This window comes from Nonomuraea sp. NPDC050202, from assembly GCF_040656115.1.
Taxonomy (GTDB): Bacteria; Actinomycetota; Actinomycetes; order Streptosporangiales; family Streptosporangiaceae; genus Nonomuraea.
In genome coordinates, this window is sequence record NZ_JBFALF010000033.1 from 1 (window position 1) to 55,729 (window position 55,729).

Genomic DNA, 55,729 nt, shown 5'->3' on the forward strand with positions numbered 1-55,729 from the left:
GACCCGGCCACGGGCAACACCGTGACCATCCCGGTCACCGGCAGGGCCGCCGACGTGCGGCTGCAGTTCACCGCCAACTCCGGCGCCCCCAGCGGGCAGGTGGCCGAGTTCCAGATCTTCGGCACCCCCGCGCCCAACCCCGACCTGACCGTGTCGGGCCTGACCTCCTCACCGGCGGTCCCGGTCGAGACCGACGCGGTGACGCTGTCGGCCACGGTCAGGAACGCCGGCACCGCCGCCTCCGCCGCCACCTCGGTCACCTTCTACGCGGGCACCACCAAGGTGGGCAGCGCCGGCGTGGGCGCGCTGGCCGCCGGGGCGTCCGCCACCGTGTCGGCGAACATCGGGGCCAGGGACGCGGGCACGTACCAGCTCTCGGCCAAGGTGGACGAGAGCGGCCAGGTCGCCGAGCAGAACGAGGCCAACAACAGCACGACCGGCACGCTCACCGTGAGGCCCGTCGACACGGCCGACCTGATCGCCTCCCCCGTCGCCTGGACGCCGGGCAACCCGGCCGCGGGCACCCCGGTGACGTTCTCCGTCGCGATCAGGAACCAGGGCACCGTGGCCTCCAGCGGCGGCGCGCACGGCATCACGCTGACCGTCACCGACGACTCCGGCGCCGTCGTCAGGACGCTGACCGGCTCCACCAGTGGCGCGATCGCCGCCGGGGCCACCACGAGCCCGGTGACCCTGGGCACGTGGACGGCGGCCAACGGCAAGTACACGGTCAGGACGGTGCTCGCCGACGACCCCAACGAGCTGCCGGTCAAGCGGGCCAACAACACCAGCACGCTGCCGCTGTTCGTGGGTCGCGGCGCGAACATGCCGTACGACACCTACGAGGGCGAGGACGCCACCATCGGCGGCGGCGCGGCCCGCGTCGGCCCCAGCAGGGACATCGGCACGATCGCCGGCGAGGCGTCGGGACGGCGCGCGGTCACGCTCAACCAGACCGGCGCGTACGTCGAGTTCACCACCAGGGCCGACACCAACACCCTGGTCACCCGCTTCTCGATGCCGGACGCGCCGGGCGGCGGCGGGCTCAACTCGACCCTGAACGTCTACGTCAACGGCTCCTTCCTCAAGGCCGTCAACCTGACCTCGCGCTACGCCTGGCTGTACGGCCCGGAGGCGAGCCCGAACAACAACCCCGGCTCCGGCCCGCCCAGGCACATCTACGACGAGGCGAACCTGCTGCTCGGCACCACCGTCCCGAAGGGCAGCAAGATCAGGCTGCAGAAGGACGCGGCCAACTCGCTGAACTACGCGATCGACTTCGTGGACTTCGAGCTGGCCACCCAGGTCGCGAACCCGGACCCGGCGAAGTACGCCGTACCGGCCGGATTCACCCACCAGGACGTGCAGAACGCGCTGGACAAGGCCCGCATGGACGCCAACCTGACCGGCGTCTACCTGCCGCCCGGCGACTACCAGACCAACGGCAAGTTCCAGGTGTACGGCAAGACGGTCAAGGTCGTCGGGGCGGGCCCGTGGTTCACCAGGTTCCACGCGCCGTCCGGCCAGTCGAACACCGACATCGGCTTCCGCGCCGAGGCCACGGCCAACGGCTCGACGTTCGCGGGCTTCGCCTACTTCGGCAACTACGTCGAGCGCATCGACGGCCCGGGCAAGGTGTTCGACTTCAACAACGTGTCCGGCATGACGATCGACGACGTCTGGATCGAGCACCAGATCTGCATGTTGTGGGGCTCCAACACGGACAACCTGACGATCAAGAACGCGCGGATCCGCAACGTGTTCGCCGACGGCCTGAACATGACCAACGGCAGCACCGGCAACCACGTCACCAACATCGAGACCAGGTCCACGGGCGACGACAGCTTCGCGCTGTTCTCGGCCATCGACAACAACTCGGGCGAGCAGTTCGGCAACGTCTACGAGAACCTGACCTCGCTGCTGACCTGGCGGGCCGCGGGCCTGGCCGTGTACGGCGGCTACGGCAACACCTTCAGGAACATCTACGTGGCCGACACGCTGGTGTACTCGGGCGTCACGATCAGCTCGCTGGACTTCGGGATCCCGATGCACGGCTTCGGCGCCAGCCCGCCCACGACCTTCGACAACATCTCGCTGGTCCGGGCCGGCGGGCACTTCTGGGGGCAGCAGACGTTCCCGGCGATGTGGCTGTTCTCCTCTTCGAAGGTGTTCCAGGGAATCCGGGTCAGCAATCTGGACATCGTGGACCCGACGTACAGCGGGATCATGTTCCAGACCGGCTACTCGAACCCCTCGACGCCGCTGAACCCGATCAAGGACACGGTCTTCACGAACGTGTCGATCAGCGGGGCGCAGAAGAGCGGTGACGCCTTCGACGCCAAGTCAGGGTTCGGCATCTGGGTGAACGAGCTGCCCGAGCCCGGCCAGGGCCCGGCGGTCGGCTCGGCCACCTTCAACAACCTGCGGTTCAGCAACAACCATCAGAACGTCAAGAACACGACCTCGACGTTCACGCTGAACATCAACTAGAGCTCGGCCCTGGTGGGCAACCCCTGCCAGTCGCTCACGCTGGTCACCGCGGCGGCGCTCAGCAGCGCCCCGCGGTGCAGGCGTTCCTGGGGAAGGAGACCGTCGAGCGCGGCGCTGATGTACCCGGCCGCGAACGCCTCCCCCGATCCCGCGGTGTCCACCACGGGGACCTCCCAGCCCTGCACGTCGTAGCGCATGCGGTCGGCCCGCACGCTGGCGCCCTTCGCCCCGCGGTCCACCACGACCTCCCGCTCGGGGGTGAGGGCGGGCTTGACCAGGTCGAGCTCGTCCTGGCGGAGGAAGAGCAGGTGCGCCTCGCAGGCCAGCTCGCTGAGCACCTCCTCGGCCTCGCGCACCGAGGGCCATAGCTCGGGGACGTACTCGACGGAGAACGAGATCGCCACCTCGGCGTTCCTGGCAGCGGTGATGGCGGCGCGCACGGCGTCCTGCGCGTCCCGGCCCAGGGCCGCCGTGAGGCCGGTGACGTGCAGCATCCGGGAGGCAGCGATCCGGTCGATGGGCACGTTGCCCGGCGAGAGCAGCGCGCCGGCGGAGCCGGTGCGGTAGTGCGTCACGGCGAGCTCGCGGCCGACGCGCGACTCCCGCAGGAGCAGCCCCGTGCGGGCGCCCTCGGCCACGCGCATGTCCGCCACGTCCACGCCCTCGCCCCGCAGGACGGTCAGGGCCCTGGCGCCCAGCTCCTCATCGGCCACCTTGCCCAGGTACGCGCAGCGGTGCCCGAGCCGGGCCAGGGCGATGGCCAGCGTGAACTCTGGCCCGCAGACGTCCAGCCTGGCCTCGTTCTCGTGGCGGACCCGGCCGCTGGAGACCACTCCCAGAGGCTCGCCCAGCGTGTAGACGTCCGTCATGCGCCAGACTGTAGCCGGTCAAGTCAACCCAAAACCGATTTTTCCGCATAAGCCCTGGTTAAGACCGTGATCAAATATTTTCTGTAACTTTAGCCAACTTTTCCCCTTGATCGTGCCTCAAAGTAGTAGAGGGAGTCGGTCACCCCGAAACCGGCTCCGAAGTCAATACGGGGAGAGGAATCAGCACCCTCATGAGGAAGATCGCAGTAGGTATCCTTTCCGCCACTATCGGCGGTGCCATGCTGGTGTCGGGCGCGGGAATCGCCTCCGCCGCCACCAAGGCAGACACTCAGCTCGTGATCCGCGACATCAGCCCGAACCCGGTCGTGGTCAAGCAGGGCTCCGAGACGACGGCGTACTTCGACGTCGGCGCCAGCTCCGACGTCCAGAAGGTCGAGCTCAGCGTCGCCCCCGCGGAGAACAACTTCCGCACGATGCGTACCAAGGACATCAAGGACCTCGAGGGCTGGCGTTGGGCCATCGGGTTCAACGAGAACGACTACGCCGGCAAGTGGAAGGCCACCGCCGTGGCCTTCGACAAGGACGGCAAGGAGATCGCCAAGGACGACGCGTTCTTCTCGGTCGAGGTCGAGAAGGGCAAGCTCGAGACCACGATCTCGCGCTTCAGCGCCGACCCGTACAAGGTCCGCAAGGGCAAGTCGATCCACTTCTCCGGCCGTCTCCTGGTGGACGACGACGGCTGGGAGGGTGTCCGCGGCGAGAAGGTCAACATCTACTACAAGGCCAACTACCGCAGTGGCTGGAAGTGGGTCGCCTCCGACTGGACCGGTCGCGGCGGCAAGTTCTACGCCAAGACGAAGGCCTACAAGAGCGGCACGTTCCGTGCCGTGTACAGCGGTGACGACGAGCTCGAGGGCGCCAAGAGCCGCTCGGACTACGTGCGCGTCTACTCCTGGCGCCGGTAGTTCCACCAGTTACTGAATCACCACGCTGAGGCCCAGCCCTTCGGGGCTGGGCCTCCGGCTTTTTCGCCTCCGGCAGGTTTAGCGATCACGCATTCGTCGCATGGGAAGTCCCATTGCGTTGATCGAACCCCCGAAGGAGCCCACGCATGCCGCATCCCGTGATCGCCCTCGTCCTGAGCATGACGAGCACGCTGGGAGCGGCCCCCTCCGCGGAGCTGTCCGTACGGTACGAGCGCCCCGACTCACCCCGCGCCGAGCGGGCCCAGCGGCTGCTGAAGGACAGCGACGCGCTGAAGACCGAGGTCCGGCTGCCCGAGCAGGTCACGGTCGTCGCCCGCGACTGCGACGCGCCGAAGGCCGGCTGGGACCACGGCAAGCGCGAGATCACGATCTGCTACTCGCTGGTGGACCAGGTGAACCGCACGATCAAGGGCATCTCCCAGACCGAGGAGACCGGCGAGAAGGCCACCAGGGCGCGCATGCGCGGCGCCCTGTCCGTGCTCTTCCACCACCAGCTCGGCCACGCGCTGACCACGCTCAACGGCATGACCGACGACGAGGGGCAGGCCGACCGGTTCGCCGCGCTGACGCTGACGGCCGACAACCCCGGACGGGTGGTGGCCGCCGCCGAGGCCCGCCACCTGCTCGCCGGGCACGCCGGCCTCGACCACCTGTCAGGCATGGCGGAGTCGGCCACGTTCGCCTGCCTGCTCTACGGTGCCGACCCGGGCAGGTACGGCAAGATCGCCAAGGGCGGCTGGGTGCCGGCCGGGCGCGCGCCGGCCTGCGCCGACGAGTACAGCAGGGTCAGGTCCGCCATCGGCGATAAAGTCAAGACCTGAGGGGTAGCGTCCGGGTATGGCCCATGACCTGCTCAAAGACTTCGACCCGTTCGACATCTTCGACGCCGAGGCCGCCAGGCTCGACCGGTACTTCTCCGGTCTGGACGACGCCGGCTGGCGGCGGCCGTCCCGGTGCGAGGGCTGGTCGGTCCGCGACGTGCTGGCGCACCTGGCGGGCGAGGAGCTGTACAACCACGCCTGCCTCGACGGGACCGTGGAGGACCTGATGGGCCGGCTGGCCGACGCGGGCATCGGCGGCTACAACGACTTCAACGAGTGGTGCGTGCGCGAGCGCGGGGCCCTGCCCGTGGAAGAGGTCCTGGCGGAGTGGCGCACGAAGAACGGCGAGACGCGCGAGCGCATGCGGGCGCTGGGCCGCCACGCCATGCTCGACACGATGGCCGGGCCGTACCCCGTCGGGCAGCAGGCCTTCCACTACGACTCCGAGTACGCCACCCACGCCGACGACGTGGGCGCGCCCGTCGCCGAGGGCGAGGTCGACGACCGGACCCTGTGGCGGATGGCGGTCGGCCGGTTCGTGCTGGCGGAGCAGGACGCCAAGGTGCAGGTGGAGCAGACGGCCGACGAGATCTTCGCCGCCGTGGACGGGGTCACCGCCAACCTGTCGTACCCGGAGTTCGTCGAGGCCACGGTGGGCCGGCTGCCGGCCTCGCACCACCTCGACCCGCGTATCGCCTCGGCACTGAGGTGCCTGGCCTGAGGAGGAGGTCATGTGGCTGCGTAACCGCGAGGGGACCGAGCCGGTGACGGCCCGCAGCCCGCTGCGTGCCCGGCGCGTCCTGTCGCTCGTCGCCCTGGTGTTCGGGATCGTGGCGGCGGTGTTCTGCACCGTCCTGGCCATGCGTACCGGCGAGGAGGTGTGGCGCTGGGAGGCCGCCATCGCCGCCCTGGTGGCCGTGTGCGCCGCCATCAGCCTGCTGGTGCTGCGGCACCACCGCTCAGGTGGTCAGCACGGCAAGCAGCAGTAGCACGATCACCACCGCGGCCGCCCAGAACAGCACCCAGACGCGGGCCAGCGCCCACATGCGCAACCGGTCGCCGTAGGGCTGCAGGGGCAGCGGCTCGCCGCCTGCCTCGATCCTGTTGATGGCCGCGACGCGCCTGGCCAGCTCGGGGTCGTCCCGTTCGAGGGCGCGCTCGATCTCGGCGAGAATACGGCGTTCCCTTCCGGAGAGACTCATCGCACCACCACTGCTCTCACGCCGTCGACCGTTTCTTACCCACCGGTAGACGCCCGCAAGCCGGGGTGTTGACCCGCGCTTGGTGATCACGCACTGTGGTGGCATCGGAACTGTGGATGATGAGGGCATGTCGACACCGCGGCAGCGTTACCGGGAACAGGTCAGGAGGGAGATCAAGCAGGCCGCGCTCGCCCGGATCGGCGCGGGCGAGCCGCTGAGCCTGACGGCGGTGGCCAGGCGCCTGGGCATGACGGGGCCCGCCCTCTACAAGTACTTCGCGAGCCGCGACGAGCTGATCGCCGAGCTGGTCCAGGACGGGCTGGGCGAGCTGGCGGCGGCCGTGCGCGCCGGAGCCCTGCCGGAGGGCGGGCCGCGTGAGCGGCTGCACGCGCTGGCGCGGGCGTTCCACGGCTGGGCCGTGGCGCGTCCCGGCCTGTTCCTGCTCGTGTCCTCGGCGCCCACCCTGGCGGGCGTCGAGGAGGTGCTCGGGCCGTTCCTGCCGGTGTTCGCGCAGGCGCGATCGGCGCCCGCACTGGACGGGCTGCCCGCGTGGGCGCACGTGCAGGAAGGTGACCCGGTGGCGGCGCTGACCGGGGCCGTCCTGGTGTGGACCAGGTTGCAGGGGGTGCTCAGCGTGGAGCTGCGAGGCCCGTTCGCCGGGGTCGGGACGGCGTTGCTGGCGGCCGAGATCGACTCGCTCGCCGACACCATGGGCCTGTAGCGCTGCCTAGTGCGGGAACGCCTTCGGCGGCCGGGGCGTCACCTCGTCGCGGAACGCCTCGATGACGGAGACGACCTGGCGCATGAGCACGGTGTCGTGGAGGCGGTCCAGGTAGAGCGAGCGCCTGGCCAGCGCGTCGAGGTCCACGGCGAAGTAGACGGCCATCAGCGGGTTGACGAACAGCTCGCTGCCCTTCGTCCTGTCGGTGAAGCGCACGTCCCCGAACTCGCCGCGCACCGCCGCCGCGATCGAGCCGTTCACGATGCTCGGGTACGCGGGCAGCTCCGCCTGGGCGTGCGCGACGGCGTCGAGGTAGAGCGCGCCCGCCTGCGTGGACCGGGAGACGGAGAACGCGCCGAGGTAGGCGCCGTCGCGTTCGAGTGCCGCCAGGTTCTCCAGCACCTGTACGTGGTTCACGCCGTGGTAGGCGTCCACGCCGAAGCCCAGGCAGACCACCGCCTTCTCCGGCACGTCGAGCGCGTGCACGGCGGCCAGGCTCGTCATGTCGTCGGCCGGGGTGCCGAGGCCGGCCTCGTCACCGCGCATGAGGATGTCGGTGCCGCCGTCCACCAGGACCACCGCGTCCAGGCCGAGGTGCTCGGCGAGCTTGGCGTACGCGGCGCGCAGCGGCCGGACACCGACCTTGGGGAAGGCGTACACGGTGGACGGCCGGCCGTGCGCCGCCAGCCAGCGGGACAGGCAGCCCTCGGGGAAGTACCAGTCGCGGGCCTCGGTGTCCGGGTGGATCTCCGCGACGTCCTCGAACAGCCAGACGTCCAGGTCGAGGGCGTCGAGATGGCTGAACGACAGGTTCGCCAGGTGCACCTCCTTGCCCGCTTCCTGCAAGGAGAACGCGAGGGGTAACCCGGCGTACACGTCGGAGCCCCCGCCCGCGCCGGCGACGAGGATCCGGCTGGAACGCTCAAGCCGGGCGGACAGGGGCGAGCCGAACATGCCTCACATCATGCCCTGCCATAACGCTGGTTGAAGCGCTCGACGCGGCCGGCGGTGTCGAGGATGCGGCCACGGCCCGTGTAGAAGGGGTGGCTGGCGGACGAGACGTCCACGTCGACGACCGGGTACGTCCTGCCGTCCTCCCACTCGATCGTCCTGTCGCTGGTCAGGGTCGAGCGGGTGAGGAAGGCGAAGCCGACGCTCGGGTCACGGAAGACGATCGGACGGTACTGGGGGTGCAGGTTCTTCTTCATGGCCCCTGCAACCAGGCGACAACGGTTTTCATTCCCTGGCTTCCGGATCCAGCCCGAGCACGGTACGGCCACCGTCCACCGGGATCGTGGCGCCGTTGACGAAGGCGGCGTCCGGGGAGAGCAGGTGCGCCACCACGGAGGCCACCTCCGCCGGGGTGGCGACCCGGCCCAGCGGATGCAGCCTGGCCAGCTCCGCCTCCATCTCCGGCGTGCGCTGCCTCTCGTACCGCTCCGTGGCCACCGAGCCGGGTGCCACGGCGTTGACCCGGATGCCCTGCCTGCCGTACTCGACCGCGAGCGCCCTGGTCAGGCCCTCCGTCGCGGCCTTCGCCGTGGAGTAGGGGAGGCTGCCGGGCACGGCCCTGGAGGCCTGGTGCGAGGTGACGTTCACGATGGCGCCCGGGGTGCCGGCCTCCAGGAAGTGGCGCACGGCGGTGGCACAGCCCACCACGGCCAGGTCGAGGTTGGCCGCGATCAGCGCTCTGACCTCGGAGATCGGGGAGGAGTGCACGGAGGCGTCCCGGAACACGGCGGCGTTGTTGACCCAGCCGGCCAGGGTGCCCGACTCCTGGGCCAGGTCGGCGGCCCAGGCGGCGACCTCCTCGTCCGCCGCGTCGCCGATCACCGGGACGACCCGGGGGCCCGCCCAGTCGAGGGCGTCCTTGTCGTGCTCGATGACCACCACGACGTTCCGGTCTCCGAGGAGCCGCTCGACCACGGCCCTGCCGATGCCGCGCCCGCCGCCGGTCACCACGTACGAAAGAGTCATGATCCGACGTTATGACGGCAAGGCGGGAATTCGCGGGAATTATTCGGTGGCGAAGTGACCTTTATCACCGTATTTACGGCAGATGAACGGGAACAAATCACAGCGTGATCGCCACCGCAGGACCGAAAGCGCCCGCGCGAATGATCGGCGCACTCGCGATCACGCAGACCGCCGGATACGGCATTCTCTATTACGCGTTCTCCGTGTTCATCCCGCCCATGTCGCGCGAGCTCCAGGCCGGGGTCGCGCAGCTCACCGGGGCGATCACGCTGTCCGTGCTGGTGTCGGGGCTCGTCGCGCCGCTCGTCGGACGCTGGCTGGACCGGCGCGGCGGGCGGGGGCTGATGACGGCCGGGTCCGTGCTGGGCGCGCTGGCGGTGCTGGCCTGGTCGCAGGTGCGCTCGGTGGTGCAGCTCTACCTCGTGTGCGGGGTGCTGGGCGTGGCGTCGGCCATGGTGCTGTACGAGGCGGCGTTCGCGGTGATCGTGGCCTGGTTCGACGCGGCCCGGCGGGCACGGGCGCTGCTGGCGGTGACGGTGGTGGCAGGGTTCGCCTCCAGCATCTTCCTGCCGCTGACAGGGCTCCTGGTGGAGCTGTACGGGTGGCGGCAGGCGCTGGTCATCCTGGCCATCGGGTACGCGCTGACCGCCGTGCCCCTGCACGGGCTGGCCGTACGGGGCCGGGCCGCGCCCGCCCACGTGGACCGGCGGGAGATCGTGGGGGCGGCGCTGCGCGAACGGCCGTTCTGGCTGCTGGCGGCGGCGTTCCTGACGCAGACGGGCGCCGTGGCGGTCATGGGGGTGCTGCTGGTCACGTACCTGATCACGCTCGGGCATCCGCCCGTGTTCGCGGCCGGCGTGGCCGGGCTGCTCGGGGTGCTGTCGGTGACCGGGCGGCTGGTGACCACCGGGTTGCAGGCGCGGTGGCCGGTGTCGCTGATCACGGCGGCCATGTTCGGGCTGCAGGGGCTGGCGGCCGTGCTGCTGCCGATGGTCGGGCGCGGGGCCGTCGGGGCGGTGGTGGCCGTGGTGCTGTTCGGGCTGGGGTTCGGGGTGGGCACGATCGCGCGGCCCGCGTTGCTCGCCGATCGGTACGGGACGGCCGCGTACGCGTCGTTGAGCGGGGCGCTCGCGCTGCCGATCACGGTGGCCAAGGCCGTGGCGCCGCTGGTGGCGGCCGGGATCGCGCAGGTGGCCGGGTATCCGGCGGTGATGGGGGTGGTGGCGGCGGCCTGCGTACTGGGGGCGCTGTCGCTGGTGGTGTACGACAGGTCGCGACCGGCGGCAGCCCAGGGGTCGTGAGGACCCCCTGGGGTGGACTGCGGCCGCTCGGAGGGCGGGCCGGGGGTGCTCGGATGGCAGGGTTTGCGGGTGCTCAGGTGGCGACGGCTGCGGGTGCTCGGATTGCAGGGTTTGTGGGTGCTCGGGTGCTCAGGTGGCGACGGCTGCGGGTGCTCGGGTGGCGAGGTTGCGGCAGGCGACTGTCGGTCGGGGCGGCTACGATCGATCGCCGAAGGCACGCGGGCAAGCGCCGGCGCTGCCTCTCTCCGCCATCGGCGGAACTGACGATCCGCACATCCCCGAACACGTAAGGTAGCCGCATGGATACCCCCACCGAGGTTCTGAACCGCGTGTTCGGCTACGACTCGTTCCGGGCGGGTCAGCAAGAGATCATCGACCACGTCGTGGCCGGCGGTGACGCGCTCGTCCTGATGCCCACCGGCGGCGGCAAGTCGCTCTGCTACCAGATCCCCGCCCTGGTGCGCAAAGGCGTGGGGGTGGTCATCTCGCCCCTGATCGCGCTGATGCAGGACCAGGTCGACGCGCTGCGGGCGCTCGGCGTGCGGGCGGGGTTCCTCAACTCGACGCAGGGCTTCGACGAGCGGCAGCTCGTGGAGTCGGAGTTCCTGTCCGGGGAGCTCGACCTGCTCTACCTCGCGCCCGAGCGGCTGCGCGTGGACGCCACGCTGCGCCTGCTGGCCAAGGGTGACATCGCGGTGTTCGCCATCGACGAGGCGCACTGCGTGGCCCAGTGGGGTCACGACTTCCGCCCCGACTACCTGGAGCTGTCCAGGCTGCGCGAGCTGTGGCCCGACGTGCCGCGCATCGCGCTGACGGCCACCGCCACGCCGTCCACGCACGCCGAGATCTCCTCCCGGCTCGGCCTCGAGCAGGCTCGCCACTTCGTGGCCAGCTTCGACCGCCCCAACATCCACTACCGCATCACGTCCAAGAGCGAGCCCAAGCGGCAGCTCCTGGAGTTCCTGCGCACCGAGCATCCCGACGAGTCCGGCATCGTCTACTGCCTGTCGCGCTCCTCGGTGGAGAAGATCGCCGAGTTCCTGGTCGACAACGGCATCGCGGCGGTGCCGTACCACGCGGGGCTCGACGCCCGCACCCGCGCCCTCCACCAGGCCCGCTTCCTGCGCGAGGACGGGCTGATCGTGGTGGCCACGATCGCCTTCGGCATGGGCATCGACAAGCCCGACGTGCGCTTCGTGGCCCACCTCGACCTGCCCAAGTCCCTGGAGGGCTACTACCAGGAGACCGGGCGGGCGGGGCGCGACGGGCTGCCCGCGACCGCGTGGATGGCGTACGGGCTGCAGGACGTCGTGCAGCACCGCCGCATGGCGATGGAGGGCGACGACGCCCATCGCCGCCGCCAGGTGCTCCACCTCGACGCGATGCTGGCGCTGTGCGAGACCGTGGGCTGCCGCCGGATGATGCTGCTCGACTACTTCGGGCAGAAGGGGTCGCAGCCGTGCGGCAACTGCGACACCTGCCAGACGCCTCCCGAGTCCTGGGACGGCACGGTCGCGGCGCAGAAGGTGCTGTCCACGGTGCTGCGGCTGCTCAGGGAGCGGCGGCAGAAGTTCGGCGTGGGGCAGGTGGTCGACATCCTGCTCGGCAAGAAGACCGCCAAGGTGCTGCAGCACGGGCACGAGACCCTGAAGGTGTTCGGGGTGGGCACCGATCTGGGCAACGCGGAGTGGCACGGCGTGGTGCGCCAGCTCCTGGCCCAGGGCCTGCTCGCGGTGGAGTCCGACTACGGCGCGCTGGTGCTGACGGACGACAGCGCGGCGGTGCTGCGCGGCCAGCGCGAGGTACACCTGCGCCGCGACGCCCACCGCCCGGCCCGCGCCAGGACCAGCTCCGGCGTCAAGTCCGCCCAGCCCGCGGTGGAGCTGCCCGCCGAGGCCGCCGACCTCTTCGAGCGCCTGCGCTCGTGGCGCGGCGCCACGGCCAAGGAGCAGGGCGTGCCCGCCTACGTCATCTTCCACGACGCGACCCTGCGCGAGATCGCCACCCTGGCGCCCACCTCGCTGGCGGAGCTGAGCAAGGTGAACGGCGTCGGGGAGAACAAGCTGGCCAAGTACGGGGAGCAGGTGCTGCGCACGCTCCACGGGGACGACGCGCCAACGGAGCGGCCGGAGCAGCCGGAGGAGGGCGAGCAGACCTTCCTCTGACGCCCTCCCCGCGCGCTCCGGCGGGCCGCGGTCCACTCGGGCCTGCGACGCCGACCGTGGTCCGCGCTCCCTACGACGCCTGCCGTGGTCCGCGCTCCCTACGACGCCTGCCGTGGTCCGCGCTCCCTACGACGCCTGCCGTGGTCCGCGCTGCCTGCTACTCGCGGGAGATCTCACGCTTGAGCGGACGACGCCGACAGCAAGCTGGTTCATCGCGGCCCCGCCAGCCGTCATGCTGAGCCACCCGCGCCTGCGAAAGGCGGCGTGGTGATGGCGAGCCCGGAAAGGTCGGCGGCGCGCTGGTGGCGAGCACGGACAGGTCGGCGGCGCGCTGGTGGCGAGCACGGAAAGGTGGGTGGCGTGGTGATGGCGAGCCCGGAAGGGTCGGTGGCGGGGGTGATGGCGACGGCCGCACGAAGAACGGTCGTCGCCACCACGTTGATCGGCCTGTCCGCGGCAACCGCGTGCGTGCCGCCTCGCGGATCGGCCGGAAGGTTCCCGTCCCCCTGGCACGGTGTGGTCTGCGTGGTCGTCCCGGCGTGACAGGTCGGCCATTACCGATCTTCTCACCGTATCGGGCATGACGTCGCGGGTTCCGCCAAGTGTGGTGCCGCGATGTGTGGTCTGGCATTGCCGTACAGGGTGATCGTACGGCGTGGCGGCGGCGGATGTGAGTGCGGGCGGTCGTTCAGTTGAGTTCGGGCCAGGCGGGGTGGCGCCCGAGGTGGGCGAGGAGGTGATCTTGAGCCGGAGCGGACATGGGCAGGATCACCGGACGGGCGAACCTCGCGGGGCGGTCGGCGCGGGTGACGAACAGGTGGGCCAGGTCCAGCAGCTCCTCCGCCAGGAGCGGCGGGATCGGGTGGTACTCGCCGCAGGCCCTGGCCACGTCCCAGGCGTGCGCGGTGATCTCGATGGCACCGGCCGCGGCCACCATCGGGCTGGTCAGGTGGCGGTCGTGGATGGTGACGAGGTCGGCGGTGGTCGCGGCGATCCACCGGCCGAGCACCTCCGTGGCGCTGTCCCTGAGCACGAGGGCCGGGTTGCGGGTCCACAGCTCCGGCGCCGACGGTGGACCACCCGCGGCGGCGGCACCCGTCCCGCACCCGGCGGCCGGCCCACCGGCGGGGTCGCATGCGGACGGCGTGGTCGCGCCGCCACGAACGGCAGCCGGCCTGCCGACGCGGTCGCATGCGGACGAGGTGGTCGCGGCGCCCCGAGCGGCAGGCGGCCCACTGACCGAGTCGCTTGCAGGCGGCGTCGTCGCGGCGCCCCGAACAGCAGGCGGCCCGCCGACCGGGTCGCATGCGGGCGGAGTGCCGGCAGGGCCGAGCAGCCCCGCGGCGAGGCCGCTGGGAGCGTCCCGCGGAGGCGCGTTCACGGCGCGGGCGCGCACGGCCGAGTCGGCGGCGCGAGCCCGCGGGGCGGGGTCCGCGGCGCGAGCGTGCGTGGCGGGGTCTGCGGCGCGAGCCCGCGGGGCGGGGTCCGCGGCGCGAGCGTGCGTGGCGGGGTCTGCGGCGCGAGCCCGCGGGGCGGGGTTCACGAGCTCGGGGCCGGTGCGGATGTGACCGGCGGCGGCCTCGTGCAGGGCTTGGAGGGAGTCGTCCAGGTGGTGGAGCAACTGATGGAGGTTCCAAGCCGCGCAGGGCGTGGGGCGGCAGAGTGCCGCGGGGGTCACGATGCGCAAGCTGCCGAGCGCGTAGTCGATCGCCCGTTCCAGCAGCGCCACGCCTGCTGTCAGTGCACGTTTCTGGTCGCTCATGTCGCCTCCTCGTGAATGCAGACCCAGGGGGAGGTGAAAAGTCATCGCCTCCCGAGAGACGCTCGGCCGGAGAGGACGCGAGGGCGCTGTTCGTTCGGAGGGTGAGCCGTACGCTGGGGCGGAGCGGAAGGATCTGCCATGGGGATGCTCAGCAGACTGTTCGATCGACTTCTCGGCCTGCCCGAGGCCACCACTCCCGACCTCGAGATCGCCCGCGACCTGCGCGTTCCGATGCCCGACGGGGTCGTGTTGCACGCCGACCGTTACCGGCCGCGCGGGTCGGAGCCGCTGCCGGTGGTGCTGATCCGCACGCCGTACGGGAGGCACAAGCTGGACGCCAGAGGGACGGCCCGGGTGCTGGCGCGGCGCGGCATGCAGGTCGTGGTGCAGGACGCCAGGGGCACGTTCGGCTCGGGCGGCCGGTTCTCGGCCTTTCATCAGGAGAAGGAGGACGGCCTGGCCACGGCCGCCTGGCTGCGGGAGCAGCCGTGGTGCGACGGGCGGCTGGCGATGGCCGGGGCGAGCTATCTCGGGTTCACGCAGTGGGCGGTCGGGCCCTACCTGGATCCGCCGCTGGAGGCCATGTGCCTGGGGGTGACGGCCAGCGAGTTCAGGACGACGTTCTATCCGGGCGGCGTGTTCGCCCTGCACAACCTGCTGACCTGGGCGGCGCTCATCGGCACGCAGGAGGAGGCGCCGCTGGGCGGGCTGCTGCCCAGTCCGCGCAGGGAGAGGCGGGTGCGGCGGGCCATGGCGCACGTGCCGATCGGCAGGTCGGACGTGGCCGCAATCGGGAAGCAGGTGCCGTTCCTGCGGGAGGCCGCCGCGCACGCCGCGGCGGGCGACACCTTCTGGACGGACGTCGACCACAGCGCCGCCGCGGTCAAGATGACGACGCCGACCAGCATGGTCACCGGCTGGTGGGACCTGCTGCTGCCCGCGCAGCTGCGCGACCACGCCGCGCTGCGCGAGGCCGGGAGGCGCAGCCGCATCCTCATCGGCCCGTGGGGGCACGACCTCGGTGCGATGCGGGCGCTGCTGGCCGAGGAGGTGTCGTGGCTGTCGGCGCACCTGCTCGGTGACACCGCCCAGCTCCAGCGCTCCCCCGTGCGGCTCTACCTGCAGCGGGCCGGCCGCTGGCTGGACTTCGAGCAGTGGCCGCCCCCGCAGTCGGCGCCGACGCCGCTGCACCTGCTGCCGTACGGCAGGCTCGGCTGGAGCGCGCCCGGCGAGGGCGCCCCGGACGTGTTCACCTACGATCCCGCGCGCCCCACCCGCTCGGTGGGCGGGCCGCTCCTGGACATGCGCGAGTCGAAGCAGCGCGACAACCGCGCCATCGAGGCCCGCCCCGACGTGCTCGTCTACACGGGCGCGCCGCTCCCCCGCGATCTGGACCTGATCGGCCCCGTCTCGGCGACCGTGTACGTGCGGACCGACACGGGGCACGCCGACGTGTTCGTCCGGCTGTGCGACGTGGACCCTGCCGGCGTGTCACGCAACGTCACCGACGGCATCCTGCGGCTGCCCGCCGGGAGCGAGGGCGTGGTGAAGGCCGAGGTGGAGCTGCATCCGACGGGGTACCGGTTCCTGCGCGGGCACCGGCTGCGGGTGCAGGTGGCGGGTGGGGCGTTCCCGCGCTTCGCCCGCAACCACGGGACCGGCGAGCCGGTGGGTGAGGCGGTGCGGACGCGGCCGACGCGGTTCGAGATCTTTCATGACGCCGGGCGTCCGTCATCGCTCACGTTGCCCGTTTTCGGGGGCCGGTAGGACGCGTGGAACCTTCCGCTCGTGGCTCGGGTAATGAGGGCGAGGAGGTTCGATGCGGTTGATGAGAGCGTGGGCCGGGGCGGCGTCGGTGGCGGCTGTGGTGATGGTGGCGGGCGGCGGGTGTGCGGGCGGAGCATCGGTAGGTGGCAGCGCCTCCGCACCGGCCGGCGGTGGTGCCTCCCCGCCGGCTGGCGGCAGCGCGTCGGCGCCGGCTGACGGCAGTGCGTCCGCCCCGGCCGGTGGTGCGCGTACGAGCGCGGCTGCCGGTGAGGAGGCGAGCCCGCGTCCGAGTGCTACCGGTGCCGGGTGCAACGGCACGTCGGTGTTCGAGGGGGAGGGCTTTCCCGAGGTGCGCGGGACGGCGCGGGACGCTGAGCTCTGGGGGCTGCTGTTCGTACGGGCGACGCCTCTCAGGGCGGGCGACGAGGTCAAGATCGTATGGCGGATGACCGGAGAAGGGCCGCTGCGGATCCGGGCCGCCCATCCCGACGGGACCGCCGCCGAGCGGGTCTGGGGTCCCGAGGAGCACGGGGGGTCGAGCTGGCGGCGGCCTGGGCAGGAGTGGGGCACCGGGTTCGTGTTCCCGAAGCCGGGCTGCTGGAAGGTCGAGCTGTCCCGGAGCCGGGGGTCGGGCCACGTCTGGCTGCCCGTCCGCTGACGTCCCGCCCGCCGGGGGCAGCGGGCCGGCCTGGCGCGGCGTTTCCCGGCATCGTTGACACGACGCTCGCCGCGAACCAGGACGGCCACCGCCGCCTCGTGGTGGCCGACACGGGGATGTCGGCCTAAGGAGACGGCGTGATCGGGATCTGAGCGAGAGCCGGTTTCGGACACCTACGGCCCACAGACGAGCGCCACGTCACGCCCGGGCAGGGCGGGTGACCTACCCCGCGCGAGCGGGCAGAGGATCACGCTGCGGGCAGGGCGGGTGACCTACGACGCGCGAGCGGGCGGTAGATCTCGCCACGGGCCGAGTGCGTGATCCACGACGCGCGAGCGGGCGGTGCGTCACGCAGCGGGCCGAGTGCATGATCCACGACGCGCGAGCGGGCGGTGGATCACGCGGCAGGCAGGGTGCGGTCGATGAAGGACGTGACGTCGTCCAGGACCTCGTCCTTGTTGGTCTCGTTGAACACCTCGTGCCGAGCCCCCGGATAGATCCTCTCCGTCAGGTCGCTGCCCCTGACCGCCGCGATGCCGGCGCGGCTGCCGGGCAGCGGCACGAGCTGGTCGTCGTCCCCGTGCACCCACAGCGTGGGCAGCGCGCCGAACGTGCCGCCCTTGGCGATGGTGTCCAGGGTCGTCGCGAACGCCTCCAGCGTCGCGCGCTTGAACGGCCCGTGCCAGACCAGCGGGTCGGCGGCGTACGCGGCGCCTACCGACGGGTCGCGGGAGAGCGTGCCCGGGTCGATCGGCACGTCCGGCGGCTCCTCGAACGCCAGCAACCCGGGCACGACCGACCACTCCCCGATCACCGGACCCGACAGGACGAGCGCGGTCAGGCCGGAGGCGTACCGCTGGGCATATCGGGCCGCGATCATGCCGCCCATCGAGTGGCCGATCAGCACGACGGGCACGCCGGGGTGCTCGGCCCTGGCATGCTCCTCGACGGAGTGCACGTCGGTGACCACGTCCTCGAAGTCCTCGACGAGCACCCTGTCACCTTCGGACTTGCCGTGCCCCATGTGGTCGAGGCCGTAGACGGCGGCGCCGTGGCGGACCAGCCGGTCGGCCACGTACTCGTAGCGGCCGATGTGCTCGCCGTACCCGTGGACGAGGATCGCGAGGTATCGCGGCCGCTCATGGGGCCATTCGCGGACCGTGTTGCGGCCCCTCGTGCCGGTGAAGGTGTGCTCGCGTGCTTCCGCCATGCTCACTCCTAGCTCGAAAGTGAGGTGAGCGTACGCCACGGAGGACGACGGCCGCGACGTCCGAAAACCGCCGACCTTCCGGCGCTCGCCGGTGTTGAAGAGAGTATGGACATCTACACCACGATCGACAGCCCGCTGGGCGAGATCCTGCTCGCCGGGGACGGCACGGCACTGACCCGCGTGTCGTTCGACGTGGCCGCCTCGGGGGCCGGAGCGCGGTCAGGGCGAGGGCGGGAGCCGGACGCATCCGCCGATGAGCGGGTGCGGGGAGGGCGTGAGCCAGTCGCATCCGCTGAGCGGCGGGTGACGCGGAAGCGTGAGCCGTTCGCATCCGCTGAGGAGCGGGTGGGGTGGAGGCGCGAGCCGGTCGCGTTCGCCGAGGCGGAGCGGCAGCTCGGCGAGTACTTCGCGGGCGAGCGCACCTCCTTCGACCTGCCGCTCGGCCCGCGCGGCACCGCGTTCCAGGAGCGGGTGTGGGCGGAGCTGGCCGAGCTCCCGTACGGCACCACGATCAGCTACGGCGCGCTCGCCGCGCGCGTCGGCGCACCCGCGGACCGGATCCGCGCCGTGGGCGCGGCCGTCGGCGCGAACCCGCTGCTCGTACTGCTGCCCTGCCACCGCGTCGTCGCCGCCGACGGCGCCCTGACGGGGTACGCGGGCGGCCTCGAACGCAAGCGCGCGCTGCTCACGCTCGAAGGCGTCCTGCAGCCCCAGCTCTGGAGCACGCTGTGAACGCCGAGGAGAAGACCCGCGTGATGGCCGGCGACAGGACCGGCGAGAGGATCGGCGAGAGGGCCGGTGACAGGACCGGCGGGAGGGCCGGCGGGAGGGCCGGCGGGAGGGCCGAGGAGAAGCCCCGCGCGAGGAACGTGCCAGCCGCGAACGTGGCGGCCGCCGACTGGAAGGAGCTGGCGGCCGGCCTGGACGCGTACGGGTGCGCGCTGACGCCGCAGCTCCTCACACCCGAGGAGTGCGCGGAGATCTCCGCCCTGTACGACGAGGCCAGGTTCTTCCGCGCCACCATCGACATGGAGCGCTACCGGTTCGGGGCCGGGCAGTACCGGTACTTCGACCACCCGCTCCCACCCCTGGTGGAGCGGCTGCGGGCGGCATTCTACCCCCGGCTGCTGCCGATCGCCAGGGACTGGGCGGCCCGGCTGGGGCAGCCCGCACCCTGGCCGGACGACTTCGGCGAGTGGCTCGACATGTGTCACCGGGCCGGCCAGACCCGCCCGACCCCCATCCTGCTGCGCTACCGGGAGCACGACTGGAACGCGCTGCACCGCGACCTGTACGGAGACCTGGTGTTCCCGCTGCAGGTGGTGATCGGGCTCGACCGGCCGGGCGAGGACTACACCGGCGGCGAGTTCCTGCTGGTGGAGCAGCGGCCCCGGGCGCAGTCGCGGGGGACGGTGACGCTGCTGCCGCAGGGGCACGGGCTGATCTTCACCACCCGGGACCGTCCCGTCCGGTCGTCGCGCGGCTGGTCGGCCTCGCCCGTGCGGCACGGGGTGAGCACCGTACGGTCCGGGCTGCGGCACACGCTCGGCCTCGTCTTCCACGACGCGAAATGACCCTGATCAGCGCCGATGGCGGGTCGTGGCGATCGCGTCCGCCTGGGACCCTGGAAGGGATGCGCGGCGCCGACCGCGATGGAACAGCGGATCGGCCGTAACGTGATTTTTCCGGACTCCGCCGCCCTGGGAGGAGTCATGACCATCACACTGTCTCGGGAGCCGTCATGATCCCGCTGCCGATGAGGGAGATCGCGCCGGGCGCGGTGCACGTGCCCGGCTGGCTGACGCTCGACGAGCAGCGCCATCTCGTCCGGGAGTGCCGCGAGTGGGCGCGGGGCCCGGTGCCGATCCGGCACACCGTGCTGCCGGGCGGCGGCGTCATGTCGGTGCGGACGGTGTGCCTGGGGTGGCACTGGCAGCCGTACAGGTACACGCGCATCGCCCACGACGTGAACGGCCGTCAGGTGGCGGAGCTGCCCGGGTGGCTGGCCGACCTGGGCAGGCGCGCCCTGGCGGACGCCTACGGGCACAGCGTGGCGTACGAACCCGACACCGCGCTGATCAACTTCTACGACGGCCAGGCCAGGATGGGCATGCACCAGGACAAGGACGAGCGGTCCGACGCCCCGGTGGTGTCCCTGAGCATCGGCGACACCTGCCTGTTCCGCTTCGGCAACACCGAGACGCGCGGGCGGCCGTACACCGACGTGCAGCTCGCCTCGGGCGACCTGTTCGTGTTCGGCGGGCCGTCCCGCTTCGCCTACCACGGCGTGCCGAAGGTCTACCCGGGCACCGGCGATCCCGCCACCGGGCTGGCCTCCGGCCGCCTCAACCTCACGCTGCGGGTCACTGGCCTGAGGTGACGTACCCGAACTCGTCGTCCGACAGCGTGCGCCGCAGCGTGCGCAGCACCCTGGCGGGGTCGTCCTCCGGCCCCTGCACGTAGAACGGCTTGCCGTCGCGGCCGAACGTGACGGCCGACTGCTCCTCCCACTTGCCGAGCAGGTCGGAGCCGAGCGCGAACAGGTCGTGCGGCTCGAACCCGAGCGTGCGCGCGTAGTCGACGGAGCCGAACACCAGATGCCTGGCCAGCTCGATCGGAGCCTCCTGCCAGGCCGGGTACTCGCCGAAGAAGTACTCGCGGAACCGCACCAGGTCACGGTCGTCGAGCACGTCGGGGCCGATGACGCTCTTGACGCCCATGCAGTAGACGTCGGCCAGGTAGCCGCAGACGGACAGCCGGTCCCAGTTGTGCCGGCGGGCGACGAGCACGCACACCGTGCCGCCCACGCCGGAGGCGGGGGCCTCGTCCACCCAGCCGCGCGCCGGGTCGATGCCGAGCCCCTCGCTCCAGCCCACGTTGATCCAGCACCCGGCCACCTCGGCCTCGCCCGGGCCCGCGGCCTCGGCGGACTCGGCGGTCTCGGCGGCGATGGCGCGGACGAGTGGCGCCACGACCGACGGCGAGACCTTGAGCGCGCGGGCGATCTCCTTGGGCGACTTGCCCTGCAGGCGCAGCTCGCGTACCTGCTCTTTCAGATCCATAGCGGCAGCCTAGTGTCCTGGGCAGGCACGATGTGGCAGGGGCGCCGCGATGGTCAGGCCGCCGGCCACCGTGCCCGTCTTCCCCGGCGGGCCACGGCCGGGCCACGGCTGGGCTACGACCGGGCCACGACGCGCTTCGGGCCCCGGCCGACGCCGGGGCCCGAAGACCCGTGTCTGTCAGGTGTTCTCAGGTGACGGTGGCGGGCTGGGCGGACAGGAGGGTCTGCGTCCAGCCGCTGGCGTCCACGGTGCCCTGGCCGGACAGATCGTCGTCCCGGCCGTCGTAGGGGTCGGCATCGAAGTAGCGGTGCAGGGAACCCGCCGGGTGATGACCGTAGTAGACACCCCCACCCGGAGAGAGCAGATGATCGAAGCCCTGCCAGGTACTGTCCCGCAACTGATGCCGCTGCCAGCTCCCGGCACCCGCGACCCGGTAGGAGATGAGCTGCCCCCCAGCCGTGGTACCCAGCAACCAGTCCGGCCCCGTCGCGGTGAGCGTCTTCAACGTGAAACCGCTCCCGATCAGCGTGTTACCCGTGATGTCAGCCAGCACCGGCTTGGCCGCGGTCACCGTGTAACGACGCAACACCCCATCGGCGATCCCGTACAGATGACTCCGGCCGTCATAGGCCAGCAGATCATGCGTGTAACCCTTACCGAGATACACCGGCGACTCGAAGATCAAACTATCCCGGTTCGTACGGATATCGACCCGATACAACTTCCCGTCCGGATCATCACTCGTCACCAGCAACGTGTTGAAGTTCAACGTCGCCATCGCCTTGGGCGTGAACCCCAGCGCCGCAGTAGAGGCCACCGCACCATGCGTACGCTCACCCGACGCCCCATCGATCGCCGTGTACGTCAACCGCCCATCCGCGAGCACCCCGTACACCGACGCGAGCCCCTTGGGGGCGGGCGCGGAGCAGTTGCGGCTGGTGACGTCACGCCAGGTCTGGCCGTCCGACTGGCCGTAGGTGACGCCGTCGAAGGTCGGCCTGATCCGCTCGGCGCCCTCGAACCCCCAGGAGGCCGACCCGTTGCCGTCGGAGTCGTAGCCGAGCTCGAAGTGCAGGTGCGGGTGGCCGTTCGCGGTCGCCCCGTCCTTGCCGACCCTGCCGATCACCGTCCCCCGCTGCACCCTCTCGCCGACCGATACCGCACGGGACTGCAGGTGGATGTAGGTGGTGTAGTAGCCGCCGCCGTGGTCGATCTGGATCATGTTGCCGGCGCTGCCGTGTCGGTAGGACTGGTTCACCCTCCCCGCGGCGGGGGCGATCAGGGTGGCGCCTTCGGTGCCGTGCTGGTCGGGCTCCTTCACCATGTCGAGTGCGGGGGCGTGGCCCCAGGTGTCCAGGCGCCACTGCTGGCCGCAGGGGAAGGGGAGCTGGAGATCGGGAGCGGCCGTCGCCGCGTGGCCGCTCGCCGTGCCGGCGATGCTGAAGGCGGCGACGAGTGCCGTGGTGATGACGGATCGTAACAGCGTTGATGGCGACACGATTCCTCCTGGTTTCTCACGCAATTCAGTTCCGGGCCGGGCCAGATGAAAGCCGAATTCATGGAACCGGTGCATTCCGAGCAGTTGCTCGGTTCCGCCGGCGCCTCGTTCCCGCGGCTTCATCGGCATTTGTCCGCACGTGGTCTTTCCACGGAACCGACCGTAGGGAGCGGCGGTATGCCGGGGGTATGTCGATTGCCGCCCGCCGCCCCTTCACCAGGACCGGGCCTAGCTGCTGACCAGGCCGAATGCGTCGGCGTCCAGCTCCCGTTCTCCTGCTGTACGCATTTCCGGGACCTTGTCGTGACGAACCAGGAGAACGTTCGGGGCCGCCGCTAAATGCCGCGGGTCTGGGACGTGCAGCCCGGGTCGGAGGAGGCACTCGTGTCGAAACGGGCACCGAGCTTCACGAACACCTGGTGCGGCTTCGGCCTGGTCACCGAGATTTTCCGCGTGCCCGTCCTGCCGCCCGTGTAGTTGAATGCCTTGAACACGACGTCCGGCTGGGCGTCCTGCACGAAGTAGACGCGGACGGTGTTGTTTCCGCCGACGTTGCCGCTGATCCGCCAGGACACCTCGGTGAACGCGTGGTTCGTCGCGCTCGTCAGGTACCGGACCTTGAGCTCGATGCCGTAGCCGCCGCTGCTGCAACTGGTGACGAGGTACCCTTCGGCGGACGCCATGGCGGGCGTCGCGGCGATCGACGCGGCCATGCCCATGGCGGCGACGACGGCCAGGTTACGCACGATCTTCATGGTGTTCCTCCCGTAGGTCGTGATCGCCATTGTTGGGCGCGGCAGTATGCCGCTGGTATGCGCAGCCGGCTCACGACCCCGGGAGCTACGTAAGGCGGTGGGAGAGCCAGGCGAGGGCGAGCGGGTAGCGGTACTCGATGCCCCCGTGGCCGGCCTCGAACAGCTCGAAGTGCACCCGTTCCTCCAGCACCCCGGCCGCCTCCAGCGCCCGCCGGAAGGCCACGGCGCCGAAGTCGAGGTGGTACTCGTCGCGGTTGCCCGCGTCCACCCAGATCGCCCGCATCGAGCGCAGCGCCTCCGCGTGGCGCGGCTCCCCGGCCATCACGACCGGGTCGAGGGCGAGCCACCGCTCCCACACCTCCGGCACGACGGCGCCGGTGTCGTCGAACGGCAGGCGCACGATGCCGTCGCCGGAGTACGCGGCCGCGTAGGCGTACATCTCGAGCAGTTCGAGATCCCCCTCCTTGGTGCCGGCCAGGCGGCTGCGGAAGTCGGCCAGGAACTTGTCGTACGAGCCGTCGTACATGTCGCGCAACCGGCGCGCCAGCGCCGGGAACTGGGGCCGGTAGGAGACCTCGAACAGCGCGTCCCCCGCGTGCGTGGCCAGCGCGCCGAACACGTCGGGGGCCAGCATGGCGGTCACCATGGCCCCGTAGCCGCCGCTCGACTTGCCGGTGACGGCCCGGTGGTCGCGGTCCGCGAAGGTGCGGTAGCGGCCGTCCACGAAGGGGACGATCTCGTCGCGCAGGTACGAGTGGTACCGGCCGGTGGCGGGCGAGTCGAGGTACTGGCTGCCGCCGAGCGAGGTCCACGCGTCCACGTACACGACGATGGCGGGTGGCGCGTCGCCGGCGGCGAACATGGCGTCGGCCAGCTCCGGGTACGGCTGGCGGAACGGCGCCCTATTGAACCACATGCCGACGTGCCCGGTGTAGCCGAGCAGCACGTACAGGGACGGGTAGCGGCGGCCGGGCGAGTCGTCGTACCCGGGCGGCACGTACACCACGAGCGGCCGTTCGTGCGGATCCCCCAGCGGGTTGCCCCGCAGCAGGTCGCTGTGGACGACGTGGTGGTCCAGGCGACCGGCCAGCTCGGCGGACCAGGGCAGCATGAGATCTCCCTCCAGAGACGTTCAGCCCACGGACGAGGTCACCGTGTCCACGCCCGCCTGCCCGACCGAGCGGCCGGACACCAGTACGAGCGCGACGTTGCGCAGGTCGGAGATGCGTTCGAGCGGGTCACCCGCGACCGCGACGAGGTCGGCCCGCTTGCCGGGGTCCAGGCTGCCGGCGATCTCACCCACCCCGCAGGCGTCGGCGGCCAGCACGGTGGCCAGCTCGATGACCTCCGCGTTGCCGTAGCCCACCGACGCGAACGTCTCCAGACCTCCGACGTACCCATCCGTACGGTTCGCGATGCCGCCCACCGCGAACCCCGCGTCGGTGCCCGCGATCAGCCGCATGCCCGCGTCCCGCATCGCGGCGACGCCGGCCAGCCAGGCGTCGACCATCGCCTGCCCGTGCACCTCGGCGATCCGCTCGTGCACCCCGTGGACGGTCGGGCACACGTACGTGCCGCTGGCCGCGACGAAGTCGGCGAGCCTGGGGTCGTACTGGTGGCCCGACGGCGTGAAGAACGTGCAGTGCTCGATGGTGGCGACGCCGGCCTCGACGCAGCTCCGGATGGAGGCGTGCGCGTGGGCGTGCGCCGCGACGCGCCTGCCGCGCGTGGCGGCCTCGTGGACGACCACGCGGAGCTGCTCCGTGTTGTACTGCGGCACCCAGCTCGGCGGCGCGCTCGGCGTCATCAGGCCGCCGGAGGCCATCACCTTGAGGCAGTCGGCGCCCGCACGCAGGTTCTCCCTGGCCACGCGGCGGATGGCGGGCTCGTCGTCGGCCTCGCCGCCCATGTACCAGCAGTGGCCGCCGGTGATCGTGATCGGGCGGGTGGCGACCACGAGGTGCGGGCCGACGGCCAGCCCCTCCTCGATGGCGTCGCGCAGCACCACGTCGAGGAAGCCGCGCCCGCCCAGGTCGCGGGCGGTGGTGACGCCGGCGGAGACGAGCTTGCGGGCGTTCTCGGCCATCCGCAGCAGCAGGTGGTGGTCGCTCTCCGGGCTGCGCCTGGTCACCGGATCGACCTTGTCGTCGAACCCCAGGTGCACGTGCGCGTCCACCATCCCGGGCAGCACCGTGTGGCCGGGCAGGTCGAGCACCTCCTCCGCCGCCCCCGCGCTGCCGCGTGGCCCCACGGAGACGATCTTCGCCCCGTCGATGAGGACCTCGCCGTCCGCGATCACTTCTCCTGGACGCCCGGTGAGCACCTTGGCGGCGCGAATGATCCTCATGAGTCCCAGACTGCCACCGCCTAAAGGCCGCGAGAAGGGGATCGTAAGCCCGGCCGGTCACCGTGGAGTCATGAACACCAAGGAGGGCAGCACGATGACCCAGACCGCCGAGTACGAGCTCACCCGACTCTTCGACGCGCCCCGCGAGCTGGTGTGGGCGGCGTGGACCGACCCCGAGCGGTTCTCCCGCTGGTTCGGGCCGGAGACGCTGGCCACGCCGGTGGGCCGGATCACGCTCGACGCCTGGCCGGGCGGGGTCTGGCGGGCCACGCTGGTGGGCGAGGAGGGGTTCGAGGTGACGCTGGACGGGACGTACCGGGAGGTGGCGGCGCCGGAGCGGCTGGTGTTCACCACCGGCGACCCCGACGACCCGGGTGACGGGCCGGCGTCAATCGTGACGGTCACGCTGACCGACGCCGGCGGCAGGACCGAGATGCGGTTCCACCAGTACGGGGTCAACACCGACCAGGAGCACGCCGAGGGGGCCAAGGCGGGCTGGATCGAGTTCTTCGACCGCCTGGCCGCCCACGTGAACGATCAGAGCAGGTCCTGGGCGTCGTCCAGCTTGTAGGTGCCGCCCTGCGCGAACGCGGCCGCGAACGCCTCCTCGCCGAGCGCCTCCCGTGTCCGCACGGTGACCCGCTCGATGTCCTCCAGCTCGGCCGCGTTCGGCGGAAGCTGGTACCCCTCCCTGGCGGCCGCCGCCACGCCCAGCAGCAGGGCCGACTTCTCGGCGGGCCCCGCGGCGGCGGCCGCGCCCTCCACGGCGCCGATCGTCGTCCTGGGGTCGCCGATCTTCCAGGCGAACGCCAGGGCCTCCGCGTGCAGCGCCATGGCCCCGGCCAGGTCGCCGCGCAGCTCGGTGAGCCAGCCCAGCTCGATGAGGGTGTCGGGCAGGTGCAGCGCGGGCTCGCCGTCGGGGTCGCGGGACAGCCCTTCGAGCAGGTGGTGCAGGTGCCGCTCCGCCAGGTCGAGCCGGCCTGCCCTGCGCGCGGCGTAGGCCAGGCCCATCTCGGCCATGGTCTGGCCCTTGCTGTACCCCTGGGCGTTCGCCTGCTTCAGCGCGTTCCCGCACAGCTCGATGGCGCGCTCGTACTGGGCGCTCTCCAGCGCCACCCAGCCCAGCCAGGCCGTGTGCGTGGCGACCTCGGGCCACAGCCCCAGCTCCTCGGCCATCCGCAGCCCCTCGCCGAACAGCCGGTTCGCCTGCTCGGCGTCGCGCCGCATCTCGGCCAGCGAGGCCAGCCACTCGGTGGCGCGCAGCAGCCCCCACCGGTCCCCCAGCTCGGTGAACAGGCGGGCGCTCTCGCCCGCGATCCGCTCGATCGCCTCCTGGTCGCGCACCGTGAAGGCGTCCATGGCCTGCCTGGTGAGCGCGGCGGCGATGCCCCACCGGTCGCCGATCTCCCTGAACGTGGCCAGCGCCAGCTCCGTCTGCTCCTGCCCGGCCGGCATGTCGTCGACGTGCAGCCCGACGAAGAGCCTGGCCCTGGCGCGCTCCCCCGGGTCCTCGACCGCGTCGAGGACGGGCCGCCAGCCGGGCTGCTCGCCGAGGCAGAGGGCGAACCCGGCCTCCCAGGCCGCCGCCCTGTCCCGCGCCGGGTCGTCGTCCTGCTTCGGAACGGCCAGCGCCTGCGCCATGGCCCGCCTGCCCTCGGCCAGCCTGCCGCGCAGGAACCAGTACCAGGCCAGCGCGTTCACCAGCCGGGCCGCGCTGTGCGCGTCGCCGCGGGCCGCCGCCGTGTCGAGGGCCGCCCGCATGTTGGCGGCCTCCGCGTCCAGGCGCAGCAACCAGTCTCGCTGCTCCGGCCCGTACAGGGCGGGTTCCGCCCGTACGGCGAGGTCCAGGTAGTGGCGCAGGTGCGCGTGGTGCACGGCGTCGAGCTCGCCCGCGTCGGACATCCTGGCCCTGCAGTACTCCGACACCGACTCCAGCAGGCGGTACCGGACGCCGGTGGGAGCGTCCACGACCACCACCAGGGACCGGTCCACGAGCCTGGCCAGCAGGTCCAGCACGTCCGGCGCGGCGGCGGGTTCCCCGTCGGCGCAGACGGATTCGGCGGCCTCCAGCGTGCAGCCGTCGACGTGCACGGCCAGGCGGCGCAGGACGACGCGCTCCTCCTCCGGCAGCAGGTCCCAGCTCCAGTCGATCACCGCGGTGAGCGTCTGCTGGCGGGCCGGCGCTCCCCGCTGCCCCGAGGCCAGCAGCCGGAACCTGTCGTCCAGCCGGGCCACCACGCCCTGCACGCCGAGCGCGCGCACCCTCGTCGCGGCCAGCTCCAGCGCCAGCGGGATGCCGTCGAGCCGCCTGCAGAGCTGCGCGACGGCCTGCGCGTTGCCGGCCTCCAGCCGGAACCCGCGGGCCGAGGCGGCGGCCCTGGTCACGAAGAGCCGCACGGCGTCGGAGCGGGCCATGACGGCCAGGTCGGCGCCGGCGGGCACGTCGAGCGGCGGCACGCTCCACAACACCTCGCCCGCGACGGCCAGCGGCTCCCGGCTCGTCGCCAGGATGCGCAGGTCGGGGCAGCTGCGCAGCAGCACCTCGGCCAGCTCGGCGACCTGCTCGACGACGTGCTCGCAGTTGTCCAGCACGAGCAGCATCCGCCGGGGCCTGAGCACGGACGCCAGCCGCGCCGCCAGGGCGGCGTCGACACCGGCGGCGTCGGGCCTGCCGCCGCCCGGAGCGACGGGGACGCCGGCCTCCTCCCTGATGTCCAGGGCCGCCATGACGGCCTCCGCCGGCGAGCGGGGGCCCTGGTCGAGCGCGACCAGCCAGGCGCCGTCCGCGAACGTGTCGAGCAGGCGGTTGGCGGCCTCCAGCGCCAGCCGGGTCTTGCCGACGCCGCCGCTGCCGGTGAGCGTGACCAGGCGCTCCTCCTCGACCAGCCCGCACACCTCGGTCAGCGCCTCGTCGCGGCCGATCAGCTTGCTGACGGAGGCGGGCAGGTTCGTCACGGGACGGTCGGCGGGCACGCTCAGCGCCGGATCCTGCCCGAGGATCGCCTGGTGCAGCGCGACCAGCTCGGGCCCCGGGTCGAGGCCGAGCTCGTCGGCCAGCCGCTCGCGCAGCTCGCCGAAGCTGGCCAGCGCCTCGCTCTGCCGCCCCGCGCGGTACAGGGCCCGCATGTGGACGGCGCGCAGCCGCTCCCTGAGCGGGTGCCGGTCGACCAGGTCGCCCAGCTCGCCCACGAGCAGCCCGTGCTCGCCCAGCTCCAGCCGCGCCTCGGCGTGCTGCTCCAGCGCCGACAGCCGCTGCTCCTCCAGGCGGTGGACGGCCGACCTGGTGTACTCCTCGTCGGCGAAGTCGGCGTACGCGGGCCCCCGCCACAGCGCCAGCGCGTCGGCCAGCAGCCCGGCCTTGGTCCTGGGGCTGTCGGTGGCCTCGGCCCTGGCCAGCAGGTCGGCGAAGCGCACGGCGTCCACGGCGCCCTCGTCGGCGCGCAGCAGGTAGCCGGGGGCGCGGGAGACGACGAGGTTCTTGCCGCCGGGCTCGGCGTCCTCGAACGCCTTGCGCAGCTGCGAGACGCGCACCTGGAGCGCGCCCGCCGGGTTGGCCGGCGGCTCCGCACCCCACAGGTCGTCGACCAGCCGGTCGACCGACACCGGATGACCCTCGTGGACGAGCAGGTCCACGAGGAGCGCCCGGACCTTGAGACCGGGAATGGTGACGGTCTCCCCGGCGTCCGTCCAGACGGCCAACGGCCCAAGCACCCCAAATCGCATGCACGTCACCCTACGAGAAGCGTCCGACAAACGGCAGGACGGCGGATGAGGAGAAGCGAGCCGGTGCGGTCCAGCGGAGACGCGCACGCTGCTCTTCCTCGCGGCAGGTCCCCGGGCGCTCCGGATCACGCCGCGGTGAGCGTCAGGACGGCGGGGCCTTCCTGGCGGAGCCGCGGTAGAGGTCGGCGTCGTAGCGGCGGTCGTTGTCGTCGAGCTTGGCCCGCGCCGCCTCCAGCAGGTCAACGCCCAGGACGTCGGCCAGCCGGACGAGGTAGAGGGTGACGTCGCCCAGCTCGGTACGCATCCTGGCGAGCGTCTCGGGATCGGGGTCGCGCGACTGCTCCGCCGTGAGCCACTGGAACTCCGCCACCAGCTCCCCGACCTCGCCCGCCAGCGCCATCGCCAGGTTCTTCGGGGTGTGGAACTGCTCCCACTCCCTGACCCGCGCGAACTCGCGCAGCCGCGCGGCAAGGCGCTCCAACTCCGTCGTCACGCCACCCGACCCTATCGAGCCCTGCGGGTATGTTGCGTAGCGTGAATGGGGTCGAACTGTTCCTGCTGGGCCGGGCGCTGATGAAGATCGGCGAGGAGGCGATGCCGTCCGAGGGGATGGGCGACCAGTCCACGAGCGCCCGCACCGTCCTGATCGTCGTGAGCGACCTGCGCGCCCATCCGGAGACGACGGTGGGCGAGATCGCCGCCCGTACGGGGCTGCCGCAGAGCGCCGTGTCCGCGGCCATCGGGCGGTTGCGCACCGTGGGCGCCGTGATCGCGGAGACCGACCCGAGGGACCGCCGCCGCACGATCATCCGGGAGGCGCCCGAGGTGTCGGAGCGGGTGACGCGGGTACGCGACACCCCCATCGACGACGCGCTCGCCACGGCGCTGGGCACGGACGACCCGCAGCGGGTCCGCGAGACCGTGGCCGCGCTGGAGGAACTGGCCGACCGGCTCATCCCCCAGCTACGCCAATAGTCCATCTGCGGGACGGCGGCGGGCGTCCGGCAGCCCGAACTCCTGCCTGCCCCCTGACCACACACGTGTACGCTTCCGCGCGTGTCGGAATTATCGGTCCCGGGCTACGAGATCAAGGGCGTACTCGGCCAGGGCGGCTTCGGGGTGGTCTACCTCGCCCTGCAATCGGCCGTCGGCCGTGAGGTGGCGCTCAAGGTCGACAACCGGGTGCTGCTGTCCGAACGCGACAGGCGCCGCTTCCTGCGCGAGGTGACGGCGGCCGGCGCGCTGTCCGGCCATCCGCACGTGGTGCCCGTCTACGACGCGGGGCTGCTGCCGGACGGGCGGCCGTACATGGTGCTGGAGCTCTGCCCCGGCGGCTCGCTGGCCGGGCGGACGCTCTCCCCCGCCGACGCCAGGGACGTCGGCGTCCGCATCGCCGACGCGCTCGCCGCCGCACACGCGCAAGGCGTGCTGCACCGCGACGTGAAACCGGCCAACATCCTGCTCAACCGGTACGGCCAGGTGGCGCTGTCGGACTTCGGCCTGGCCACCATGCCCGCGTCCGGCCCCGACGCCTCGGTCACCCGCGAGTCGCTCACCCCCTCCTACGCCCCGCCCGAGGCGTTCGAGCTGGCCGAGCCGTCACCCGTGGGCGACGTGTACGCGCTCGCCGCCACCGTCTACGCGCTGCTGTCCGGCCGCCCGCCCCGGTTCCCGGAGAGCGGCGTCCCCAACCTGGCGATGATCCTCGCCCTGCACCGCCTGCCCGTCCCGGACATCCCCGGCGTGCCCCCGGAGCTGACGGCCGTCCTGCGCCGCGCCCTGGCCAGCGACCCCTGGCAGCGCACCCCCAGCGCGGCGACCCTCCGCGACGAGCTGGCCGCCGTCCCGCTCCCGCCGTCCACCCCCTCAGGCCGCCACGCGCTCGCCCCGACACCGCCCCCGGCGCTGGCCCACCACTCGACCCCCGCCCCGCCACCGGGACGCCACTCCGCGCCCTTCGCCCCGGTACCCCCGCAGACCACCAACCCGCCGCACGAGCCGGTCACCAGGCCTCCGGCGGCGCCGCACGGCATCAACAAGGTCCTGGTGGCGATCATCGCCGCCCTGTCGCTGGTGATCGTGGCCGGTGCGGGCGTGTTCGTCTACACCCAGGTCATCCAGCCGCCCGCCAAGGGCGAGCAGGAGACCGCCGCCGCGCCGAGCACCGCCGCCACGACTCCGGCGAAGGCGCCCAGCGTGTTCGCGGGCCTGGACACGTACACCGAGAACTGCCCCGCCGCGAAGGTCAAGGGGGCCGGTGCGGCGTGCGTGCGGGAGGCGGAGTGCTGGGGCGGCCTGGTCATCATCGTGGGCGACACGAAGGCCAGGCGGCTGGGCTGCGAGGAGTCCCACTCGTGGGAGACGTTCGCGGTCGCGCCCATCCCGAAGGACGCCGAGACGTACGTGCAGCAGGACCTCGCCAGGCACCCGGCCGTGAAGAAGGTCTGCAGCCGCACGGTCCTGCTGGCCACCAGGACCGGCACGGCGCGGAACTTCGCCGCCGAGCAGTGGGAGGCGAACGTGATGCCGCCGTCGCAGTCCCAGTTCGAGGACGGGGTGCGGTTCTACCGCTGCATCGCCGGCCGGACCGGTGTGGACTCGCGCAAGTCCTCCTTCCACTGACTTGTTCAGGCGACGCGGGAATCGTACGTCTCGCGGTTGGCGAGCACATCGTCCATGTGCGTCTCGGCCCAGCCCTTGAGGCCGCGCATCATGTGGTGCAGGGAGAGACCGAGGTCGGTCAGCTCGTACGAGACCGTGACGGGCACGGTCGGCGTCACGGTGCGCGTGATGAGACCGTCACGTTCCAGGGAGCGCAGCGTCTGCGTGAGCATCTTCTGGCTGACGCCGGCCAGCAAGCGGGACAGCTCGGAGTAACGCATCGACCGGGGCTCACCCACGCAGCCCGCGCCCTGCTGAGGCGAGCCGTCGCTGCCGAGCGCGGCCAGGATCAGGGTGACCCATTTGTTGGAGATCCGGTCGAGCAGCTTGCGGCTTGGACATGCCGCCATGAAGGCGTCATATGCCGCCTTGTCCTGGGCCCTCTTCTGGGCCGCCGTCGTCGTCGCCATCGACCGCTCCTCCAACCCGCCGGTGTGTTACGCACTTCGAAGTGCCTGCTTCCTGTCAGGAAGTTACCTCTCCATACTGGAGCAACGAACCGACAGGCACCACCCAGCTCAACACGTAAAGGCAGAGGTATGAGCACGTATCCCGCTTCGCTTCCCGGCGGCACCTGGGCCCTGGGCGACCTGACCGTCACCCGGTTCGGCTACGGTGCCATGCAGCTCGCCGGCCCCGGGGTGATGGGGCCGCCGGCCGACCGCGACAGCGCACTCGCCGTCCTCCGCGAGGTCACCGGCCTCGGAATCACCCATATCGACACCAGCGACGCCTACGGACCGCGCGTCACCAACCTGCTCATCCGGGAAGCGCTGCACCCGTACCCGGAATCGCTGCACATCGTGACCAAGGTCGGCGCGACCCGTGACCAGCAGGGCGGCTGGCCCCCGGCCCGGCGGCCGGAAGACGTTCGCCGTTCCGTGCACGAGAACCTGGAAGCCCTCGGCCTCGAGGTGCTCGACCTGGTCAATCTCCGGCTCGGCGACGCCCAGGGGCCGCGGCCCGGTTCGCTCGCCGAGCCGTTCGAGACCCTCGCCGAGCTCCAGCGGCAGGGTCTGATCCGGCACCTCGGAGTGAGCAACGCGACGGCGGAGCAGGTCGCCGAGGCGCAGTCGATCGCGTCGATCGTGTGCGTGCAGAACATGTACAACCTCGCCCACCGGCACGACGACGAACTGGTCGACCAGCTCGCCGAGCAGGGGATCGCCTACGTGCCCTTCTTCCCGCTCGGCGGCTTCAGCCCGCTCCAGTCCTCGGCGCTCTCGACGGTGGCCGCCCGGTTGGACGCGACGCCGATGTCCGTCGCCCTGGCCTGGCTGCTGCACCGGTCGCCGAACATCCTGCTCATCCCCGGCACGTCGTCGGTGGCGCACCTGCGCGAGAACGTCGCCGGCGCGGGGCTCTCGCTCTCCGATGAGGACCTCGCCGAACTGGACAAGATCGGCCACTAGGCAGTGGCCTCGCCCGGCGCGGCCCGGAAGAGGTACGGGCGGCCGGCAGGTTCACAGCCGCCGGACCCGGAGCACGCCCGTCAGCATGGGAAGGGTGAACTCGCCGCCGGCGGTCTCGGGCCGGCTCGCGAGGAAGGCGCGGATCCGGCCGAGCGCGGCCGCTCGTTCCTGGTCGGGCATGACCAGCATCCCCGCCCGCGTGGCGAGCGTCGCGACGAGGGAGTCGGCGGTGCGGAGCTGCCCGTGCGGGAACTCCGCCTGCTCCGGAGAGCCGAACCGGGCGGCCACGCCCGTCCTGGGCAGGTGCATGCCGGCCGTCTCGGCGCGCCAGGCGGCGGGCGTGTCGCGCGGGCCGACAGCCGCGCTCCCGCTGACCCGCGCGAGCCCGGCCACCCAGCCGACGCTGTCGTCGAGCAGGTTCCACAGGCCGGCGAGGATGCCGCCGGGGGCGAGGACCCTGGCGATCTCGGGGCCCGCGACGGCCATGTCGAACCAGTGCATGGCGTTGCCGGCCAGCACGGCGTCGACGGACGCGTCCGGCAGGGGGATCGCCTCGGCACTACCCGGCAGGGCGCGCACAGCCGGCAGCTCGCGGCGCAGCTCGGCCAGCATCGCCGGGTCGGGCTCGACCGCGGTGACGTCGGCGCCCAGCTCGACCAGCGTGGCGGTCAGCTTGCCGGTTCCGGCGCCGAGGTCGAGCACTCGCGGGCCGGGTGCGGGGGCAAGCGCCCAGTGCACGGCGGCGTGTGCGTAGTCCGGGCGGTGCTCGGCGTATGCGGCGGCCACTGCGCCGAATGATGAGCTGTGCTGGAGCCGTTCGTCCTGGTCCATTGCGGTTCCCCCTGTCCTTGCCACGCGAAGCGCCCCTTCCGAAGCCCTTTTCGGTGTGGGGTCACAACGGCCCACCCCATGAACGGGCAACGGGTGGGCGCGGCTGGGCAACCTACTCGTAGCGGGCCGTGCTGTCCCTGACGATGAGTTCCGTGGCCAGTTCCACCCGCTTCGTCTCCGGTACCTCTCCATGGCCCATCGCCAGCACCGTTCGCGTGGCCAGCGCCGCCATCTCCTGCAACGGCTGGCGGACGGTGGTCAGCGGGGGCCAGGCCGACTTGGCCAGCGGCAGGTCGTCGAAGCCGACCACGCTCAGGTCCTCGGGTACGCGCAGGCCGCGTTGCCTGGCCGCCTCGAAGACGCCGAACGCCATCAGGTCGCTCCCCGCGAAGATCGCCGTGGGGGGCTCGGGGAGGGAGAGGAGGGCGTGGCCCTGGTCGTGGCCCGACTCCACGAGGAACGTGCCGCGCCTGATCAGCTCGGGGACGACCGGGAGGCCGGCCGTTTCCAGGGCCGCCCGGTAGCCGTCTATGCGCGCCTGGCTGCACAGCATGTCGGCGGGGCCGCTGATCATGCCGATGCGGCGGTGCCCGAGCTCCAGCAGGTGCCGGGTGGCCGCCAGGCCGCCGTTCCAGTTGGTGGCGCCGACCGAGATCACGCCCGGTGCGGGCTCGCCCTCGGGGTCCACCACCGCGAACGGCAGGGAGCGCGCGCTGAGCTGGGCCTGGATGCCGGTCGAGAGCCGCGAGGCGACTATCACCACGCCGTCCGTGCGCCGGGCCGCCAGGCGTTCCAGCCAGTCGCGGCCGGGGCCCGCGTGCGTGTGCAGGACCGAGATGACGACGCTGGCGCCGGCCTCGTGAGCCGCGCTCTCCGCCCCTCGGACGATCTCCATGGCCCAGGGCGACTCGATCTCCGCGAAGACCAGGTCCACCAGGCCGGCCGGGGTGTCGTCCTGGCTGATGCGCCGCTGGTAGCCATGCTCCTGCAGCAGCCGTTCGACCCTGTGGCGGGTCGCCGGAGCGACCTCCGGACGCCCGTTGATGACCTTCGAGACCGTCGGTATGGAGACCCCGGCCTCCTCCGCGATCAGTGCGATCGTCACCCGCCTCTTCGCTGACACAAATCGGGAGTGTATCCGAAAGTTTCGGTTTGGGATCGCTCCCGGCCGAGGTGTTGACGCTTTACATGGCGTTTACCTACGATCACGCCAAAGAAACTATCGGGGGGTTCACGAAACTTTCGACTATTCGCTGAGGAAGGGACCCCTATGAAACGCACTCTCGTGTTGGTCGCCGCCGCGGTACTCCTGGCCGGCTGCGGCGGCGGTGGCGGGGAGGCAGCGCCTCAGCAGGGCACGGGCGGCGCGCCCGCAAAGGTGACGCTGGAGTGGTGGCACCTCTCGACCGCCGAGCCGCTCAAGTCGCTCTGGGCGCAGCGCGCCAAGGAGTTCGAGGCCAAGAACCCGCACGTCACGATCAAGGCCACGGTCCTGGAGAACGAGGCGTACAAGGCCAAGCTGACCACGATCACGCAATCGGGCAACGCGCCCGACGTCTTCGCCTCGTGGGGCGGCGGCGTGCTCAAGCAGCAGATCGACGCCGGCCTGGTCAAGGACATCTCCGCCGACGTCGCCGACGTGCTGCCGACCTTCACGCCCGCGGCGCTCAGCGCGTACCAGCTGGACGGCAAGACGTACGGCTTGCCGACCGACATCGGGCTGGTGGGTTTCTGGTACAACAAGAAACTTTTCGAAAAGGCAGGCATCACGGAGCCGCCCGCCACCTGGTCGGCGTTCCTGGAGGACGTCAAGAAGCTGAAGGCCGCGGGCGTCACCCCGATCGCCCTGGCGGGCAAGGAGAAGTGGCCCGGCCACTACTACTGGGCCTACCTCGCCCTGCGCATCGCCGGTCTGGACGCGCTCAAGCAGGCGGCCGTCGACCACGACTTCACCAAGCCCGACTTCGTGGCCGCCGGCCAGCAGGTGAAGGCGCTGGCGGACCTGCAGCCGTTCCAGAAGGGCTTCCTGGGCGCCGCGTACTCCACCCCCGACGGCCAGTCCGCCACCGTGAGCAACGGCAAGGCGGCCATGGAGCTGATGGGCCAGTGGGCGCCGAGCGTGCAGCAGGACTCGGGCAAGGGCCTCGGCGAGGACCTCGGCTTCTTCCCGTTCCCGGCGGTCGAGGGCGGCAAGGGCTCGATCGGCGACGCGTTCGGCGGTGGCGGCGGGCTGACCGTCGGCGCGGACGCGCCCAAGGAGGCCGTGGACTTCGTCAAGTTCATGACCGAGATGGGCAACCACTCCAAGGCCGTGGAGTCCGGCGGCGTGCTGCCGGTGCTCAAGGGCGAGGAGAGCGCGGTCAAGGACCCGAACCTCAAGCAGGTGGCGACGCTGCTGGCCGGTGCCAGCGGCTACCAGCTCTACCTGGACCAGGCCTACCCGCCGGCCGTCGGCCAGCAGGTCAACGACAGCGTGGCCGAGCTGATCGCCGGTACGAAGACGCCTGAAGAGGTCGGCGCGGACATCACCGAAGTGGCCAAGAGCGAAGCCGGATGACGACGCTCACGAAAGGGCCGGAGGCTCTCAAGCTTCCGGCCCCCGCGCCTGCCGCCCGGCGCCGTGGCCGCTGGGTGACGATCACCCTGTTCCTGCTGCCCGCGCTGGTGCTCTTCTTCATGCTGGTCGTGGCCCCGATGCTGGTGGCCCTGTACGCGAGCGTGTTCCGATGGAACGGCTTCGGCGGCCTGCCCACCAACTTCATCGGCCTGGACAACTTCACCCGGCTGTTCAGCAGCGAGATCTTCGCCCAGGACCTGTGGCACCTGCTGGTGCTGGTCCTGCTGTCGACCTGCGTGCAGCTGCCGTTCTCGCTGGCCATCGCCATGCTGCTGAACCAGCGCATGCGCGGGCGGGCGCTCTACCGCGTGCTGTTCTTCGCGCCGTACGTGTTGTCCGAGGTCATCACGGGCGTGCTGTTCTCGCTGATCCTCTCTCCTGACTCGGGCATGGCGAACCAGGTCCTGTCGGTGTTCGGCTGGGAGTCGGAGTGGCTGGCGAACCCCGACACCGTGATGCCGTCGCTCTTCCTGGTCATGACCTGGAAGTACTTCGGCTTCCACATGATGATCTATCTGGCGGGACGGCAGAACATCCCGAACGAGCTCATCGAGGCCGCCCAGATCGACGGCGCGACGGGCTGGAAGACGTTCAGGCACGTCACGCTGCCGCTGCTCGGCCCGACGATCCGGATCAGCATCTTCCTGTCCGTCATCTACACCATCCAGCTGTTCGACCTGGTCTGGATCCTCACCGGCGGCGGACCCTCGCACGCCTCGGAGACGATGGCCGTCACCATGATGGACTGGGGTTTCAAGCGCTCCCAGGTCGGCTACGCCAGCGCGATCAGCGTCGTGATGTTCGCGCTCAGTCTCGTCTTCGCCCTCGTCTACCAGCGGCTCGTGATGCGCCGCGACCTGGAGGGCGCGATGACCTCCCAAGGGGGACGGCCATGAGCCACAAGAAGCCGCTCAAGCGGCGGCGCAACACGCTGCCCCTGCACGTGATCGCGATCATCGTCGGCGTGTTCATGGTCATCCCGGTCTTCTACGCGCTGCTCGGCGGCTTCAAGGACAACAGCGAGCTGTCCGAGAACCCGTTCGGCCTGCCCGGCGAGTGGATCACCGCGAACTACACCGACGTGCTGGGCTCCGGGTCGTTCTGGCGGCAGATGTGGAACAGCACGTTCATCGCCGTCACCACGACCGTGGTGACGGTCGCGCTGTCGGCGCTGGCGGCGTTCGTCTTCGCCCGCTTCGCCTTCCGCGGCAGGGAGCTGTACTTCACGCTGTTCACCGCGGGGCTGATGTTCCCGTTCGCGGTGGCGATCCTGCCCATCTTCGTGCTGCTGCGCACGTTCGGGCTGCTGGACAACCCGCTCGGGGTGATCCTCACGCAGGCCGCCTTCGGGCTGCCGCTGACGATCATCATCCTGCGCGGCTTCTTCCGCAGCATCCCGGGCGAGATCGAGGAGGCGGCCACGATCGACGGGTGCTCGCCGTTCGGCTTCTTCTGGCGGATCCTGCTGCCGATGGCCAGGCCCGCCATCGCCACCGTCTCGGTGCTGGCCATCGTGGGGAGCTGGAACAACTTCATGCTCCCGCTGGTGGTGTTCAGCGAGGAGACGAGCTGGACGCTGCCGCTGGGCATCCAGCAGTTCCAGGGCCAGTACGCCTCCGACACCGCCCGCATCCTGGCCTACCTCATCCTGGCCATGGTGCCCGCGCTCGGGTTCTACGCCATAGCGGAACGTCACCTGGTCGGTGGGCTCACCGCGGGTGCGACGAAGGGGTGACTCCATGCTGCACGTGTCCGGAACCCGTCTCGTGACGGACGACGACGCGCCGGTACGGCTACGGGGGGTGGGTCTCGGGGGCTGGATGAACATGGAGAACTTCATCACCGGCTTCCCGGCCAACGAGAGCTCCATGCGGTACGCGGTGCGCTCCGTGCTCGGCGACGAGCGGGCCGAGCTGTTCTTCGACCGGCTGCTGACCTCGTTCTTCACCGAGCAGGACGCCGCGCTGCTGGCCGGGCTGGGCATGAACTGCGTGCGCATCCCGGTCAACTACCGCCACTGGGAGTCCGACGAGCGCCCGATGGAGATCGACCAGCGCGGCTTCCGCCACCTGGACCGGGTGATCGACCTGCTGGGCGAGCACGGCGTCTACAGCGTGATCGACCTGCACGCGCTGCCCGGCGCCCAGAACCAGCACTGGCACTCCGACAACCCCACCCACGTGGCCGCGTTCTGGCAGCACCGGCACTTCCAGGACCGGGCGGTACACCTGTGGGAGGTCATCGCCGACCACTACCGCGACCATCCCTGGGTGGCCGGCTACAACCCGGTCAACGAGCCCGGCGACGTGTCGGGCAAGGTGATCGGCCCGTTCTACGACCGGCTGGTCAAGGCGATCAGGGCCGCCGACCCGCGGCACGTCCTGTTCCTGGACGGCAACACCTACTCCACCGATTTCTCGATATTTCGTGAGGTGTACGAGAACACCGTCTTCGTCATGCACGATTACGCGCTGGCCGGGTTCGCCCACGGCGGCCCCTACCCGGGGTACACCCGCGGCGAGTGGTGCGACCGGGCCGAGCTGGAGCGCACCTTCGCCAAACGCTCCCGCTTCCAGCGCGAGACGGGCACGCCGCTGTGGGTGGGCGAGTTCGGGCCCGTCTACACCGGGGACCCGGCCGTGGACCGGCAGCGTTACCAGATCCTGCGCGACCAGCTCGCGATCTACGACGAGCAGGACGCGGGCTGGTCGCTCTGGACGTACAAGGACGTGGGGTTGCAGGGGCTGGTCCACGTCTCGGAGCCGTACCTGGAGCGGTTCGGCGGCTTCATCGCCAAGAAGCGGCGGCTCGGCGTGGACCGCTGGGGCTCGACGATGGAGGAGTCGGCCGAGGCGCTGGCCCCGCTGCACGCGCTGGTCGAGACGGAGTTCCCCGAGTGGCACCCCTACCCCTGGGGCGCGCGCTACCAGACCGACGACCTGATCAGGCACATCCTGCTGGCGCAGGCGCTGCTTCCCGAGTACGCCGGGCTGTTCCGCGGGCTCGGCGACGACGAGCTGTTCGTGCTGGCCGACTCGTTCCTGCTGGAGCGGTGCGTACGCCGCGAGCCCCTGCTGGACCTGCTGGCCGACAACCTCAAGGGCTGAACCCGCCGTCCCGGACGTTTGCCCCGGTGCCGGCGGGCAGGCGGGCTCGGCCGCCTGGACGCGGGAAATGTCGGGTGGATCTGGTAGGACAGGCTTCGCTGGATCCCCCCGACACTAGGACCGTCCGTGACCATCGACGCGCAACCCAGCCATTACGACACCTACTACAAGGCCTACGCGGGGATGCCCGTGTTCTGCGGGCTTTCTGGTGAGAACGAGGACGAGCCCCTCCCGGAAGACGCCGGAGCCGTCGCCTGGAAGCTGGAGGCCAGCGAGTTCAACGACGACCTCCCCGCCGAGATCACCGAAACTTTCGACTGGTTCTTCGACAATGTCGACACCGCGAAGGTCAAGGCGATCGTGATCGGCGAGTGGGAGTCGAGCTACGAAACCAGCAACGCGCCGATCATCGAGCGGCTCGCCGCGAGCGCCGACCGCCTTCCCGAGCTGCGCTCGGTGTTCGTCGGAGCGATGTCGCCGGAACAGTCGGAGATCTCCTGGATCCAGCAGTCCGACGTCACGCCGCTGCTGGAGGCGTACCCGAAGCTGGAGCGCCTGGAGGTGCGAGGCGGGTCGGGGCTGGCGTTCCCGCCCGTGCGGCACGAGTCGCTGCGCGTGCTCAGGTTCGAGACCGGCGGCCTGCCCGCCGAGGTCGTGCGCGGGGTCGGCGACAGCGACCTGCCCGCGCTGGAGCACCTGGAGCTCTGGTTCGGCGTCGACGAGTACGGCGGTGACTCCACGGCGGCCGACGTCGCCGGCATCCTGAGCGGCGAGCGCCTGCCCGCGCTGCGCTACCTGGGTCTGCAGAACTGCCCGTACGCCGACGAGCTGGCCGCCGCCGTGGCCGCCGCGCCCGTCGTGGCCCGGCTGGAGGCGCTGAGCCTGTCGATGGGCTCGCTCGGGAACGACGGCGCCGAGGCGCTGCTCAGCGGCCAGCCGCTGAACCACCTGCGCCGGCTCGACCTGCACCACAACTACCTGAGCGACGCGATGGCGGAGCGCGTGCCGGCGGCGCTGCCCGGGGTCGAGGTCCGGCTCGACGACCGGCGCAGCCGCGAGGAGGACTGGCGTTACGTCGCGGTGAGCGAGTGACATGAACAACTTTTACGACTCCTCCGACGAGGACGAGGACGAGAGCTACGAGGAGACGCCGGCCGATCCCCGCGATCCCGGGGAGACGTTCCTCCCCGAGGAGGCCGTCTACCGCTTCGACCTGGCCGGCATGCACCGCGAGCGCTTCGCGGGCCTGCCCGTCAGGGAGCTCGACGACGGCGTCCCCAGCCGGCCCGACCAGGTCGCCTGGCTGGTGACGGACGAGACCGGCTTCGGCTTCGAGGACGACAAGGACGACACGGCCCTGGCCGACGAGCTGGACCACCTGCTGCGCCGGGTGAACCCCGCCCAGGTGACGGCCCTCGCCGTCACGGGCCACGGCGCCGCCAACGCGCCGCGGCTGCTGGCGCAGCACGCCCGGCGGCTGACCGGGCTGCGCTCGGTGTTCCTCGGTTACATCGAGCGTGAGCACTGGGAGATCTCCTGGATCCGGCACGGCGACATCACGCCGCTGCTGGAGGCGTACCCGAGGCTGGAGCGGCTGGAGGTGCGCGGGTCGCAGGGCCTGGAGCTGCGGCCTGTCACCCACGAGCACCTCAAGGTGCTGCGCTTCGAGTCCGGCGGGCTGCCGGGAGCGGTGGTGCGGGCGGTGGGCGCGAGCACGTTCCCCGCGCTGGAGCACCTGGAGCTGTGGCTCGGCGTCGAGCAGTACGGCGGTGACACGACCGCCGCCGACCTGGACGGCATCCTGTCGGGCACGGGCCTGCCCGCGCTCAAGCGGCTCGGCCTGCGTGACAGCGAGCGGCAGGACGACGTGGCCGCGGCTGTGGCGGCCGCGCCCGTGGTCGGCCGGCTGGAGGAGCTGAGCCTGGGCATGGGGGCGCTCACCGACCGGGGCGCGGAGGCCCTGCTCAGCGGCCAGCCGCTGACCCACCTGCGCGTGCTCGACCTGCGCCACCACTTCCTCAGCGACGCCATGGCGCCGCGCGTGCTGGACGCGCTGCCCGGAGTGGCCGTCGATCTGGGCGAGCAGCAGCGCGCCGAGGACGACGGCTGGATGTACGTGGCGGTGACCGAGTGACTCGGCTGTCCCGGATCGTGCGTCGCGGAGACGGGGTGACGCGGCTGGCCCGCATGTGCGTGGCGGTGACCAAGTGACTCGGCGATTGCGCATGTGCGTGGGGGTGACCGCGTGACGGTGCGGTTCGCCGTCGTCGGGACACCGGGAGATCGCCGGGTCACGCTGTTCCGCGACGCCGTGGTGGCCCGCGGCCTCGCGGAGCCGTACGTGATCGCCTGGCGGGACGTGCTGGCCGGGCGGGAGCTGGGCGCGCCCGAGGGGGCGCTGCTGCGGATCGACTCGCCCGGCGAGGACGCGCAGGCCGACGCGCTGCTGCGCGGGCCGGGCGAGCCGGCGCGGGTCGGCGGGGGCGCCGCCTGGTACCGGGCGTTCACCGCGGGGCTGGAACGGGTCGCGGCGATCCCCGGCGTTCGGCTGCTGGGGGACGTCGGCGAGATCGGGGTGATGTTCGACAAGCGGCGCTGCCACGCGGTGCTCTCGGCGGCCGGGGTGCCGGTGCCCGAGGGGTTCCCGGCGGGCTCGTACGAGGAGCTGCGGGACGGGATGGCGGCCCGTGGGTGGGCCCGCGTGTTCGTCAAGCCGGCCCACGGCTCCTCGGCCTCCGGCGTGATCGCCTTCCAGGCCCACGCGGGGCGGGTCCACGCCGTCACCTCGGCCACCTGGACCGGCGGGACGTGGTGCAACTCGCTGCGGGTCAGGGCCGTGACCGACGAGGCGGAGGCGCGGCGGCTGGTGGACTTCCTGGCGCCCGACGGGCTGCACGTCGAGCAGTGGTTCCCCAAGGCGGCGAGCGGCGGGCGGGCGTTCGACCTGCGGGTGGTGACCGTGGCGGGGCGGCCCACGCACGCCGTCGTGCGGACCAGCCGCAGCCCGATGACGAACCTGCATCTCGGCGGGTCGCGCGGCGACCTGGAGGCGGTGCGGGGGCGGGCCGGGCTGTGGGAGCGGGTGCTGGAGGTGTCCGCGCGGGCGGCCGGGTGCTTCCCGCGCAGCCTGAGCACGGGGGTGGACGTGATGGTCGGGTCGGACTGGCGGTCGGTGGCGGTGGCGGAGGTCAACGCGTTCGGGGACCTGCTGCCGGGATTGGGGGATTTTTCGGGACATGGGCGAGACACGTACGCCGAACAGGTCGAGGCGGTGCTGACCTCGTGGACATGAACGAGATCGTGGGCAGCCACGACATCCTCCTCGTCACGCTCGACACGCTGCGCTACGACGTGGCCGCCGCCCAGGCCGAGGCCGGGCTGCTGCCGAACCTCCTCCCCCCGGGCGCCCGCTGGGAGCGGCGGCACAGCCCCGGCAGCTTCACCTACGCCGCCCACGCCGCCATCTTCGCCGGCTTCCTGCCCACGCCCGCCGCCCCGGGCCCGCATCCCCGGCTGTTCGCGGCCACGTTCCCCGGCAGCGAGACGACGGCGGCGGGCACGTGGGTGTTCGACGCGCCCGACCTGCCTGCGGGGCTGGCGCGGGCGGGCTACCACACGGTGTGCATCGGCGGCGTCGGGTTCTTCAACAAGCGGACGCCGCTCGGGTCGGCGCTGCCCGGCCTGTTCGCCGAGAGCCACTGGGAGCCGGAGTTCGGCGTGACGGACCCCGCCTCGCTGGAGCACCAGATCGACCGCGCCGCCGAGGTGCTGGCGCGCGTGCCCGGCCCGGTCCTCCTCTTCGTCAACGTCTCGGCCCTGCACCAGCCGAACCACTTCTACCTGCCGGGAGCCACCGGCGACTGCCTGGACAGCCACGCCGCCGCCCTGCGCTACGTGGACCGGCACATCGGGCGGCTCTACTCGCTCATGCGCCGCCGCCGGCCCTGCCTGGCCATCGTCTGCTCCGACCACGGCACGGCGTACGGCGAGGACGGGCACGTCGGCCACCGGATCGGCCACGAGGTGGTCTGGACGGTCCCCTACACCCATTTCGTCCTGGAGAGCCATGCGGCCGTATGAGAGTTACGTCTACGCCTACCCGCACAAGACCGCGTACCGGCCGCTCGACCCGCGCCCACGCCTGAAGGAGGTCTGGTCCGGGGAACGGCCCGGCGCCCTGTACGTGCACATCCCGTTCTGCGAGATGCGCTGCGGCTTCTGCAACCTGTTCACCCGCACCGGCGCGCCCGAGGAACTGGTCACCACCTACCTCGACGCCCTCGAACGGCAGGCCGAGCAGGTGCGCGAGGCGTTGCAGGAGACCGGCTTCGCCACGGCGGCGTTCGGCGGCGGCACGCCGACGTACCTCAGCGCCCGCGAGCTGACCCGCCTGTTCGACCTCACCGAGCGCACGATGGGCGTGGACCTGGCGCGGATCCCGCTGTCGGTGGAGACCTCCCCCGCCACCGCCACGCCCGACCGCCTGTCCGTGCTGGCCGAGCGGGGCACGTCGCGGATCTCGATCGGCGTGCAGAGCTTCGTGCCCGAGGAGGCCCGCTCCGCCGTCCGCCCGCAGAAGCGCGCCGAGGTGGACGCGGCGCTGGACACGATCAGGGCGTCGGGCGTGCCGGTGCTGAACATCGACCTGATCTACGGCATCGACGGCCAGACACCGCGGTCGTGGCTGTACTCGCTGGACACGGCGCTCGGCTGGCGGCCCGAGGAGCTGTACCTCTACCCGCTGTACGTCCGGCCGCTGACCGGGCTCGGCAAGCAGGGCCGGGCCTGGGACGACCAGCGGCTGGAGCTGTACCGGGCGGGGCGCGACCATCTGCTGGCGGCCGGGTACGAGCAGGTGTCGATGCGCATGTTCCGCCTGCCGGGCACGCCCGGCTCCACCGGCTACTGCTGCCAGACCGACGGCATGGTCGGGCTGGGCTGCGGCGCCCGGTCGTACACGAGCGCCCTGCACTACTCCTTCGACTACGCCGTCGGGGCCCGGCACGTGCGCTCGATCATCGACGACTACGTGGCCGAGACCGGCTTCGGCACCGCGAACGTGGGCTTCGCGCTCTCCCCCGGCGAGCGCAGGCGGCGGCACCTGATCCAGTCGCTGCTGCGGGCCGAGGGCATGTCACGCAGCCTGTACGCCGGCCGGTTCGGCACGGACGTCCTGGACGACTTCCCCCTGGACCCCTTCGCGGAGTGGCTCACGATCACGGACTCGACGGTCGCGCTCACTCCGGAGGGGCTGGCGTACTCGGACGCGATCGGCCCCGCCCTGTTCTCGCCGCGGGTCCGGGCGCTCATGGACGGATACCAGGCATGCTGACCATCCTCTACCGCGGCCCTCTGGCGAGCTGCGACTACGACTGCGCCTACTGCCCGTTCGCCAAACGCCGCGACACGCCCGAGCAGCTCCGCGCCGACCGGGCCGCGCTGGAGCGGTTCACGGCCTGGGTGGCGGGGCGGGACTTCGAGGTCTCGATCCTGTTCACGCCGTGGGGCGAGGGGCTGGTCAGGTTGTGGTACCGGCGGGCACTCGTGGAGCTCTCCCGGCTGCCGCACGTGGCGAAGGTGGCGATCCAGACGAACCTGAGCTGCCGGACGGACTGGCTCTCGGAGGCGTCGGAGCGGGCCGCGCTGTGGGTGACCTACCACCCGACGCAGGTCCCGTACGAGCGGTTCCTGGCCAAGGTCCGCTCGCTCCCGGTCCGGCACAGCGTCGGCATCGTCGGCGACCCCGCCCACCTGCCGCACGCGCGGCGGCTGCGGGCCGACCTGCCGCCGGAGACGTACGTGTGGGTCAACGCCGAGGAGGGCCGCCTCTACACCGACGCCGAGGCCGCCGAGTGGGCGGCGATCGACCCCCTCTTCTCCTACAGCCGCTTCCCGCACGCCAGCGCGGGCCTGCCCTGCCGCACGGGCGACAGCGTGATCTCGGTGAACGGCGACGGCACGGTCCGCCGCTGCCACTTCGTCCCCGAGGTCCTGGGCAACCTCTACGACGGCTCCTACCGCCCCGCCCTGCGCCCCCGCCCCTGCCCGGCGGCCTCCTGCGACTGCCACATCGGCTACGTGCACCTGGAGCCGCTGGGTCTCTACGACGTCTTCGCCGGCGGCGTCCTGGAACGCGTCCCCCGCTGAGGTTGTCGTCGTTCGGCGACGACGGAACCGGCGAGCCCGCCGAACCTTTCGGCCCGTGACCGGCGTCGGTACGGGTGAGAGGAGTCGTCTTGGACCGCAATGACAGCTTCCGCGAGTTCGTCGCGGGGCATCAGCAGGCGCTGATGCGTACCGCGTACCTACTCACGGGCGATCCGCACCTGGCCGAGGACCTGCTGCAGAGCGTGCTGCTGAAGGTGCTGCGGCGCTGGTCCCGGCTGTCGCGCGTGGAGCGCCCGGAGGCGTACGCGCGCAAGGCGCTGGTGAACCAGTACATCTCGTGGCGGCGGCCACGCAGGGCGGGGGCCGAGCTGTCCACTGCCGCGCCGCCCGAGCGGCCGTACTCGAGCGAGGACGCCACGATCGTCCGGGTGGTGATGCGGCAGGCGCTGATGCGGCTGCCGCCCCGGCAGCGGGCGGTGATCGTGCTGCGTTACTACGAGGACCGCACGGAACGCGAGACCGCCGAGCTGCTGGGCTGCTCGGTCGGGACGGTGAAGAGCCAGGCCCACTACGCGCTGGCCCGGTTACGCGAGCTGGCGCCGGAGCTGGCGCCGCGGCTCGCCGAGTTGGAGACCGACGTCCGGGAGGGACAGCGATGACCTGGCTGCGGGACGTGCTCGTCGACCTGGCCGGGGACTCTCCCCAGGTGGATCTGGCCGAGCGCACGATCATGATCCGTGACCGCCGGCGGCGTACCGCGATCTCGCTGGTCGCGGCGGCCATGGTGGTGGTCACGGCGCTGGGCGTGACGGTGGCCGCGCGGCTGCTGCCGCCCGGGCCCGACGACGCCGCCTCGGTGAGCGACCTGCCGGCGAAGGGGGTGGGGCCGCTGAGTCACGCGGTCAGGACGTACTGCCGGCCGGCGAGCGGGCGGGCGCCCGAGGACTGCCGGGACGGGGAGTGGCGGCTGGTCACGCGTGACGGCAGGACGTATCGCGTGCCGGACGCGCTGCCCGGCCTCGTGCCCGGCCGGACCGGCCTGCGTGACAGCCCGCTGGCGATCAGCCGCGACGGCGGCAAGATCGCCTACTACGGCGCCGAGGAGGAGACGTTCGTGGTCCGCGACCTGGCCTCGGGCAGGCGCACCACCGCCCCCGCGAAGGTGCCGAAGGAGTGGCTGTACAGCAGGACCCGCCTGATGCTCTCCGACGACGGCCGCTACGTCACCTTCATGAAGAACCCGCAGTTCAAGGACCCGGGGCTGATCTTCGACCTGCGAGCGGGGGCCGTCCGCGAGCTGCCCAACGGCTGGGTTCCCGCCGGCCTGTCACCGGACGGCGGCACCCTCACGCTCTCCCAGTACGCGCCCAGATCGATGCTGCGCACCATCCCGAGGTTGTGGACGACCTCGGGCGGCGGCACCTCGGTCACGCTGCCGCAGGACTACGAATTCAGCCCGCTCGCCCCCGACGGGCGCAGCATCGCGGCCGTCGAGAGGTACTTCGCCCGCGACTTCCCCTGCCCCCGCCTGGGCAACCTGGTCGTGCTGGACGCCCGCACCGGCGTGAAGCTCAGGTCCGTCATCGTGCAGGGCCTGGACGCGGGCGTCACCAGCCTCTCCCTGCGCACGTGGCTCGGGCCGGAGGAGGTGACGGCGCTGGCCGAGTCCGTCCCGTGCGACCTGGAGGCCTACCACGAGGGGCCCGACGAGGAGGCCGAGCAACTCGACCAGCCTTACCGGACGCTGACCGCCTACGCCGTGAACGTCGAGACCGGCCGGGCCAGGAAGCTCACCACGTACACGGCGCAGGACTTCTTCGAGATCGTCCTGCCCGGTGCGGTGTGACGTCAGGTCTCGCGCCGCGGCCGGTAGTCGTCCTCGGCGATGCCGAACGTCCACGCCACCCCTTCCCGCGCCCGCCGCACCCACGGCGGCACCCGCAGGAAGTAGGTGCGGCGGGTGCCGTCGGGCTCGGGCGTGGAGTTGACCACCTCCACCATGGCCAGCGGCTCGTCGTCGGGCAGCTCGATCCGCCACAACACGCCGGTCTCGTCGGAGTGCACCGGCTGCGCGCCCGACTCGGCCAGGTAGCGGTCGAGGCCGAAGTGCTCCAGCATGGCGCGGCGCAGCTCGGCGTTCGGCTCCGAGCGGATACGCTCGGGGGTGAGCCCGGTCATCGCGGCCCCGAAGCCAGGCGGGACGGGCATGCCGTGCCAGGCGTGCAGGGCGAAACCGTCGGCGTAGGCCAGGGCGGGGCCGTCGGCGCGGTGCAGCCGGCCGAGGTCGTCGAGGTGGAGCTCGACGGGCCGCTCGGTGACGATGGCGAGCCGCTCGTACGGCCACCACCAGCCCGCCCGCTCCGCCACCCGCTTGAGCCCGTCGAGCCCGTCGAACGCCGACAGCCAGGGCGCGTCGTGCTGCCCGAGCACGGCGTCGAGCGTCACGTGCCGCAGGCTCTCGCCGAACCGCTCGGCCTCCAGGTCTGTGTCCGTGCCGAGGGCCGTGTCGAGGGCGGCGCCCCGGTCGGCGATGGCGCGGCGCAGGTCGCCGACCAGCCGCTCGGCCTGCGGCCACAGCCGCCCGCCCGTCTCGGCCCAGAGCCGCGCCCAGCCGGCGGGCCCCAGCTCGGCGTAGGCGGCCGCCCTGGCCCGCTCCCACGGCGCGGTGCGGACGGCGTCGCGCACCGGCCTCCCGGGGTCGCCGCCCTCCAGCACGGCCCGCACCGCCGGATCCGCCCGCAAGCCCGGCAGGCCGGTGTGCCGCCGCGCCGGATCGGCGGGCCTGGCCTGCTCCAGCTTCGCCCGAAGCGTCTCGTCACCGGTCAGCCACGCCGCCACGACCGCTCCGGCCAGGGGCGACGGCAGCACCAGCACCCGCTCGGGCTCGGCCAGCCCCGCCTCCCGGTACGCCTGCCGCACGGCCGCCTCGGCGCCCTCGCCGGGCCCGGTCGCGACGGTGACGCGCTCCCACGTCAAGGTCGTCATCAGTCGGCCACCACCCGGTAGGAGCCCGGCACGTACTCACGCTGCCGCACCACGCGGTACCAGCCCTTCGGCAGCGAGATCGCGTCGTGCTCCTCGTGCACGAGCAGGCCGCCCTCGGGCAGGTGCAGGAAGCCGCGCGACAGCGTGCCGGGGCCGGGGATGGCGTGGCAGTGCCCGGTGGCCTCGCCGTGCGCCAGCACGAGCCGCCCGCGCGCGTCGCGCGGCTCGGGCCGCAACCCGCCGGGAACGGACTCCTCGGGGACGGGCACGATCAGGATGTCGCCCTGTCGGTACATCGACCAACCTCCATCGATCGGGGGGATGATCGGAAAGTAGCGGCGGGCACCGACAGAAACCGGGTGGCCGCCGTTCAACGCTCCGCGCGGATCGGGTAGCCGCTCGTGCTGGAGTGGCCGGCCGCGTTCGTGGCCGTGACGGAGGTCCACGGCCAGGCGTAGGGGACCCAGGCGGATTCGAGCCGCCCCCGGGTGTACGACTCCTGCGCCACCACGGCCCCGCCCGGCTCGAACCGCAGCGTGCCGCCCCGCAGGTGGTAGCCCTCGACGAGCACGCCCGGCCGCCCGCCCCGCTCCTCCGGCCGCGCGGCGACGATGATCGGCTGCTGCCATCCGGCCGCGATGTCGTCGGCCAGCGACGGCGTGTCGTAGCGGGCCTGGCAGGTGAAGAAGGGGTCCCACCCGTACGAGATGATCTTGACGGGGTGCGGCCCCGACGCCATCACCTGCTGGTCGAGCCGGGCCTTCGTGGTGCGCCCGCGGGGCGGCAGCGGGTCGGCCCGCCCGCACTCGCCCTCGACCGGCGTGGGCTCGAAGCCTTCGACGTTCACCCACAGCTCGACCCCGCCGGGCACCCGCCGGGCGGCGGCCTCCACGTACGCGCTGGTGGGCCCGTAGTACGCCTGCGCGTTGGACACGTCGCCCACGACGGGCACCAGCCGCGGCGCCACCGTGGCCTCGCCCTCCTGCGGCCCGTGCACCGGCACCTTGCCGGTGCCGCGCCCGTCCTGCACGGCGACCGCCATGGGCGCGCCGGCCCGCGTGCCCGCGATGTCGGCCAGCCCCTCCTCGACCTGCGACGGCGGGAAGCCGCGGCCCCGCCGCGCGTCGATGTACGGGCTGACCACGATCTTCTTGCCCGGCAGCGCCGAGGCGACCACGGCGTGCTGGGCGGCGTACAGGGAGATGATCGGGTCCTGCTCGGCCCGCGCCCGCATGGCCAGCTCGAACGACTGGTACACCCCGCCGAACGCGGACAGTCCCGCGAAGCGCGCCCGGTAGTCGGCCAGCACGCGGGCGGTGAACGCGTTGAGCGCGGCGGTGTGGGCGGCGTCGGGCTCCCACGGCTTGTCCTCGCGCTGCGAGGCGGCGGGCAGGCCGGGGAAGACGGTCATGCCGTACGCGCTCGCCTCCCGCATCAGGTTGCCCAGCCCGTCGCCGTCGGTGGCGGCGAGCACGAGGTCGTGCTCGGCGGCGGCGCACGACTCGGCCAGCGTCAGCCGGTAGAAGGTGCGCCCGCCGCTCCCGATCCGCCGGTCGATGCCGGGGCAGCGCAGCATGCCCTGCCCGAACTCCTCGCTGGTCAGGTACGTGTACACCTGGCGGACGCGCACGCCGGGCACCTCGGCGCAGGGCTTGCCGTCCACGAGGCAGTCGGGGAAGTCGGGGTCCTGCCGCGCGTTGAACCGGGGCCCGAACGTGATCAGCGTGTCGCCGCCGATCGCGTGGATCGCCTCGACCATGCGCTGCGTGACGCACCGGTCGGCGCGCGGCATCACCCAGTAGCCGGTGACCGCGTAGGGCGCCACGACCCTGGTGTCGCGCGGCGGGCACTCCTCCGGCCCGGGATCGTCAGGAATGACCAGTCCCGCCACGAAGGCGGCCGCCACGATCAGCCACAGGACCCGGTGCACTCACACCCCTTCCACGCCCGGCCTCCAGACTACGCGGCGACCCCGGCGCGGACCGTCACGATCTGATCGCGGAGAATGACATCATGCGTATCGATCTCAGCGGCAGGACCGCGCTGGTCACCGGCTCGACCCAGGGAATCGGAGCGGCCATCGCCACCGGGCTGGCGCGGGCGGGGGCCCGGGTGGGCGTCAACGGCCGTGGCGAGGGCTCGGTGGCCGCGGCCATCGAGCGGATGGACGACGAGCGCATCGAGGCCGAGCGGGTCGCCGGCGAGCGGCTGCACTACGACCTCGTCGCGGCGCCCGGAGACGTCTCGACGGAGGAGGGCTGCGCGCGGGTCGCGCACCTGCTCCCGCACGTGGACATCCTGGTGAACAACCTGGGCATCTTCGGCGCCAGGCCGGCGCTGGAGATCGACGACGGCGAGTGGCGGCGCTACTTCGAGGTCAACGTGCTGGCCGCGGTCCGGCTGACGCGCGCGTACCTGCCGGGGATGCGGGAGCGCGGCTGGGGCCGGATCCAGTACATCGCCAGCGACTCGGCCATCGTCATCCCGCACGAGATGATCCACTACGGCATGTCGAAGACGGCGCTGCTGGCGGTCTCGCGCGGGTTCGCCAAGGAGGCGGCGGGCAGCGGCGTCACGGTCAACTCGGTGATCGCGGGGCCGACGCACACCGGAGGTGTGGAGGAGTTCGTCTACCAGCTCGTGGACCGGGAGCTGCCGTGGGAGGAGGCGCAGCGGGAGTTCATGCGGCTGCACCGCCCGCAGTCGCTGCTCCAGCGCCTGATCGAGCCCGAGGAGATCGCGAACCTGGTGGTCTATCTCAGCTCCCCCTTCGCCTCCGCGACGACGGGCGCGGCGGTGCGGGTGGACGGCGGGTACGTCGACTCGATCCTCCCCTGACCAGGGGCTACAGAAATGCGCTGACAACAGACGCACCATCGTCAACAAATGCCTCACAAGCCCTCTTTGCAGGCCCATACAGATCATGTTAGAAGGGAGGGAAGCAGAGAGGACCGGGCACAGTGACGGTGATTCTCGACGGCATCTCCGTACGGCAGCGCGCAGAGACCTGGCTCGACGACATAAACCTCGAATTATCCGACGGATTGACCACCCTCATCGGCCCGATGACGGCCGGGAAGACGACGTTGATGCGCGTCGTCGCCGGTCTGCTGACGCCCGATTCAGGGCGGGTGCTGGTCAACGGGGAAGATGTCACGAAAATCTCGGTGCGAAAACGTTCGGTCGCTTTCGTCTATCAGCAATTCATCAATTATCCCGCGCTCACCGTCTACGAGAACATCGCCTCCCCGCTGCGCCTCGACCCCCGCTTCCGCCGTGACGGCCTGGACCGGCGGGTGCGCGAGGTGGCCGAGCTCATGGGCATCGCCGGCCTGCTGGACCGCCGGCCGTCCGAGCTGTCGGGCGGGCAGCAGCAGCGCACCGCCATCGCCCGCGCCCTGGCCCGCCCCGTGGACGTGCTGCTGCTCGACGAGCCCCTCGCCAACCTGGACTTCAAGCTGCGCGAGCAGTTGCGCGCCGACCTGAAGGCGATGTTCGCCGGCTCCTCGGGCGTGGTGCTCTACTCCACCGCCGACCCGAACGAGGCACTGACGTTCGCCGCGCCGACCGTGGTGCTGGGCGAGGGCCGGGTGCAGCAGGTCGGCGACGTCGCCGCCATGTACGCGCACCCGCCCACCCTCGCCGTGGCGGCCACACTCAGCGACCCGCCGCTCAACCTGCTGCCCGGCGTGGTCCGCGACGGCCGGATAGAAGTGCTCGGCACGTCCTTCCCGGCCCCCCGCGCCCACTCCACCGGCCGCACGGTCATGCTCGGCATCCGCCCCCACCAGGTGACGATCGAGCGCAACGGCCCCGGCGCGCTGGAGCTGCCGGCCGAGATCAGGCTCGCGGAGGTGACGGGCAGCGCGACCTTCCTGCACCTCCTCCTTCAGGACGGCCGCCACCTGGTCGCCCATCTGCCGGGCACCCAGCTCTTCACGCCCGGCGAGCCCACGGTCGCGCACGTGGACCCCGCGCACGTCTTCGTCTTCGACGAGGCGGGCGGGTCGGGGGGCCGCCTGCTCGCCACCAGCGCCGCGGAGGTGGACCTGCATGGCTGACATCCGGCTGGAGGGCGTGGGCCACAGCTACGACGGCGGCCGGACGTGGGCGGTCAAGCCGATGACGTGGACCTGGCGCGGCTCGCGGGCGTACGCGCTGCTGGGCCCCAGCGGCTGCGGCAAGACGACGCTGCTGAACATCATCTCCGGCCTGATCACGCCCACCGAGGGCCGCGTCTTCTTCGACGACCGCGACGTCACCGGCGTGCCCACCGCGGGCCGCAACATCGCGCAGGTCTTCCAGTTCCCCGTCCTGTACGAGGAGATGTCGGTCTACGACAACCTCGCCTTCCCCCTCAGGAACAGGAAGGTGCCCAAGCAGGAGGTGGACCGGCGGGTCCGCGAGGTCTCCCGGCTCCTCGGCCTCGACCAGGTGCTGGGCCGCAGGTCACGCAGGCTGGACGCGGGCCACCAGCAGATCGTCAGCCTGGGCCGCGGCCTGGTCCGCTCCCAGGTCGCCGCCGTCCTGCTCGACGAGCCGCTGACCGTGGTGGACCCGGCGCTGAAGTGGACGCTGCGCAGCAAGCTCAAGGAGATCCACCGCGACACCGGCCACACGCTGGTCTACGTCACCCACGACCAGACGGAGGCGCTGACGTTCGCCGACGAGGTGGTGGTGCTCAACGAGGGGGCGATCGTGCAGGCCGGCGAGCCGTCGGAGCTGTTCCTGTCGCCGGCGCACGAGTTCGTCGGCCACTTCATCGGCTCGCCCGGGATGAACATGCTGCCCGCCGAGATCGTCGGCGACGTCGTCCGCGTCGGGCAGGAGGACGTGGGCACGGTCAAGGAGCCGCTGCCGCCGGGCCCCGTGCGGATCGGGGTGCGGCCCGAGTTCGTGCGGATCACCCCGGCGAGCGGCTCCCCCGGCGTGCCCGCCCGGGTGACCGGGATCGACCGCATGGGCGCCTACGACCTGGTCCACGCCGCGGTCGGCGGGCACCGGGTGATCGCCAAGACCGAGGCGGGCTGCTCCTACCGGCCGGACGCGGTCGAGTACCTGCACTTCCCCGCCGATCGCACGTTCCTCTTCCGCGACCAGGTCAGATGCGGCTCCCTCGCGCCGCTGGACGGAAGGGGGCCGGCGTGACCGTCGCAGGCAGCCAGGTGGGCGGCGAGGTCGTCGCCACGGAGGCGCCGGCCGCACCGGCCGAGGAGGAGGCGCCGCGCGCCGCGCTGAAACGCAAGGACAACCGGGCCTGGTGGCTGGTCCTGCCGGTCGTGGTGTCGGTGGCGTTCACCGCGGTGATCCCGCTGATGACCGTGGTCAACTTCTCCGTGCAGGACGTCTTCAGCCCCGTCGACCGGGTCTTCGTCGGCCTGGAGTGGTTCCAGACGATCTCCCGCGACCCCGAGGTGCGCGCGGCGCTGGTGCGCACGCTGCTGTTCTCGGCGCAGGTGCTGCTGCTGGAGATCCCGCTGGGCGTGGCGCTGGCCGTGGTGATGCCGCGCAGGGGCGTGTGGGTGTCGGTGGCGCTGGTGCTGGTCGCGCTGCCGCTGCTCATCCCGTGGAACGTGGTGGGCACGATCTGGCAGATCTTCGCCCGCGGCGACATCGGCCTGGGCGGCTGGACGGTCAACAACGTGCTCGGCATCAACTTCAACTACACGCTGGACTCCACGGACGCCTGGATCACGGTCCTGGTCATGGACGTGTGGCACTGGACGCCGCTGGTGGCGCTGCTGGCGTACGCGGGGCTGCGCTCGATTCCCGAGCCGTACTTCCAGGCCGCGCAGATCGACGCAGCCTCGGCGTGGGCCACCTTCCGGCACATCCAGCTCCCCCGGCTGCGCGGGGTGCTGACGATCGCGATCCTGCTCAGGTTCATGGACAGCTTCATGATCTACACCGAGCCGTTCGTGGTGACCGGCGGCGGGCCCGGCAACGCGACCTCGTTCCTCAGCATCCTGCTGTCGAAGATCGCGGTCGGCCAGTTCGACGTGGGGCCGGCGGCGGCGTTCTCGCTGCTCTACTTCCTCATCGTGCAGGTCTTCTGCTACGTCTTCTTCACCGTGCTCACCAGGTCGGGGAGGTGAGCGGGATGGCGAGGGTCAACGGGCGGCGGCTCCCGTGGGCGCGCACGGTCTTCTGGTTGTACGTGGCCACGCTGATGCTGCCGCTGCTGTGGATGTTCGGCATGTCGATCCGGCCGAACGAGGACATCCTCGGCAGTTTCTCGCTCCTGCCGCAGCGGGTGACGTTCGACAACTACGCCACATTCTTCAGCGACTCGGCGTGGTATTCGAGCTATCTGAACTCCATCGTCTACACCTCGCTGAACGCCGTGATGTCGCTGATCGTGGCGCTGCCCGCGGCGTACGCGTTCTCGCGGTTCCGTTTCGCCGGCGACAAGCACCTGTTCTTCTGGCTGCTGACCAATCGCATGGCCCCGCCGGCGGTTTTCCTGCTGCCGTTCTTCCAGATTTACCAGAGCGTCGGCCTGTTCGACACGCATCTCGGCGTGGCCATCGCGCACATGCTGTTCAACGTCCCGCTCGCGGTGTGGATCCTCGAAGGATTCATGTCCGGAATTCCGCGGGAAATAGACGAGACCGCGGCGATCGACGGTTATTCGCTGCCGCGGTTCTTCATCAGGATCTTCCTGCCGATGATCCGCTCGGCGATCGGCGTGACGCTGTTCTTCTGCTTCATGTTCAGCTGGGTCGAGCTGCTG

The 55,729-nt window shown here is 71.7% G+C and carries 55 protein-coding genes (1 of these 55 cut by a window edge); 35 read left to right on the forward strand and 20 right to left on the reverse strand.

Annotated features, from left to right (window positions below; genetic code table 11):
* The coding region (locus AB0I79_RS48220; RefSeq protein WP_357888777.1) for a CARDB domain-containing protein at positions 1-2,490 on the forward strand (2,490 nt) is incomplete at its 5' end.
* On the opposite strand, the gene AB0I79_RS48225 is transcribed toward AB0I79_RS48220, so the two are convergent.
* Positions 2,487-3,359 (reverse strand): sugar kinase, encoded by an 873-nt coding sequence (locus tag AB0I79_RS48225; protein WP_357888780.1) that lies wholly within the window; start codon positions 3,357-3,359, stop codon positions 2,487-2,489. The genes AB0I79_RS48220 and AB0I79_RS48225 overlap by 4 nt on opposite strands.
* Positions 3,360-3,550: 191 nt before the next feature.
* On the opposite strand from AB0I79_RS48225, the gene AB0I79_RS48230 reads away from it, so the two are divergent.
* The 4 genes from AB0I79_RS48230 to AB0I79_RS48245 all read left to right on the forward strand — a co-directional run bounded on the left by AB0I79_RS48230 (position 3,551) and on the right by AB0I79_RS48245 (position 6,116).
* Positions 3,551-4,285 carry a hypothetical protein gene (locus AB0I79_RS48230; RefSeq protein ID WP_357888783.1) on the forward strand — a complete coding sequence of 245 codons (735 nt, stop codon included), beginning with the start codon at positions 3,551-3,553 and terminating at the stop codon, positions 4,283-4,285.
* Between the two features lie 146 nt (positions 4,286-4,431).
* Positions 4,432-5,127 carry a DUF4344 domain-containing metallopeptidase gene (locus AB0I79_RS48235; RefSeq protein ID WP_357888786.1) on the forward strand — a complete coding sequence of 232 codons (696 nt, stop codon included), beginning with the start codon at positions 4,432-4,434 and terminating at the stop codon, positions 5,125-5,127.
* A 16-nt stretch (positions 5,128-5,143) separates the two neighbouring features.
* Positions 5,144-5,848, forward strand: a complete 705-nt coding sequence (locus tag AB0I79_RS48240) for a maleylpyruvate isomerase family mycothiol-dependent enzyme (RefSeq protein WP_357888789.1) — start codon at positions 5,144-5,146, stop codon at positions 5,846-5,848.
* Positions 5,849-5,858: 10 nt separating this feature from the next.
* On the forward strand, positions 5,859-6,116 hold the full coding sequence (locus AB0I79_RS48245) for a DUF6343 family protein (protein ID WP_357888792.1): 258 nt from the start codon (positions 5,859-5,861) through the stop codon (positions 6,114-6,116).
* Here the strand turns inward: AB0I79_RS48245 and AB0I79_RS48250 are convergent.
* Positions 6,087-6,329, reverse strand: coding sequence for a DUF3040 domain-containing protein (locus tag AB0I79_RS48250; RefSeq protein WP_357888795.1), 243 nt, complete (start codon positions 6,327-6,329; stop codon positions 6,087-6,089). The genes AB0I79_RS48245 and AB0I79_RS48250 overlap by 30 nt on opposite strands.
* Positions 6,330-6,456: 127 nt before the next feature.
* On the opposite strand from AB0I79_RS48250, the gene AB0I79_RS48255 reads away from it, so the two are divergent.
* On the forward strand, positions 6,457-7,050 hold the full coding sequence (locus AB0I79_RS48255) for a TetR/AcrR family transcriptional regulator (protein WP_357888798.1): 594 nt from the start codon (positions 6,457-6,459) through the stop codon (positions 7,048-7,050).
* A gap of 6 nt (positions 7,051-7,056) precedes the next feature.
* Here the strand turns inward: AB0I79_RS48255 and AB0I79_RS48260 are convergent, their stop codons facing one another.
* The 3 genes from AB0I79_RS48260 to AB0I79_RS48270 are packed head-to-tail and all read right to left on the reverse strand — an operon-like array spanning position 7,057 to position 9,027.
* Positions 7,057-8,004: a DUF1152 domain-containing protein gene (locus tag AB0I79_RS48260; RefSeq protein ID WP_357888801.1), complete on the reverse strand. Its 948-nt coding sequence runs from the start codon at positions 8,002-8,004 to the stop codon at positions 7,057-7,059.
* Positions 8,005-8,012: 8 nt separating this feature from the next.
* Positions 8,013-8,258 carry a type B 50S ribosomal protein L31 gene (locus AB0I79_RS48265; RefSeq protein WP_357888804.1) on the reverse strand — a complete coding sequence of 82 codons (246 nt, stop codon included), beginning with the start codon at positions 8,256-8,258 and terminating at the stop codon, positions 8,013-8,015.
* 28 nt (positions 8,259-8,286) lie between these two features.
* Entirely contained in the window at positions 8,287-9,027 is a 741-nt protein-coding gene (locus tag AB0I79_RS48270; protein ID WP_357888807.1) for an SDR family oxidoreductase, read from the reverse strand.
* A gap of 140 nt (positions 9,028-9,167) precedes the next feature.
* On the opposite strand from AB0I79_RS48270, the gene AB0I79_RS48275 reads away from it, so the two are divergent.
* The 3 genes from AB0I79_RS48275 to AB0I79_RS48285 all read left to right on the forward strand — a co-directional run bounded on the left by AB0I79_RS48275 (position 9,168) and on the right by AB0I79_RS48285 (position 13,036).
* Positions 9,168-10,328, forward strand: a complete 1,161-nt coding sequence (locus tag AB0I79_RS48275) for an MFS transporter (RefSeq protein ID WP_357888810.1) — start codon at positions 9,168-9,170, stop codon at positions 10,326-10,328.
* A gap of 299 nt (positions 10,329-10,627) precedes the next feature.
* On the forward strand, positions 10,628-12,493 hold the full coding sequence (recQ, locus tag AB0I79_RS48280) for a DNA helicase RecQ (RefSeq protein WP_357888812.1): 1,866 nt from the start codon (positions 10,628-10,630) through the stop codon (positions 12,491-12,493).
* A 360-nt stretch (positions 12,494-12,853) separates the two neighbouring features.
* Positions 12,854-13,036: a hypothetical protein gene (locus AB0I79_RS48285; RefSeq protein WP_357888815.1), complete on the forward strand. Its 183-nt coding sequence runs from the start codon at positions 12,854-12,856 to the stop codon at positions 13,034-13,036.
* A gap of 145 nt (positions 13,037-13,181) precedes the next feature.
* On the opposite strand, the gene AB0I79_RS48290 is transcribed toward AB0I79_RS48285, so the two are convergent.
* Positions 13,182-14,255, reverse strand: a complete 1,074-nt coding sequence (locus AB0I79_RS48290) for a hypothetical protein (protein ID WP_357888818.1) — start codon at positions 14,253-14,255, stop codon at positions 13,182-13,184.
* 144 nt (positions 14,256-14,399) lie between these two features.
* On the opposite strand from AB0I79_RS48290, the gene AB0I79_RS48295 reads away from it, so the two are divergent.
* Positions 14,400-16,022 (forward strand): CocE/NonD family hydrolase, encoded by a 1,623-nt coding sequence (locus AB0I79_RS48295; protein WP_357888821.1) that lies wholly within the window; start codon positions 14,400-14,402, stop codon positions 16,020-16,022.
* A gap of 322 nt (positions 16,023-16,344) precedes the next feature.
* Positions 16,345-16,680, forward strand: coding sequence for a hypothetical protein (locus AB0I79_RS48300; protein WP_357888824.1), 336 nt, complete (start codon positions 16,345-16,347; stop codon positions 16,678-16,680).
* A gap of 397 nt (positions 16,681-17,077) precedes the next feature.
* On the opposite strand, the gene AB0I79_RS48305 is transcribed toward AB0I79_RS48300, so the two are convergent.
* Positions 17,078-17,890 carry a lysophospholipase gene (locus AB0I79_RS48305; protein WP_357888827.1) on the reverse strand — a complete coding sequence of 271 codons (813 nt, stop codon included), beginning with the start codon at positions 17,888-17,890 and terminating at the stop codon, positions 17,078-17,080.
* 105 nt (positions 17,891-17,995) lie between these two features.
* Between AB0I79_RS48305 and AB0I79_RS48310 the strand changes: the two genes are divergently transcribed.
* The 3 genes from AB0I79_RS48310 to AB0I79_RS48320 all read left to right on the forward strand — a co-directional run bounded on the left by AB0I79_RS48310 (position 17,996) and on the right by AB0I79_RS48320 (position 20,270).
* A complete protein-coding gene (locus tag AB0I79_RS48310) occupies positions 17,996-18,622 on the forward strand; it encodes a methylated-DNA--[protein]-cysteine S-methyltransferase (RefSeq protein WP_357888830.1) in 627 nt (208 codons plus the stop codon).
* The gene (locus AB0I79_RS48315; RefSeq protein ID WP_357888833.1) at positions 18,619-19,464 is read left to right on the forward strand and encodes a 2OG-Fe(II) oxygenase; all 846 of its coding nucleotides are present in this window, start codon (positions 18,619-18,621) and stop codon (positions 19,462-19,464) included. Before AB0I79_RS48310 ends, AB0I79_RS48315 begins: the two co-directional genes overlap by 4 nt.
* A gap of 167 nt (positions 19,465-19,631) precedes the next feature.
* Complete coding sequence (locus AB0I79_RS48320; RefSeq protein WP_357888836.1) at positions 19,632-20,270, forward strand: alpha-ketoglutarate-dependent dioxygenase AlkB; 639 nt, start codon at positions 19,632-19,634, stop codon at positions 20,268-20,270.
* Here the strand turns inward: AB0I79_RS48320 and AB0I79_RS48325 are convergent.
* The 5 genes from AB0I79_RS48325 to AB0I79_RS48345 all read right to left on the reverse strand — a co-directional run bounded on the left by AB0I79_RS48325 (position 20,254) and on the right by AB0I79_RS48345 (position 25,552).
* Positions 20,254-20,952: a helix-turn-helix domain-containing protein gene (locus AB0I79_RS48325; RefSeq protein WP_357888839.1), complete on the reverse strand. Its 699-nt coding sequence runs from the start codon at positions 20,950-20,952 to the stop codon at positions 20,254-20,256. The two genes, AB0I79_RS48320 and AB0I79_RS48325, sit on opposite strands and share 17 nt — an antisense overlap.
* Positions 20,953-21,139: 187 nt before the next feature.
* Positions 21,140-22,579 carry a M23 family metallopeptidase gene (locus tag AB0I79_RS48330; protein WP_357888842.1) on the reverse strand — a complete coding sequence of 480 codons (1,440 nt, stop codon included), beginning with the start codon at positions 22,577-22,579 and terminating at the stop codon, positions 21,140-21,142.
* Positions 22,580-22,785: 206 nt separating this feature from the next.
* Entirely contained in the window at positions 22,786-23,205 is a 420-nt protein-coding gene (locus tag AB0I79_RS48335; RefSeq protein WP_357888845.1) for a hypothetical protein, read from the reverse strand.
* An 85-nt stretch (positions 23,206-23,290) separates the two neighbouring features.
* Entirely contained in the window at positions 23,291-24,316 is a 1,026-nt protein-coding gene (locus AB0I79_RS48340) for an alpha/beta hydrolase-fold protein (protein WP_357888848.1), read from the reverse strand.
* 21 nt (positions 24,317-24,337) lie between these two features.
* Positions 24,338-25,552, reverse strand: a complete 1,215-nt coding sequence (locus AB0I79_RS48345; protein WP_357888851.1) for an amidohydrolase family protein — start codon at positions 25,550-25,552, stop codon at positions 24,338-24,340.
* 70 nt (positions 25,553-25,622) lie between these two features.
* On the opposite strand from AB0I79_RS48345, the gene AB0I79_RS48350 reads away from it, so the two are divergent.
* Positions 25,623-26,123, forward strand: coding sequence for an SRPBCC domain-containing protein (locus tag AB0I79_RS48350; protein WP_357888854.1), 501 nt, complete (start codon positions 25,623-25,625; stop codon positions 26,121-26,123).
* Here AB0I79_RS48350 and AB0I79_RS48355 read toward each other — a convergent pair.
* Both AB0I79_RS48355 and AB0I79_RS48360 read right to left on the reverse strand, forming a co-directional pair.
* On the reverse strand, positions 26,090-29,275 hold the full coding sequence (locus AB0I79_RS48355) for a BTAD domain-containing putative transcriptional regulator (RefSeq protein WP_357888857.1): 3,186 nt from the start codon (positions 29,273-29,275) through the stop codon (positions 26,090-26,092). The genes AB0I79_RS48350 and AB0I79_RS48355 overlap by 34 nt on opposite strands.
* A 142-nt stretch (positions 29,276-29,417) precedes the next feature.
* Positions 29,418-29,768, reverse strand: a complete 351-nt coding sequence (locus tag AB0I79_RS48360; protein WP_357888860.1) for a nucleotide pyrophosphohydrolase — start codon at positions 29,766-29,768, stop codon at positions 29,418-29,420.
* A 41-nt stretch (positions 29,769-29,809) separates the two neighbouring features.
* On the opposite strand from AB0I79_RS48360, the gene AB0I79_RS48365 reads away from it, so the two are divergent.
* A complete protein-coding gene (locus AB0I79_RS48365; protein ID WP_357888863.1) occupies positions 29,810-30,250 on the forward strand; it encodes a MarR family transcriptional regulator in 441 nt (146 codons plus the stop codon).
* A gap of 81 nt (positions 30,251-30,331) precedes the next feature.
* Complete coding sequence (locus AB0I79_RS48370) at positions 30,332-31,897, forward strand: protein kinase (protein ID WP_357888866.1); 1,566 nt, start codon at positions 30,332-30,334, stop codon at positions 31,895-31,897.
* A gap of 5 nt (positions 31,898-31,902) precedes the next feature.
* Here AB0I79_RS48370 and AB0I79_RS48375 read toward each other — a convergent pair whose 3' ends face one another.
* Positions 31,903-32,346: a helix-turn-helix domain-containing protein gene (locus tag AB0I79_RS48375; protein WP_357888869.1), complete on the reverse strand. Its 444-nt coding sequence runs from the start codon at positions 32,344-32,346 to the stop codon at positions 31,903-31,905.
* A gap of 129 nt (positions 32,347-32,475) precedes the next feature.
* On the opposite strand from AB0I79_RS48375, the gene AB0I79_RS48380 reads away from it, so the two are divergent.
* On the forward strand, positions 32,476-33,348 hold the full coding sequence (locus AB0I79_RS48380) for an aldo/keto reductase family oxidoreductase (protein WP_357888872.1): 873 nt from the start codon (positions 32,476-32,478) through the stop codon (positions 33,346-33,348).
* A 51-nt stretch (positions 33,349-33,399) separates the two neighbouring features.
* Here the strand turns inward: AB0I79_RS48380 and AB0I79_RS48385 are convergent, their stop codons facing one another.
* Both AB0I79_RS48385 and AB0I79_RS48390 read right to left on the reverse strand, forming a co-directional pair.
* Positions 33,400-34,134 (reverse strand): class I SAM-dependent methyltransferase, encoded by a 735-nt coding sequence (locus tag AB0I79_RS48385; protein WP_357888875.1) that lies wholly within the window; start codon positions 34,132-34,134, stop codon positions 33,400-33,402.
* Between the two features lie 157 nt (positions 34,135-34,291).
* Complete coding sequence (locus tag AB0I79_RS48390; RefSeq protein WP_185109745.1) at positions 34,292-35,302, reverse strand: LacI family DNA-binding transcriptional regulator; 1,011 nt, start codon at positions 35,300-35,302, stop codon at positions 34,292-34,294.
* A gap of 147 nt (positions 35,303-35,449) precedes the next feature.
* Here AB0I79_RS48390 and AB0I79_RS48395 point away from each other — a divergent pair, with 147 nt between their 5' ends.
* From AB0I79_RS48395 to AB0I79_RS48450, 12 genes are all read left to right on the forward strand, one after another.
* Positions 35,450-36,736, forward strand: a complete 1,287-nt coding sequence (locus AB0I79_RS48395) for an extracellular solute-binding protein (protein WP_357888878.1) — start codon at positions 35,450-35,452, stop codon at positions 36,734-36,736.
* Positions 36,733-37,692: a sugar ABC transporter permease gene (locus AB0I79_RS48400; protein WP_357888880.1), complete on the forward strand. Its 960-nt coding sequence runs from the start codon at positions 36,733-36,735 to the stop codon at positions 37,690-37,692. Before AB0I79_RS48395 ends, AB0I79_RS48400 begins: the two co-directional genes overlap by 4 nt.
* Entirely contained in the window at positions 37,689-38,531 is an 843-nt protein-coding gene (locus AB0I79_RS48405; RefSeq protein WP_357888883.1) for a carbohydrate ABC transporter permease, read from the forward strand. The genes AB0I79_RS48400 and AB0I79_RS48405 overlap by 4 nt, the downstream gene beginning before the upstream one ends.
* Positions 38,532-38,535: 4 nt before the next feature.
* Positions 38,536-39,903 (forward strand): cellulase family glycosylhydrolase, encoded by a 1,368-nt coding sequence (locus AB0I79_RS48410; protein ID WP_357888886.1) that lies wholly within the window; start codon positions 38,536-38,538, stop codon positions 39,901-39,903.
* 126 nt (positions 39,904-40,029) lie between these two features.
* Entirely contained in the window at positions 40,030-40,995 is a 966-nt protein-coding gene (locus AB0I79_RS48415) for an STM4015 family protein (RefSeq protein ID WP_357888889.1), read from the forward strand.
* Between the two features lies 1 nt (position 40,996).
* On the forward strand, positions 40,997-42,037 hold the full coding sequence (locus tag AB0I79_RS48420; protein ID WP_357888892.1) for an STM4015 family protein: 1,041 nt from the start codon (positions 40,997-40,999) through the stop codon (positions 42,035-42,037).
* 111 nt (positions 42,038-42,148) lie between these two features.
* Entirely contained in the window at positions 42,149-43,195 is a 1,047-nt protein-coding gene (locus AB0I79_RS48425; RefSeq protein ID WP_357888895.1) for an STM4014 family protein, read from the forward strand.
* Positions 43,192-43,983, forward strand: coding sequence for an STM4013/SEN3800 family hydrolase (locus AB0I79_RS48430; RefSeq protein ID WP_357888898.1), 792 nt, complete (start codon positions 43,192-43,194; stop codon positions 43,981-43,983). The genes AB0I79_RS48425 and AB0I79_RS48430 overlap by 4 nt, the downstream gene beginning before the upstream one ends.
* Positions 43,970-45,235, forward strand: a complete 1,266-nt coding sequence (locus tag AB0I79_RS48435; protein WP_357888901.1) for an STM4012 family radical SAM protein — start codon at positions 43,970-43,972, stop codon at positions 45,233-45,235. The genes AB0I79_RS48430 and AB0I79_RS48435 overlap by 14 nt, the downstream gene beginning before the upstream one ends.
* Entirely contained in the window at positions 45,229-46,050 is an 822-nt protein-coding gene (locus AB0I79_RS48440; RefSeq protein WP_357888904.1) for an STM4011 family radical SAM protein, read from the forward strand. The genes AB0I79_RS48435 and AB0I79_RS48440 overlap by 7 nt, the downstream gene beginning before the upstream one ends.
* An 89-nt stretch (positions 46,051-46,139) precedes the next feature.
* Positions 46,140-46,670 (forward strand): SigE family RNA polymerase sigma factor, encoded by a 531-nt coding sequence (locus tag AB0I79_RS48445; protein ID WP_357888907.1) that lies wholly within the window; start codon positions 46,140-46,142, stop codon positions 46,668-46,670.
* Positions 46,667-47,857, forward strand: coding sequence for a hypothetical protein (locus tag AB0I79_RS48450; protein ID WP_357888909.1), 1,191 nt, complete (start codon positions 46,667-46,669; stop codon positions 47,855-47,857). Before AB0I79_RS48445 ends, AB0I79_RS48450 begins: the two co-directional genes overlap by 4 nt.
* A 2-nt stretch (positions 47,858-47,859) precedes the next feature.
* On the opposite strand, the gene AB0I79_RS48455 is transcribed toward AB0I79_RS48450, so the two are convergent.
* From AB0I79_RS48455 to AB0I79_RS48465, 3 genes are all read right to left on the reverse strand, one after another.
* Positions 47,860-48,996, reverse strand: a complete 1,137-nt coding sequence (locus AB0I79_RS48455; RefSeq protein WP_357888912.1) for a DUF6745 domain-containing protein — start codon at positions 48,994-48,996, stop codon at positions 47,860-47,862.
* Positions 48,996-49,292, reverse strand: coding sequence for a hypothetical protein (locus tag AB0I79_RS48460; RefSeq protein ID WP_357888915.1), 297 nt, complete (start codon positions 49,290-49,292; stop codon positions 48,996-48,998). Before AB0I79_RS48460 ends, AB0I79_RS48455 begins: the two co-directional genes overlap by 1 nt.
* 74 nt (positions 49,293-49,366) lie before the next feature.
* Positions 49,367-50,926, reverse strand: a complete 1,560-nt coding sequence (locus AB0I79_RS48465; protein ID WP_357888918.1) for a DUF4434 domain-containing protein — start codon at positions 50,924-50,926, stop codon at positions 49,367-49,369.
* An 83-nt stretch (positions 50,927-51,009) separates the two neighbouring features.
* Here AB0I79_RS48465 and AB0I79_RS48470 point away from each other — a divergent pair, with 83 nt between their 5' ends.
* The 5 genes from AB0I79_RS48470 to AB0I79_RS48490 form a co-directional block, all read left to right on the forward strand.
* Complete coding sequence (locus AB0I79_RS48470; protein ID WP_357888920.1) at positions 51,010-51,834, forward strand: SDR family oxidoreductase; 825 nt, start codon at positions 51,010-51,012, stop codon at positions 51,832-51,834.
* 122 nt (positions 51,835-51,956) lie between these two features.
* Positions 51,957-53,057 (forward strand): ABC transporter ATP-binding protein, encoded by a 1,101-nt coding sequence (locus tag AB0I79_RS48475; protein WP_357888923.1) that lies wholly within the window; start codon positions 51,957-51,959, stop codon positions 53,055-53,057.
* Positions 53,050-54,144, forward strand: a complete 1,095-nt coding sequence (locus AB0I79_RS48480; RefSeq protein WP_357888925.1) for an ABC transporter ATP-binding protein — start codon at positions 53,050-53,052, stop codon at positions 54,142-54,144. The genes AB0I79_RS48475 and AB0I79_RS48480 overlap by 8 nt, the downstream gene beginning before the upstream one ends.
* Positions 54,141-55,091, forward strand: a complete 951-nt coding sequence (locus AB0I79_RS48485; protein ID WP_357888928.1) for a sugar ABC transporter permease — start codon at positions 54,141-54,143, stop codon at positions 55,089-55,091. Before AB0I79_RS48480 ends, AB0I79_RS48485 begins: the two co-directional genes overlap by 4 nt.
* Before the next feature lie 5 nt (positions 55,092-55,096).
* On the forward strand, positions 55,097-55,729 hold the 5' portion of the coding sequence (locus AB0I79_RS48490; RefSeq protein WP_357888931.1) for a carbohydrate ABC transporter permease. Its footprint extends 189 nt past the window's final position; only the first 633 of its 822 coding nucleotides appear in the window; the start codon lies at positions 55,097-55,099; its stop codon lies off the right edge, out of view.

Excerpts from the sequence above, each read along its gene's own strand:
- AB0I79_RS48450 (WP_357888909.1), top strand. The coding sequence starts at position 46,667 with ATGACCTGGCTGCGGGACGTGCTCGTCGACCTGGCCGGGGACTCTCCC.
- AB0I79_RS48250 (WP_357888795.1), bottom strand. The coding sequence starts at position 6,329 with ATGAGTCTCTCCGGAAGGGAACGCCGTATTCTCGCCGAGATCGAGCGC.
- AB0I79_RS48420 (WP_357888892.1), top strand. The coding sequence starts at position 40,997 with ATGAACAACTTTTACGACTCCTCCGACGAGGACGAGGACGAGAGCTAC.
- AB0I79_RS48310 (WP_357888830.1), top strand. The coding sequence starts at position 17,996 with ATGGACATCTACACCACGATCGACAGCCCGCTGGGCGAGATCCTGCTC.
- AB0I79_RS48240 (WP_357888789.1), top strand. The coding sequence starts at position 5,144 with ATGGCCCATGACCTGCTCAAAGACTTCGACCCGTTCGACATCTTCGAC.
- AB0I79_RS48460 (WP_357888915.1), bottom strand. The coding sequence starts at position 49,292 with ATGTACCGACAGGGCGACATCCTGATCGTGCCCGTCCCCGAGGAGTCC.
- AB0I79_RS48325 (WP_357888839.1), bottom strand. The coding sequence starts at position 20,952 with ATGGATCTGAAAGAGCAGGTACGCGAGCTGCGCCTGCAGGGCAAGTCG.
- AB0I79_RS48295 (WP_357888821.1), top strand. The coding sequence starts at position 14,400 with ATGCTCAGCAGACTGTTCGATCGACTTCTCGGCCTGCCCGAGGCCACC.
- AB0I79_RS48480 (WP_357888925.1), top strand. The coding sequence starts at position 53,050 with ATGGCTGACATCCGGCTGGAGGGCGTGGGCCACAGCTACGACGGCGGC.
- AB0I79_RS48455 (WP_357888912.1), bottom strand. The coding sequence starts at position 48,996 with ATGACGACCTTGACGTGGGAGCGCGTCACCGTCGCGACCGGGCCCGGC.
- AB0I79_RS48320 (WP_357888836.1), top strand. The coding sequence starts at position 19,632 with ATGATCCCGCTGCCGATGAGGGAGATCGCGCCGGGCGCGGTGCACGTG.
- AB0I79_RS48470 (WP_357888920.1), top strand. The coding sequence starts at position 51,010 with ATGCGTATCGATCTCAGCGGCAGGACCGCGCTGGTCACCGGCTCGACC.
- AB0I79_RS48380 (WP_357888872.1), top strand. The coding sequence starts at position 32,476 with ATGAGCACGTATCCCGCTTCGCTTCCCGGCGGCACCTGGGCCCTGGGC.
- AB0I79_RS48395 (WP_357888878.1), top strand. The coding sequence starts at position 35,450 with ATGAAACGCACTCTCGTGTTGGTCGCCGCCGCGGTACTCCTGGCCGGC.
- AB0I79_RS48305 (WP_357888827.1), bottom strand. The coding sequence starts at position 17,890 with ATGGCGGAAGCACGCGAGCACACCTTCACCGGCACGAGGGGCCGCAAC.
- AB0I79_RS48440 (WP_357888904.1), top strand. The coding sequence starts at position 45,229 with ATGCTGACCATCCTCTACCGCGGCCCTCTGGCGAGCTGCGACTACGAC.
- AB0I79_RS48345 (WP_357888851.1), bottom strand. The coding sequence starts at position 25,552 with ATGAGGATCATTCGCGCCGCCAAGGTGCTCACCGGGCGTCCAGGAGAA.
- AB0I79_RS48235 (WP_357888786.1), top strand. The coding sequence starts at position 4,432 with ATGCCGCATCCCGTGATCGCCCTCGTCCTGAGCATGACGAGCACGCTG.
- AB0I79_RS48230 (WP_357888783.1), top strand. The coding sequence starts at position 3,551 with ATGAGGAAGATCGCAGTAGGTATCCTTTCCGCCACTATCGGCGGTGCC.
- AB0I79_RS48340 (WP_357888848.1), bottom strand. The coding sequence starts at position 24,316 with ATGCTGCCCTGGTCCGCCGAGCTGGCCGGTCGCCTGGACCACCACGTC.
- AB0I79_RS48400 (WP_357888880.1), top strand. The coding sequence starts at position 36,733 with ATGACGACGCTCACGAAAGGGCCGGAGGCTCTCAAGCTTCCGGCCCCC.
- AB0I79_RS48290 (WP_357888818.1), bottom strand. The coding sequence starts at position 14,255 with ATGAGCGACCAGAAACGTGCACTGACAGCAGGCGTGGCGCTGCTGGAA.
- AB0I79_RS48245 (WP_357888792.1), top strand. The coding sequence starts at position 5,859 with ATGTGGCTGCGTAACCGCGAGGGGACCGAGCCGGTGACGGCCCGCAGC.
- AB0I79_RS48375 (WP_357888869.1), bottom strand. The coding sequence starts at position 32,346 with ATGGCGACGACGACGGCGGCCCAGAAGAGGGCCCAGGACAAGGCGGCA.
- AB0I79_RS48355 (WP_357888857.1), bottom strand. The coding sequence starts at position 29,275 with ATGCGATTTGGGGTGCTTGGGCCGTTGGCCGTCTGGACGGACGCCGGG.
- AB0I79_RS48265 (WP_357888804.1), bottom strand. The coding sequence starts at position 8,258 with ATGAAGAAGAACCTGCACCCCCAGTACCGTCCGATCGTCTTCCGTGAC.
- AB0I79_RS48335 (WP_357888845.1), bottom strand. The coding sequence starts at position 23,205 with ATGAAGATCGTGCGTAACCTGGCCGTCGTCGCCGCCATGGGCATGGCC.
- AB0I79_RS48410 (WP_357888886.1), top strand. The coding sequence starts at position 38,536 with ATGCTGCACGTGTCCGGAACCCGTCTCGTGACGGACGACGACGCGCCG.
- AB0I79_RS48435 (WP_357888901.1), top strand. The coding sequence starts at position 43,970 with ATGCGGCCGTATGAGAGTTACGTCTACGCCTACCCGCACAAGACCGCG.
- AB0I79_RS48255 (WP_357888798.1), top strand. The coding sequence starts at position 6,457 with ATGTCGACACCGCGGCAGCGTTACCGGGAACAGGTCAGGAGGGAGATC.
- AB0I79_RS48260 (WP_357888801.1), bottom strand. The coding sequence starts at position 8,004 with ATGTTCGGCTCGCCCCTGTCCGCCCGGCTTGAGCGTTCCAGCCGGATC.
- AB0I79_RS48405 (WP_357888883.1), top strand. The coding sequence starts at position 37,689 with ATGAGCCACAAGAAGCCGCTCAAGCGGCGGCGCAACACGCTGCCCCTG.
- AB0I79_RS48350 (WP_357888854.1), top strand. The coding sequence starts at position 25,623 with ATGAACACCAAGGAGGGCAGCACGATGACCCAGACCGCCGAGTACGAG.
- AB0I79_RS48430 (WP_357888898.1), top strand. The coding sequence starts at position 43,192 with ATGAACGAGATCGTGGGCAGCCACGACATCCTCCTCGTCACGCTCGAC.
- recQ (WP_357888812.1), top strand. The coding sequence starts at position 10,628 with ATGGATACCCCCACCGAGGTTCTGAACCGCGTGTTCGGCTACGACTCG.
- AB0I79_RS48270 (WP_357888807.1), bottom strand. The coding sequence starts at position 9,027 with ATGACTCTTTCGTACGTGGTGACCGGCGGCGGGCGCGGCATCGGCAGG.
- AB0I79_RS48225 (WP_357888780.1), bottom strand. The coding sequence starts at position 3,359 with ATGACGGACGTCTACACGCTGGGCGAGCCTCTGGGAGTGGTCTCCAGC.
- AB0I79_RS48275 (WP_357888810.1), top strand. The coding sequence starts at position 9,168 with ATGATCGGCGCACTCGCGATCACGCAGACCGCCGGATACGGCATTCTC.
- AB0I79_RS48330 (WP_357888842.1), bottom strand. The coding sequence starts at position 22,579 with ATGCCGATGAAGCCGCGGGAACGAGGCGCCGGCGGAACCGAGCAACTG.